Origin of the sequence: Planotetraspora thailandica (assembly GCF_016863335.1) — a bacterium.
In the GTDB taxonomy this organism is placed as follows: domain Bacteria; phylum Actinomycetota; class Actinomycetes; order Streptosporangiales; family Streptosporangiaceae; genus Planotetraspora; species Planotetraspora thailandica.
Window position 1 is genome coordinate 1 of sequence record NZ_BOOR01000055.1, and the last position, 56,291, is coordinate 56,291.

Annotated in this window: 50 protein-coding genes (1 of these 50 running past the window's edge); 24 read left to right on the plus strand and 26 right to left on the minus strand. The window is 70.9% G+C overall.

Annotated features, from left to right (window positions below):
• The first annotated feature begins 285 nt into the window (after positions 1–285).
• Complete coding sequence (locus Pth03_RS30120) at positions 286–1,377, plus strand: sulfite oxidase (RefSeq protein WP_203947808.1); 1,092 nt, start codon at positions 286–288, stop codon at positions 1,375–1,377.
• Here Pth03_RS30120 and Pth03_RS30125 read toward each other — a convergent pair.
• A complete protein-coding gene (locus Pth03_RS30125) occupies positions 1,361–2,377 on the minus strand; it encodes a beta-propeller fold lactonase family protein (protein ID WP_203947809.1) in 1,017 nt (338 codons plus the stop codon). The two genes, Pth03_RS30120 and Pth03_RS30125, sit on opposite strands and share 17 nt — an antisense overlap.
• A 32-nt stretch (positions 2,378–2,409) precedes the next feature.
• Positions 2,410–3,681: a Dyp-type peroxidase gene (locus Pth03_RS30130; RefSeq protein WP_203947810.1), complete on the minus strand. Its 1,272-nt coding sequence runs from the start codon at positions 3,679–3,681 to the stop codon at positions 2,410–2,412.
• 150 nt (positions 3,682–3,831) lie between these two features.
• Between Pth03_RS30130 and Pth03_RS30135 the strand changes: the two genes are divergently transcribed.
• The 6 genes from Pth03_RS30135 to Pth03_RS30160 all read left to right on the plus strand — a co-directional run bounded on the left by Pth03_RS30135 (position 3,832) and on the right by Pth03_RS30160 (position 9,075).
• Entirely contained in the window at positions 3,832–4,326 is a 495-nt protein-coding gene (locus Pth03_RS30135) for a Fur family transcriptional regulator (RefSeq protein ID WP_239119474.1), read from the plus strand.
• Complete coding sequence (locus Pth03_RS30140; RefSeq protein WP_203947811.1) at positions 4,323–5,474, plus strand: VIT1/CCC1 transporter family protein; 1,152 nt, start codon at positions 4,323–4,325, stop codon at positions 5,472–5,474. The genes Pth03_RS30135 and Pth03_RS30140 overlap by 4 nt, the downstream gene beginning before the upstream one ends.
• Before the next feature lie 163 nt (positions 5,475–5,637).
• Positions 5,638–6,144, plus strand: coding sequence for a hypothetical protein (locus Pth03_RS30145; protein WP_203947812.1), 507 nt, complete (start codon positions 5,638–5,640; stop codon positions 6,142–6,144).
• Positions 6,141–7,169, plus strand: coding sequence for a peptidoglycan-binding domain-containing protein (locus Pth03_RS30150; RefSeq protein WP_203947813.1), 1,029 nt, complete (start codon positions 6,141–6,143; stop codon positions 7,167–7,169). The genes Pth03_RS30145 and Pth03_RS30150 overlap by 4 nt, the downstream gene beginning before the upstream one ends.
• Entirely contained in the window at positions 7,166–7,864 is a 699-nt protein-coding gene (locus tag Pth03_RS30155) for an ABC transporter ATP-binding protein (protein ID WP_203947814.1), read from the plus strand. Before Pth03_RS30150 ends, Pth03_RS30155 begins: the two co-directional genes overlap by 4 nt.
• Entirely contained in the window at positions 7,861–9,075 is a 1,215-nt protein-coding gene (locus tag Pth03_RS30160) for an ABC transporter permease (protein ID WP_203947815.1), read from the plus strand. Before Pth03_RS30155 ends, Pth03_RS30160 begins: the two co-directional genes overlap by 4 nt.
• Positions 9,076–9,108: 33 nt before the next feature.
• Here Pth03_RS30160 and Pth03_RS30165 read toward each other — a convergent pair whose 3' ends face one another.
• From Pth03_RS30165 to Pth03_RS30180, 4 genes are all read right to left on the minus strand, one after another.
• Entirely contained in the window at positions 9,109–9,753 is a 645-nt protein-coding gene (locus Pth03_RS30165) for a response regulator transcription factor (protein WP_203947816.1), read from the minus strand.
• Complete coding sequence (locus Pth03_RS30170) at positions 9,750–11,288, minus strand: HAMP domain-containing sensor histidine kinase (RefSeq protein ID WP_203947817.1); 1,539 nt, start codon at positions 11,286–11,288, stop codon at positions 9,750–9,752. The genes Pth03_RS30165 and Pth03_RS30170 overlap by 4 nt, the downstream gene beginning before the upstream one ends.
• Before the next feature lie 71 nt (positions 11,289–11,359).
• Entirely contained in the window at positions 11,360–12,229 is an 870-nt protein-coding gene (locus Pth03_RS30175) for an LLM class flavin-dependent oxidoreductase (protein ID WP_203947818.1), read from the minus strand.
• A gap of 111 nt (positions 12,230–12,340) precedes the next feature.
• Complete coding sequence (locus Pth03_RS30180) at positions 12,341–13,531, minus strand: FAD-dependent monooxygenase (protein ID WP_203947819.1); 1,191 nt, start codon at positions 13,529–13,531, stop codon at positions 12,341–12,343.
• A gap of 83 nt (positions 13,532–13,614) precedes the next feature.
• Here Pth03_RS30180 and Pth03_RS30185 point away from each other — a divergent pair, with 83 nt between their 5' ends.
• Positions 13,615–14,316: a TetR/AcrR family transcriptional regulator gene (locus Pth03_RS30185; protein WP_203947820.1), complete on the plus strand. Its 702-nt coding sequence runs from the start codon at positions 13,615–13,617 to the stop codon at positions 14,314–14,316.
• Here Pth03_RS30185 and Pth03_RS30190 read toward each other — a convergent pair.
• The 5 genes from Pth03_RS30190 to kdpB form a co-directional block, all read right to left on the minus strand.
• Positions 14,308–14,829 carry a PH domain-containing protein gene (locus Pth03_RS30190; RefSeq protein WP_203947821.1) on the minus strand — a complete coding sequence of 174 codons (522 nt, stop codon included), beginning with the start codon at positions 14,827–14,829 and terminating at the stop codon, positions 14,308–14,310. The two genes, Pth03_RS30185 and Pth03_RS30190, sit on opposite strands and share 9 nt — an antisense overlap.
• 147 nt (positions 14,830–14,976) lie before the next feature.
• The gene (locus Pth03_RS30195) at positions 14,977–16,389 is read right to left on the minus strand and encodes a TROVE domain-containing protein (protein WP_203947822.1); all 1,413 of its coding nucleotides are present in this window, start codon (positions 16,387–16,389) and stop codon (positions 14,977–14,979) included.
• 467 nt (positions 16,390–16,856) lie between these two features.
• Positions 16,857–18,509, minus strand: a complete 1,653-nt coding sequence (gene kdpA / locus Pth03_RS30200) for a potassium-transporting ATPase subunit KdpA (RefSeq protein ID WP_203947823.1) — start codon at positions 18,507–18,509, stop codon at positions 16,857–16,859.
• Between the two features lie 2 nt (positions 18,510–18,511).
• Complete coding sequence (locus Pth03_RS30205; RefSeq protein ID WP_203947824.1) at positions 18,512–19,384, minus strand: potassium-transporting ATPase subunit C; 873 nt, start codon at positions 19,382–19,384, stop codon at positions 18,512–18,514.
• Positions 19,385–19,386: 2 nt separating this feature from the next.
• Positions 19,387–21,522, minus strand: a complete 2,136-nt coding sequence (gene kdpB / locus Pth03_RS30210; protein ID WP_203947825.1) for a potassium-transporting ATPase subunit KdpB — start codon at positions 21,520–21,522, stop codon at positions 19,387–19,389.
• A gap of 391 nt (positions 21,523–21,913) precedes the next feature.
• Here kdpB and Pth03_RS30215 point away from each other — a divergent pair, with 391 nt between their 5' ends.
• Together Pth03_RS30215 and Pth03_RS30220 are read left to right on the plus strand one after the other, a co-directional pair.
• Positions 21,914–22,534: a class I SAM-dependent methyltransferase gene (locus Pth03_RS30215; protein ID WP_203947826.1), complete on the plus strand. Its 621-nt coding sequence runs from the start codon at positions 21,914–21,916 to the stop codon at positions 22,532–22,534.
• Positions 22,535–22,624: 90 nt separating this feature from the next.
• Positions 22,625–24,169, plus strand: a complete 1,545-nt coding sequence (locus tag Pth03_RS30220) for a Na+/H+ antiporter (protein ID WP_203947827.1) — start codon at positions 22,625–22,627, stop codon at positions 24,167–24,169.
• On the opposite strand, the gene Pth03_RS30225 is transcribed toward Pth03_RS30220, so the two are convergent.
• Positions 24,156–24,806: a class I SAM-dependent methyltransferase gene (locus Pth03_RS30225; RefSeq protein WP_239119475.1), complete on the minus strand. Its 651-nt coding sequence runs from the start codon at positions 24,804–24,806 to the stop codon at positions 24,156–24,158. The genes Pth03_RS30220 and Pth03_RS30225 overlap by 14 nt on opposite strands.
• A 149-nt stretch (positions 24,807–24,955) precedes the next feature.
• Positions 24,956–25,969 (minus strand): SDR family NAD(P)-dependent oxidoreductase, encoded by a 1,014-nt coding sequence (locus Pth03_RS30230; RefSeq protein WP_203947828.1) that lies wholly within the window; start codon positions 25,967–25,969, stop codon positions 24,956–24,958.
• 135 nt (positions 25,970–26,104) lie between these two features.
• On the opposite strand from Pth03_RS30230, the gene Pth03_RS30235 reads away from it, so the two are divergent.
• The gene (locus tag Pth03_RS30235) at positions 26,105–26,689 is read left to right on the plus strand and encodes a TetR/AcrR family transcriptional regulator (protein WP_203947829.1); all 585 of its coding nucleotides are present in this window, start codon (positions 26,105–26,107) and stop codon (positions 26,687–26,689) included.
• Positions 26,690–26,722: 33 nt separating this feature from the next.
• Here Pth03_RS30235 and Pth03_RS30240 read toward each other — a convergent pair whose 3' ends face one another.
• Positions 26,723–26,914 (minus strand): hypothetical protein, encoded by a 192-nt coding sequence (locus Pth03_RS30240; protein ID WP_203947830.1) that lies wholly within the window; start codon positions 26,912–26,914, stop codon positions 26,723–26,725.
• 230 nt (positions 26,915–27,144) lie between these two features.
• Between Pth03_RS30240 and Pth03_RS30245 the strand changes: the two genes are divergently transcribed.
• Together Pth03_RS30245 and fusA are read left to right on the plus strand one after the other, a co-directional pair.
• The gene (locus Pth03_RS30245) at positions 27,145–27,318 is read left to right on the plus strand and encodes a hypothetical protein (protein ID WP_203947831.1); all 174 of its coding nucleotides are present in this window, start codon (positions 27,145–27,147) and stop codon (positions 27,316–27,318) included.
• 117 nt (positions 27,319–27,435) lie between these two features.
• Entirely contained in the window at positions 27,436–29,523 is a 2,088-nt protein-coding gene (gene fusA, locus Pth03_RS30250; protein WP_239119476.1) for an elongation factor G, read from the plus strand.
• Between the two features lie 54 nt (positions 29,524–29,577).
• Here the strand turns inward: fusA and Pth03_RS30255 are convergent, their stop codons facing one another.
• A complete protein-coding gene (locus tag Pth03_RS30255; RefSeq protein WP_203947832.1) occupies positions 29,578–29,979 on the minus strand; it encodes an ArsR/SmtB family transcription factor in 402 nt (133 codons plus the stop codon).
• Positions 29,980–30,044: 65 nt separating this feature from the next.
• Between Pth03_RS30255 and Pth03_RS30260 the strand changes: the two genes are divergently transcribed.
• On the plus strand, positions 30,045–32,042 hold the full coding sequence (locus Pth03_RS30260; protein WP_444544180.1) for a heavy metal translocating P-type ATPase: 1,998 nt from the start codon (positions 30,045–30,047) through the stop codon (positions 32,040–32,042).
• A 14-nt stretch (positions 32,043–32,056) separates the two neighbouring features.
• On the opposite strand, the gene Pth03_RS30265 is transcribed toward Pth03_RS30260, so the two are convergent.
• A complete protein-coding gene (locus Pth03_RS30265; RefSeq protein WP_203947833.1) occupies positions 32,057–32,284 on the minus strand; it encodes a hypothetical protein in 228 nt (75 codons plus the stop codon).
• The gene (locus tag Pth03_RS30270; protein ID WP_203947834.1) at positions 32,281–32,949 is read right to left on the minus strand and encodes a sigma-70 family RNA polymerase sigma factor; all 669 of its coding nucleotides are present in this window, start codon (positions 32,947–32,949) and stop codon (positions 32,281–32,283) included. Before Pth03_RS30270 ends, Pth03_RS30265 begins: the two co-directional genes overlap by 4 nt.
• Before the next feature lie 73 nt (positions 32,950–33,022).
• Between Pth03_RS30270 and Pth03_RS42230 the strand changes: the two genes are divergently transcribed.
• Positions 33,023–33,145, plus strand: a complete 123-nt coding sequence (locus Pth03_RS42230; RefSeq protein WP_275413250.1) for a hypothetical protein — start codon at positions 33,023–33,025, stop codon at positions 33,143–33,145.
• 30 nt (positions 33,146–33,175) lie between these two features.
• Here Pth03_RS42230 and Pth03_RS30275 read toward each other — a convergent pair whose 3' ends face one another.
• Positions 33,176–34,303 carry a lactonase family protein gene (locus Pth03_RS30275; RefSeq protein WP_203947835.1) on the minus strand — a complete coding sequence of 376 codons (1,128 nt, stop codon included), beginning with the start codon at positions 34,301–34,303 and terminating at the stop codon, positions 33,176–33,178.
• 168 nt (positions 34,304–34,471) lie between these two features.
• Here Pth03_RS30275 and Pth03_RS30280 point away from each other — a divergent pair, with 168 nt between their 5' ends.
• Entirely contained in the window at positions 34,472–34,696 is a 225-nt protein-coding gene (locus tag Pth03_RS30280) for a hypothetical protein (protein WP_203947836.1), read from the plus strand.
• A 51-nt stretch (positions 34,697–34,747) separates the two neighbouring features.
• On the opposite strand, the gene Pth03_RS30285 is transcribed toward Pth03_RS30280, so the two are convergent.
• Entirely contained in the window at positions 34,748–35,428 is a 681-nt protein-coding gene (locus Pth03_RS30285; RefSeq protein WP_203947837.1) for a TetR/AcrR family transcriptional regulator C-terminal domain-containing protein, read from the minus strand.
• Positions 35,429–35,512: 84 nt separating this feature from the next.
• On the opposite strand from Pth03_RS30285, the gene Pth03_RS30290 reads away from it, so the two are divergent.
• Together Pth03_RS30290 and Pth03_RS30295 are read left to right on the plus strand one after the other, a co-directional pair.
• The gene (locus Pth03_RS30290) at positions 35,513–36,967 is read left to right on the plus strand and encodes an FAD-dependent monooxygenase (RefSeq protein WP_203947838.1); all 1,455 of its coding nucleotides are present in this window, start codon (positions 35,513–35,515) and stop codon (positions 36,965–36,967) included.
• Between the two features lie 124 nt (positions 36,968–37,091).
• On the plus strand, positions 37,092–37,928 hold the full coding sequence (locus Pth03_RS30295; protein ID WP_203947839.1) for an ACT domain-containing protein: 837 nt from the start codon (positions 37,092–37,094) through the stop codon (positions 37,926–37,928).
• 27 nt (positions 37,929–37,955) lie between these two features.
• Here the strand turns inward: Pth03_RS30295 and Pth03_RS30300 are convergent, their stop codons facing one another.
• Complete coding sequence (locus tag Pth03_RS30300) at positions 37,956–38,591, minus strand: DUF4352 domain-containing protein (protein WP_203947840.1); 636 nt, start codon at positions 38,589–38,591, stop codon at positions 37,956–37,958.
• Positions 38,592–38,885: 294 nt separating this feature from the next.
• On the opposite strand from Pth03_RS30300, the gene Pth03_RS30305 reads away from it, so the two are divergent.
• Positions 38,886–40,718, plus strand: a complete 1,833-nt coding sequence (locus tag Pth03_RS30305; RefSeq protein ID WP_203947841.1) for an N-6 DNA methylase — start codon at positions 38,886–38,888, stop codon at positions 40,716–40,718.
• Here the strand turns inward: Pth03_RS30305 and Pth03_RS30310 are convergent.
• Positions 40,715–42,022, minus strand: a complete 1,308-nt coding sequence (locus Pth03_RS30310) for a serine/threonine-protein kinase (RefSeq protein WP_203947842.1) — start codon at positions 42,020–42,022, stop codon at positions 40,715–40,717. The two genes, Pth03_RS30305 and Pth03_RS30310, sit on opposite strands and share 4 nt — an antisense overlap.
• 103 nt (positions 42,023–42,125) lie before the next feature.
• On the opposite strand from Pth03_RS30310, the gene Pth03_RS30315 reads away from it, so the two are divergent.
• On the plus strand, positions 42,126–43,676 hold the full coding sequence (locus tag Pth03_RS30315; protein ID WP_239119477.1) for a serine/threonine-protein kinase: 1,551 nt from the start codon (positions 42,126–42,128) through the stop codon (positions 43,674–43,676).
• A gap of 87 nt (positions 43,677–43,763) precedes the next feature.
• Here Pth03_RS30315 and Pth03_RS30320 read toward each other — a convergent pair whose 3' ends face one another.
• Positions 43,764–44,276 (minus strand): MarR family winged helix-turn-helix transcriptional regulator, encoded by a 513-nt coding sequence (locus Pth03_RS30320; RefSeq protein WP_203947843.1) that lies wholly within the window; start codon positions 44,274–44,276, stop codon positions 43,764–43,766.
• 241 nt (positions 44,277–44,517) lie between these two features.
• Between Pth03_RS30320 and Pth03_RS30325 the strand changes: the two genes are divergently transcribed.
• Positions 44,518–45,177 (plus strand): FMN-dependent NADH-azoreductase, encoded by a 660-nt coding sequence (locus Pth03_RS30325; RefSeq protein ID WP_203947844.1) that lies wholly within the window; start codon positions 44,518–44,520, stop codon positions 45,175–45,177.
• A 112-nt stretch (positions 45,178–45,289) separates the two neighbouring features.
• On the opposite strand, the gene Pth03_RS30330 is transcribed toward Pth03_RS30325, so the two are convergent.
• The 4 genes from Pth03_RS30330 to Pth03_RS30345 all read right to left on the minus strand — a co-directional run bounded on the left by Pth03_RS30330 (position 45,290) and on the right by Pth03_RS30345 (position 51,922).
• Positions 45,290–46,234 carry an acetylxylan esterase gene (locus tag Pth03_RS30330; RefSeq protein WP_203947845.1) on the minus strand — a complete coding sequence of 315 codons (945 nt, stop codon included), beginning with the start codon at positions 46,232–46,234 and terminating at the stop codon, positions 45,290–45,292.
• Positions 46,231–48,690 (minus strand): glycosyl hydrolase family 95 catalytic domain-containing protein, encoded by a 2,460-nt coding sequence (locus Pth03_RS30335; RefSeq protein WP_203947846.1) that lies wholly within the window; start codon positions 48,688–48,690, stop codon positions 46,231–46,233. Before Pth03_RS30335 ends, Pth03_RS30330 begins: the two co-directional genes overlap by 4 nt.
• 69 nt (positions 48,691–48,759) lie before the next feature.
• The gene (locus tag Pth03_RS30340) at positions 48,760–50,694 is read right to left on the minus strand and encodes an alpha-galactosidase D (RefSeq protein ID WP_203947847.1); all 1,935 of its coding nucleotides are present in this window, start codon (positions 50,692–50,694) and stop codon (positions 48,760–48,762) included.
• A gap of 67 nt (positions 50,695–50,761) precedes the next feature.
• Positions 50,762–51,922, minus strand: coding sequence for an ROK family transcriptional regulator (locus Pth03_RS30345; protein WP_203947848.1), 1,161 nt, complete (start codon positions 51,920–51,922; stop codon positions 50,762–50,764).
• A gap of 111 nt (positions 51,923–52,033) precedes the next feature.
• Between Pth03_RS30345 and Pth03_RS30350 the strand changes: the two genes are divergently transcribed.
• The 3 genes in view from Pth03_RS30350 to Pth03_RS30360 are tightly spaced (at most 47 nt apart) and all read left to right on the plus strand, a layout consistent with a single transcriptional unit that may run on beyond the window.
• Positions 52,034–54,133 (plus strand): alpha-galactosidase, encoded by a 2,100-nt coding sequence (locus Pth03_RS30350; RefSeq protein ID WP_203947849.1) that lies wholly within the window; start codon positions 52,034–52,036, stop codon positions 54,131–54,133.
• A gap of 47 nt (positions 54,134–54,180) precedes the next feature.
• On the plus strand, positions 54,181–55,488 hold the full coding sequence (locus Pth03_RS30355) for an ABC transporter substrate-binding protein (protein WP_203947850.1): 1,308 nt from the start codon (positions 54,181–54,183) through the stop codon (positions 55,486–55,488).
• Positions 55,489–55,492: 4 nt separating this feature from the next.
• A protein-coding gene (locus Pth03_RS30360) for a carbohydrate ABC transporter permease (RefSeq protein ID WP_239119478.1) crosses the window boundary here: on the plus strand, positions 55,493–56,291 show its 5' portion. The gene runs 167 nt beyond the window's last position; the window shows 799 of its 966 coding nt (coding positions 1–799); the start codon lies at positions 55,493–55,495; its stop codon lies off the right edge, out of view.

Sequence of the window (56,291 nt, forward strand, 5' to 3'; positions counted from 1 at the left end):
TGACGTCTCCGACGGAAAATCCAGGGGCGCTCACAGGCATGGCAATCACCACGCATCTCGCCAGGAGACTCGCAAGTTCAAGGTCACTCCCCAGGTTCGGGCAGAGGGCTCGTCGTTGAGACGCATAGCCGTACGGAAATCCATCCGGGGGCAAAAGGCGTACCGAGAAACCCGAACTTGGCGAGAACGCGCGGATGCCCCCAGCCGATCTGGCATTACACGGAGGCGCGATCGGCCAGGGAAGGGCGAAGCGTCCTTCCTGCGGGTTCGGGGTAACTCACAAACATGACGCTGTGGGGCAAACGTGACGACATGGTCGTGCATGAGCGGGAGCCGTTCAACGCCGAGCCTCCCCGCCGAGCGCTGGCGGGGAGCCCGATCACCACGCTGGACAGCTTCTACAGCCGCAACCACGGGCCCGTGCCCCAGGTTGACGCCGCCACCTGGCGGCTGGAGGTTGATGGACTGGTCCGGCGGCCGCTGAGTCTTTCCCTGGACGACCTGCGCGACAGGTTCGAGCACCACGAGGTGACCGCGACGCTGCAGTGTGCCGGGAATCGGCGGGCCGGGCTGATGGAGGTCCGCGACATCCCCGGCGAAGACCCGTGGGGTCCGTGCGCGACCTCCACCGCACGGTGGACCGGAGTGCGGCTCGCCGACGTGCTCGCCGAGGCCGCCCTGCTTCCCGATGCGGCCCACATCGCCTTCGCCGCCCCCGACGTCAGCCAGATCGCCGACCCGCCGCAGCCGTACGGCGGTTCCATCCCGGCGGGCAAGGCGTTGTCCGGCGAGGTCCTGCTGGCCTGGGCCATGAACGGCAGGCCGCTGCCCCGCATCCACGGTGCCCCGCTGCGTGCGGTGGTCCCCGGCTGGATCGGAGCCCGCAGCGTGAAATGGCTGCAGCGCGTCACCGCGCAGCGTGAACCGTCCGAGAACTACTTCCAGGCCGTCGCCTACCGCCTGCTGCCGCCCGAGGCGGACCCCGACAAGGCCGGGCCCAGCGACGGCATCTCCTTGGGGCCAGTCGCTCTCAACTGCGAAATCCTGCGGCCGGACGGCACCGGCCCGCTGCCCCCCGGCCCCACCGAGATCACCGGTTATGCCTTCGCCGGCGACGACCGCACCGTCGCCCGCCTCGACGTGTCGCTGGACGACGGCTCCACGTGGGCCCAGGCCGATCTCGACGAGCCTCGCGACACGTGGGCGTGGCAGTTGTGGCGGATCACCCTTGACCTGCCGCCCGGAGAGACCACGATCACCGCCCGCGCCTGGGACTGCACGGCCGCAGTTCAGCCGGGATGTCCCGGCGACCTGTGGAATCCGAAGGGTTATGCCAACAACTCGTGGGCCCGGCTGCGCCTCACCTGCCGCCCCTGACCTCCCGCGTGACGGCGATGCCGTACGGCTGCGCGCCGACAGGGACGGTGGCGACGATCTTGTTCGTGTGCGTGTCCAGCACCGCCACGTCGCCGTCGCCCTGGTTGACGACGTAGGCGACCCCCTGGCCCACCGCCACGCCGAACGGGTCGGTGGTGCCCTCGGTGCCGTCCGGCACGGTCGCGACCACCGTGCGGGTCTTCGGGTCGATCACCGACACGCGGGCGGGACCGAGGTCCGCCACGTAGACGCGCGTGCTCCCGGCCGCCACGCCGAAAGGCCCCACGCCGACCCGGACGGTGGCGACGACCTTGCCGGCGCGGGCGTCGATCACCGACAGGCCGGCCGATCCCTCGTCGGCGGCGTAGACCAACCGGCTGTCCGGGCTCACGGCGACGCCCGCCGGGGCCACGCCCACGGGAACCGTCGCGACGACCCTGTCGGTACGGGCGTCGATCACCGAGACGTCGTTCGAGCGCTCGTTGGCGGTGTAGACGAAGCGGCCGTCCGGGCCGGCCGCCACGCTCACCGGTTCCGCGCCCACCGGAACGGTCGCGACGACCCTGCCGGCGCGGGCGTCGATCACCGACACGGTGTTCGATCCGCCGTCGGCGTCGTAGACGTGCCGCCCGTCGGGGCTCACCGCCACCCCGACCGGTTCCGACCCCACCTGGACGGTTCCGGTGACCCGGCGGGCCCGTGTGTCGATCACCGACACGCTGCCGGACCGCTGGTCGGCGACGTACACGTGGTTCCCGCGCGGATCGGCGGCGACGCCCGACGGCGCGTCGCCGACGGGAATGCTCTCCACGACCTTCCTGGCGCCCACGTCGACGACCGCGACGTCGTCGGCGAACTGGTTCGCCACGTACAGGAACGTCCTGGCCGAGGGATCAGCCCGCGCCGCTGACTGCCACGCGGACGCCGCCGGGCCGTACAGCCCGGGGAGAAGACCCGCGGCGATGACCACGGTGAGCCCGCCTGCCCGGATGAAGCGCATGTCGTGCCTCCGTTCGGTTCGATGAGGAGCTGTCAGGCGAGCAAGCCCCGCGCGTAGTAGTCCGCGTTGTCGCGCACCCCCGGCAGGACGAAGAAGTAGCCGCCGCCGGTCGGGCTGATGTAGCGGACCAACGGCTCGGCCTCCAGCCGGTTCTGCATGGCGATATAGGTGTCCAGCTCCCGCTGGAAACAGCAGAAGACGTGGCCGACGTTCACGTCTCCGGCCGGGTCGGGAGTGCGCACGTACTGATAGCTGCGCCGCAGGATCGCACTCGTCGCCGCGGTCTCCGGCGTCTGCGGGTTGGCCAGGCGGATGTGCGAGTTCAGCGGCGTGATCGCCCCTTGCGGATCGTTGGTGTACACCGGGTCCTGGCTCTCCTCGGTCCCGTACATCGGGGCGCCGGAGACCTTGCGCCTGCCGATGATCCGTTCCTGCTCGCCGACGGGGACCTTGTCCCACTCCTCCACGAAGAACCGCACGATGCGTACGGCCTGGTAGGTGCCGCCCACGGTCCAGTCGGGCTCGCCGCCACCCGGCTGCACCCAGACCTGCTGGTTCATCTGCTGCGCGTCGCCGGTGTCCGGGTTGGCGATGCCGTCCTTGAAACCGAGCATGTCGCGCGGCGTGCCGGTCGGGCGGGGCGGGTTGACGAAGCCGTCCGCGCGCCAGCGGGGAGTGAGGACCCCCTTGGTGTGCGCGAGGACGTCGAGGAACGCGTGCACCAGCACGTCCCGATGGCCGGCGCACAGTTGCAGCAGCAGGTCGCCGTGGCATTCGGCCGGGTCGAGCCGGTCATACTCGAAGGGCCGCATCGTCTTCAGCTGGATGGGCTTGCGGCCGGCCAGGCCGTACCGGCCGTCGAAGAGGGACGCGCCGACGGCGGCGGTCACGGTGAGGCCGTCCGGGACGATGCTCCCGCCCAGCAGGCGGTCGTCGTGCGGGCCCGGGCCCGTCGCGGGCGGTGTGCTCCCCGACGTGAGCACGCGTGCCCGGTCGGTGAGCGTGCGGAACAGGCCGGTCAGCTCGTCGCGGTCGCGCGCGGTCACGTCGAAGGAGGCGAAGGTCGCCGCGGGCTGGGCCTGGGGCGGAGGAGGGCGGTCGATCCCGGCCTGATGCGCCGCGTGGAACGCGAACACGGCGGCGGCCGCGCCGTGACCGGAGGCTCGCGCGTCGGCGGCCCGCACCGCGTCTTCGGCCAGGAAGCCGGACGCCGCCCCGGCGGCGAGCGCTCCCTTGAGGAAGGAACGGCGTGAGAAGGACGACCGTGACCTTTCCTCCCGGCCATGAGGTGAGCTGTCGTTCATTCAGGCCCCCCGTGGGATGCGACGTCACTCGGGCCGCTCTCGCGCGTGCCGCCGGGGCGTGGCCGAATGACCGAACTGATCGTTTTTCGCGGGCCGCCGACCAGAGGCGGCGCACCGGATTCACGCAACCTTGTCCGGACAGTTTATACTTTGTCCAAGTACAAGATGGAATGGGGTGGGCGGCAGATGGCAGGCGAGGACGCCGCGCAGCTGCAGGAGGCCGGGCTGCGGGCCACCCGCCCGCGGCTGGCGGTGATCGAGGCGCTGCGGGCCATGCACGGGCACCACACGGCCGACGAGGTGCACGCCCATCTGATCAGGAACGATGTCGCGCTGCCCCGCACGAGCGTCTACAACTCGCTGACAGCCCTGGCGGACGCCGGTCTGGTGCTCCGCGCCGACGTCGGGCGGGGCGCGACGGTCTACGAATCTCGTACGGCCTGGCATCACCACTTCGTCTGCCGGCGTTGCGGCCAGGTCAGCGACGTGTCCTGCCTCGCGGACGCCAAGCCGTGCCTGAGCCCCGTCGACGACGTGGGACAGGTCGATGAGGCACAGGTCGTCTTCCGTGGCACCTGCCGCCGGTGCCTGGACGAAGAGGCCGCACACGACGAGCGGGGCACGAGGGGGAGAGACACACGATGAGCACCGACGTCAACGACGTCCACGCGGGCCACGACCGGAGGGCGGTCGCCCGCTACCGCGACCTGCTGCGGTCGGAGCGGGAGAGCGCCGCCCTCTACCGCGGCCTGGCCGACGGCTCCGACGGCGAGCGCAAGATGATCCTCATGGAACTGGCCGCCGTGGAGGAACGGCACGCCGCGCACTGGGCGGGCAAACTGGACGCGCTCGGCGAGAAGGTTCCCGACCCGGAAAGCCCGGGGCTGCGTACCCGGCTGCTGACCATGCTGGCCCGCCGGTTGTCCGCCGACGTCGTGCTGCCGTTCGTTGAGCGGGCCGAGCACTCCGACGCCGGCCTCTACGACGGCGACCCCGACGCCGCGCCGGGAATGGCCGTCGACGAGCGCTCGCACGCGCGCGTGCTCACCCGGATGCGTGACCAGGGCGGCACACGCGAGACCGGCCGAAGCATCGCCCGGCGGGAGTCGTGGCACCGCGGCGACCGCTCGGGGACGCTGCGCGCCGCCGTCTTCGGCGTCAACGACGGTCTGGTCTCCAACACTTCGCTGGTCATGGGATTCGCCGGGTCAGGAGCCGCCGGCTCGACCATTCTCTTCGCCGGTCTGGCCGGGCTCCTCGCCGGTGCCTTCTCGATGGCGGCCGGCGAGTACATCTCGATGCGCAGCCAGCGGGAGGCCTACGAGCGTGAGATCGCCCTGGAGTCCGAAGAGCTCCGCGACGACCCCGAAGCCGAGGCCGAGGAGTTGGCGCTGATCTACCGGGCCAAGGGCCTGGACGCGGAGGAGGCGGAACGCGTCGCCACGACCATCATGAAGGACCGCGAAGCGGCCCTGGACACCATGGTCCGTGAGGAACTCGGCCTCGACCCGGACGAGCTCGGCTCGCCGTGGTCGGCGGCTCTGTCCAGCTTCGTCGCCTTCGCCGTCGGGGCCGTCGTGGCCGTCCTACCGTACTTTTTCGGGTCCGGTCCGGTCGCATCCGTGGTCTCGATCGCACTCGCCGCCGTCGCCCTGTTCTCCGTCGGCGCCGTCCTCGGGCTGCTCAACGGCAGGGGATCGCTGCGCTCAGGCGCTCGCCAGCTTCTGATCGGCGGAGGAGCCGCCCTGGTCGTGTACCTCATCGGCCATCTGATCGGCACCGGCGCCCTGTGATCATGCGGCCCGCAGGTAGCTGAAGGAGACCGGTCCGGCAACCTGAGGCCGCCCGGGTCCCCCGAATGGGGGAGCCGCGGCCCCGCTCTCGCGCGATGCGCGCCGTCCTTCCCGCCGGAAACGTGGAGTCAGAGCATCTCCACCGTTCCGGAGGACGACATCCATGAAGATACGCAGAGCGGGGCCGTACCTGGTCGTGCCCCTCCTGGCTGCCTGCGCGACCGCCCCCACGTCCGGAGCGGCCGCCACGCCGAGCCCCACCGCATCACTGCTCGCGGTGTACCGGGAGCTCGCCGCCTGCCTGCGTCAGAACGGCGTGCCGAACTTCCCCGACCCGGTGCTGGACGCCCAGGGAAACCCTCAGGTGAACTCCTCGGTGAAGATTCCCGGCAGTGCCAAGACCGCGTGCGCGTCCATTGCCGCCCGGCTGCCCGCGGGGGGCGACAAGGGGCCGAAATACACGGCCGCCGAAATGGCCAAGCTGAGGCAGCTGGCGCGGTGCTTCCGCGAACACGGGGTCCCCGACTGGCCCGACCCCAACGCCCGGGGCGAGTTCCCCCTGCCGAAACGGCTGCTGGATCTGGGCAAACGCGGATGGCGTGATCAGCTTCCCGCGTGCAGGCAGTATTTCGTGGGCAAGAGCATCGTGATCGTTTCGGACAACGGATGAACCGGCCGAAAGCGATGATCGCCGGTGTCGTGGTGCTGGCGGGCGCGGGCGGAGCCTGGGCCGTGACGCGAGCCGAACCCGCGCCCGCCACCTCCGCGCCGCCGCCGACGGGCACGGCTCAGGTGACGCGCACCGACGTGACACGGCAACAGCAGGTGAACGGCACTCTGACCTACGCGGGCAGCTACCAGGTGTCCGGCAACGGCGCGACGATCACACGGCTGCCCGCCGTCGGCTCCACCGTCACCAGAGGCCGCTCCCTCTACGAGGCCGATGGCCGCCCGGTTCCTCTCCTGTACGGCTCCCGCCCCGCATGGCGCACGCTCGAACTGGGTGTGACCGACGGCGCCGACGTGCTGCAACTGGAGACCAACCTGCGCGCGCTCGGGTACACCGGGATCACGGTGGACCGGCACTTCTCTCTGGCGACCTACTACGCCGTCCGCAGGTGGCAGCACGACGCGAAACTCCCCGTGACCGGAACCGTGCCTCTGGGCCAGGTCGTCTTCCTTCCCGGAGCGCTCCGGGTGACGGGACACGACGTGCACCTGGGCGCGTCCGGCAGTGGGCCGGTGCTGCACGGGACGAGCACGGCTCCTGTCGTCTCGGTGGAGCTCGACCCCGCCCAGGTGCCAGGTGTCAGAGTGGGCGCGCCGGTGCTGGTCACACTGCCCGACGGCAGCACGAGGGACGGCCGGGTGGCGACGGTCAGCCCCGTGGCCGTCACCAACGAGGTGCAGGACGGGCCCGCGCAGTCGTCGGTGCCGATCACGATCCGGCTGTCCGGCCGCACCGGCCGCACACTCGACCAGGCGCTGGTCCAGGTCGCCCTAACCACTGAGGAGCGCAAGGACGTGCTCACCGTGCCGATCGTGGCCCTGCTGGCCAGACCGGGCGGGACGTTCGCCGTCTCCAGCGGCGGCCGCCTGGTTCCCGTCCAGGTCGGATTGTTCGACGAGACCAGCGGGCTGGTCGAGGTCACCGGTGTCGCCGAAGGAGCGAGCGTGGAGGTGCCGGCCGGATGAGCCATAGCGGAGTCCTGGAGCTGCGCGACGTGTGGAAGGTCTATCCGGGGGAGCCGCCCGTGGAGTCGGTCAGGGGCGTCGGCCTCACCGTCGAGGCGGGCGAGATGGTGGCGATCGTGGGTCCTTCAGGGTCGGGCAAGTCGACCCTCCTCCACCTCATGGCCGCGCTCGACCGTCCCACGTCCGGCTCGGTACGGCTTGCGGGGCACGCCGTACAGGAACTGGGGGAGCGCGGGCTCGCGGGCCTGCGTGCCCATCACGTTGGAGTCGTTTTTCAGCAGTTCTTCCTGCTGGACAGCCTCACGGCGCTGGAGAACGTCGCGACCGGGCTGATGTATCGCGGCGTCCGGGCCGGGAACCGGCGGGAGCGGGCGGCGCAGGCGCTGGAGCGGGTAGGGCTGGGCCATCGGGTCGGGCATCGTACGGCGAAGCTGTCCGGCGGGGAGCGCCAGCGGGTCGCGATCGCCCGGGCGCTCGTCGGCGCTCCGTCGATCGTCTTCGCCGATGAGCCGACGGGGAATCTCGACACGGCGGGAACCACGGAGATCATCATGCTTCTTCGGGAGCTCAACGCCGACGGCGCGACGTTGGTGATCGTCACTCACGACGGGGATGTGGCGGCCGCGTGCCCGCGCAGGATCGAGCTGCGTGACGGGAAAGTCGCCGGCACGACCGAACGGGAGGACGTGCGATGACGGCCGCCGAGGCCGCGACGCCTCCGCCGCCGCGGGTGCGCGCCGCCGACCTTCTGGCCGCCGGCACCCTGGGACTGCGCACGCGGCGCCTGCGGGCCGTCCTGTCGGGGCTGGGCGTGGCGATCGGCATCGCCGCCGTCGTCGCCGTGGCCGGGGTGACGACGTCCAGCCAGGCCGCCCTGCTCGCCCAGATCGACCGGCTCGGCACCAACCTGCTCACCGTCTCCAGCGGCACGGGCCTGTCGGGTGCGGAGCGGGAGCTTCCGGCGGAGTCGGTCCGGATGATCCGGCGGGTGGACGGCGTCCGCTCCGTCTCGCCGACCGCCCAGCTGACCGCCGTCAACGTGTACCGCAACCAGATGGTCCCCTCGGGTCAGACCGGCGGCCTGGCCGTACGGGCGGCCGACGTGTCGTTGCCGGCCACCCTCGACGGGCGGGTGAGCCAGGGCCGGTTCCTCGACGCGGCCACCGCCGCCTACCCCGTCACGGTCCTCGGCCACGAGGCGGCGACGACGCTGGGGATCAGCCGGGTCGACCCCGGCACGCGGGTGTGGCTCGGCGGCCACTGGTTCACGGTCGCCGGAATCCTCGACCCGTTCCCGTACGCTCCTGAAATCGACAGCTCCGCCCTGATCGGATTCCCCGTGGCGGGATCCATGTTCGGGTACGACGGGAACGCGAGCCGCCTCTACGTCCGGGCCGGACAGGAACGGGTGATCGAGGTGTCGGAACTGCTCCGGGCGACCGCCGACCCGGAGAACCCCGACTCGGTGGATGTGTCCCGCCCGTCCGACGCGCTCACCGCCCGGGTGGCCGTGGCCCAGTCGTCGGCCGCGCTGTTCCTCGGTCTCGGCGCGGTCGCGCTCCTCGTGGGAGGCATCGGGATCGGCAACATCATGGTCATCTCCGTGCTGGAACGGCGCGGCGAGATCGGGCTGCGCCGGGCGCTCGGGGCCACCAGAGGGCACGTCGCCGGCCAGTTCCTCGCCGAGTCGCTGATCCTCGGCGCACTCGGAGGAGCGGGGGGCGTGCTGATCGGCTGCGCGGTCACGGCGGCCCTGGCGCGCGGCAGGGGATGGGCGATCCAGATCCCGGCCGGGGCGCTGTGGGGAGGCGTGCTGGTGGCGGTGATCGTCGGCGGGATCGCGGGACTCTACCCGGCGGTCCGCGCCGCCCGCCTCCCCCCGGCCGAGGCGCTGCGGACCGGCTGAGGCGCTGCGGACCGGCTGAGGGCAGGGCCGCGGTCAGACGTCCAGGGCCTCATCCAGGGCGATGAGGCCCCGCTGCAGGCCGAAGATGGCGGCCTGGGTGCGATCGGCGAGACCGAGCTTGGTCAGGATGCTGGACACGTGCGTCTTCACCGTCTCCCTGCCGAGCTTCAGGGAGCGGGCTATCTCGGCGTTGGAACGGCCTCTCGCCAGTTCGGCGAGCACCTGGACCTCCCGGGGGGTGAGAAGGTCCATGGGGTCGCGGCGGCGGCCCTGGCGTACGCGTTCGATCAGTAGGGCCGCGGTGCCCGCCTCCAGCACGCTTCCGCCCACCGCGGCCGCCCGCACCGCCTCTACCACCCGGTCCACCGCCGTGGTCTTCGACAGGTAGGACAGCGCGCCCAGCCGGACCGCCTCGATCACTCGCTCGTCGTCGAGGAAGGAGGCCAGCACGATGACCGCCGGGCCGGGCTCCATCTCCCGGAGCACGGCCAGGCCGTCCTTGCCCGGCATCACCATGTCGAGGAGGACCACGTCGGGCCGCAGCGCGGCGATCGCCGTCAACGCCCGCGCCCCGTCCGGGCACTCGCCGACGACCTCGACGCCGTCCTCCTGCCTCAGAACGAAACGAAGGCCCTGGCGTACGACCTCGTGGTCGTCGACGATCAGAACACGGATCATGGTCGCTCGCTGAGGGTCGAGAACGCCGGGGCGTCGGTCGGGAACGCGCTTTCCGTGGCGGCGGGAGGCAGCATGGCGGCGACCGAGGTGCCCTCGCCGGGCGCCGTTCGCAGCTCGAACGTGCCGCCCAGTTCCTCCACACGCTCCCGCATGAGGCGCAGGCCCATCCCGTGGTTCACCGGCCCCGGATCGAAGCCGCTGCCGTCGTCGCAGATCTCCACCTGGACGGTCCCGTCGTCGAGGGCCAGCCGTACCCGCACGAGTCCCGGATCGGCATGCTTGATCGCATTGCTGAGCGCCTCCTGAACCAGGCGCAGCACGGCGTGCTCGGCGGAGGGCGACAGCGGGACCTCCTCTAGCCGGGTGTCCACCCGCAGGCCGAGCCGGGCCTCGTAGGCCCTGCACAGCTCCTCGATCGCGGGCACCAGGCCGGCGTCTTCGAGCGCGACCGGCCGCAGTTCGAGCAGGAGCGCCTGCATCTCACGCATGGCCCTGTTAGCGGTCGTTTCCATCGCCTCCGCCTCCTCCCGCAGCCGGTCGGGGGCCGCGCGCCGCATGCCGGCGGCCAGGAGGCTGAGGGAGAACAGATCCTGGGATATCGAATCGTGCAGTTCGCGGGCGATGCGACCGCGCTCGGCCTGGCGCGCCTCCGCCTGCCCCGCCGTCCGTTCAGCGCGCAGCGCCGACTCCAGCCGCACGGTCATGCGATTGAACGACTCCTCTAGCCGGCCCACCTCGTCCCCCTCCGTCACCGGCACGCGCGGGCGGAAGTCGCCCTGGGCGACCCTGCTCGTGATGCTCGCCAGTTGCCGCAGCCGGCCGAGGAGGCGGCGCGTGCTCAGCAACCCGAAGATCAGCCCCACGGGCACGGCGAGGAGAAGCACCAGGAAGCCGGGCGCGAGCAGCCGCAACAGGGAGTCGGGTGCGTTTCCCGGCCCGCTGTAGCCGGACGGCGCCTGCACGTAGACGTATCCGGCCAGCGTGTACTGCGATGCCTTGGCCGACTTGGTGGAGCGGAGTGAGGTGGGAGGGTAGAGCAGCACCGGGCTCAACCACCACGTCGTGCTCCCCGTGCGGGTCGTGCCGCTGCCGCCGCCGCCCTTCGGGAGAAGGCGGACGTCGAGCCGGGTGCCCGGATGGTAGGTGCCCATGGCGGAGCTGGCGACGACCAGCCCGTTCGCATCGGTCAGAGCCTCGATGGGCTGGTCCGCCGCCTCGCCGTGGGTGAAGGTGATCGGCACTCCCTGGTCCGGGTTTCCCTTGCTCCCGCCGATCGAGATCTCGTCACTGGTCACCTTCTGCGCCATGTTGAGCAGACCGGTCATGGGCACGCTGGGATTGGCCGCGCTGAGGTTGCTGACGGCCAGGCTGAGGATCTGCGCGTCGGGCCCGGCCTGGTTCTGAAGACGGTTCTGCAGGCCGGAGTCGCCGATGATCGACGGCACGTAGACGCCGAGCAGCACCGCCTCGACGACCGCGACGGCCGCGGCCGTCACCAGCACGTAGGAGGCGGCCATCCGGCGCCTTAGTCCCATAGGCCGCAGCGTAACTTTTCCGGGCGTGGCGATCCTCCCCCTGCAGAGGGAGGATCGCCACGCCGCAGAGACTAGGTCAGAGCGTCGGCGAAACGGTCGATCTGGTGCAGGTCGTTCGCCCAGCAGTAGAAGACGACCTCGTCGGCTCCGATTCCGGTCAGTCGATCGACGGCCTCGCGGACCTCGCCCGGGGTGGTGAGCATGCGCTCCACGACCATGTCGGCGTAGTGGGCCGGCAGGTCCATGTACTGCGGCCCGCCGCAGTACCGCTGAATGTGGAGGCGCGCCTCGTCGACGACGGGCTCCGGCCCGAGCGCCGCGTAGAGCTGGGCGACCAGCTTCGGGCGGCCACTGCGGCCGGCCGTGCGCCATTCCTCCTCGGTGATGCGGAAGACCCGGTCCATCTCGGCCAGGGGCGACGCGCAGAGCAGTCCGTCGCCGAAGCGGGGGATGCGCCGGATGGAGGCCCGCCGGAAACCGCCGAACAGGATCTCGGGGCCGCCGGGTCGCGTGGGTGCCGGGCCGATCGGCCCGCTCTCCTCCCCGTACGGCTCGCCGGACCAGATGCGCCGCATGTCGGCCATGATCCGGTCGAGGCGGGCCCCGCGCTCATGGGGATCGATCCTCGCGGCCTTGTAGTCGTCCCGGCGCGACCCCAGCCCCACCCCGAGGGTGAACCGGCCGCCCGAAAGGCGGTCGAGGGTGGCGATCTGCTTGGCCATCAGCGCGGGCTCGCGTAGCGGGGCGAGCAGCACCTCGGTCTGCAGGCGGATCCGGGTCGTCGCCCCCGCCAGCACGGCCAGCGCCACCAGGGGCTCCGGGTTGTCGTACACCAGCCGGTCCAGCAGGGCCAGGGTGCTGAAGGGGCCCGCGTCCGCGGTGCGCGCCCATTCGAGCAGAGCGGGCGGATCGCTGACGGGCAGGCCGAGGCCGACGTTCATGTGTGACACCCCCGTGGTCGAGGCCACTCTAACCACGGGCCGCCGCCGTACCGGATCATCAACGCGCCCTTGCGGGTGATCATGAATGCGCCACAAGCCGGGCGGCGGCCGTCATGGGGTCGTCGTCGGCGCGGGGTAGTCGCGCAGGTCGACGCCCGTGGCGTAGCCGTCGGTCAGCTTCATCATCATCCTGAGCAGGAACGGGTTGGAGAAGGTCCGGTCGCGCATCCGGATGCGGAGCCGGGAGGCCGGGGCGAGGAAGCGGCCGGCGTTCCCCGAGCGAGCGATCTTGGCGTAGCCGTACATGGTCTCGTCGTAGCGCGCGAAGGCGGTGCGGTGGTCGCCGCCTGCGGCGGCGAGCTCACCGGCGAGGACGTAGGCCCCCACGACGGCGAGCCCGGTGCCGAAACCACCGAGGACGTTGCCGTACGCGGAGTCGCCCACGAGGGCGGCCCGTCCGGAGGTGTAGGTCCTCATGTGGACGCGGCTGATCGAATCGAGGTAGAACTCGGGCTCGTCGTCGAGTGCGGCGATCATTTCGGGCACCCGCCACCCGCTTCCGGCGTACGCGTCCGCGAGCATGCGCTTCTGCCGGCCGACGTCGTGCCGGTCGTAATCGAGCTCCCTGGACGCGAACACGAACATCAGCGGCGTCTTCGGGCCGCCGTAGACGGCCAGCCGTCCCGGCTCGTTGTACATCAGCTCGACCGAGCGTTCTGCCGGCGGCGGGCCGGGAACAGGCAGGCCGGGGGAGCCACCGGCCACCGCGTAGTAGTAACCCAGGAAGCGCACGAACCGGTCCTCGGGCCCGAAGGCGTGGTGGCGCACCGCCGAGTGCAGGCCGTCCGCGCCGAAGACGAGGTCGAAGGTCTCCGGCGGGCGGCATGCGAAGGTCACGTCGACACCCGACGGAGTCTCGTCCATCGCCGTGATGTGATCGCCGAAGACGTACGCGCACGTGTCGGCGGTGCGCTCGTGCAGCAGCGTGCCGAGGTCGCCGCGCAGGATCTCCACGTCGCCGCCCGTGAACTCGGCGGGGATCGTGGCCCGCGGCCGGTCGTGCTCGTCGACGATCCGCAGGTCGGTCTTGCCGGTTCTGCGGAGGTGCACCTCGTCCCAGATGCCCATCTTCTCGAGCACCGTGCGGTGTGCCCGTCCCTTGAAGTCGACCGCCTGGCCGCCGCCGCGCAGGGAGGGCGCACGCTCCACCACCGTGACGTCGTAGCCGTACCGGCTGAGCCAGTAGGCGAGGGCGGGGCCGGCGATGCCGGCGCCGGAGATCAGGACCTTCTTGCCGGGCATGGCACCTCTCCCGATTAATTGCTTCCACCGGACACATTAAAGCGTCTGATAGAAACAATTAGGTTGTCAAGCTCGGGAGCGAGATGGTGAACGAGAGGATCGCGGCCCTGCTCTGGCCTGAGCACGAGCGCGCGAAACGGGGGCCCAAGCCGCGAATGACCGTCGCGCGCATCGTCGAGACCGCGATCGCGGTGGCCGACAGAGACGGCCTCGACGGCGTGTCCATGCAGCGGATCGCCGACGAGCTCGGAGCGACCAAGATGTCGTTGTACCGCTACACGCCGGGCAAGGCCGAGCTGATGGCGCTCATGCTCGACACCGCCGTCGGCGGGCCGCCCGAGGCCCTGCGCGAAGGCTGGCGCGAAGGGCTCACCGACTGGGCTCTGGCACTGCACGACGCCTTCCGGCGGCACCCGTGGGCGCTCGAACTCGCGGTCGGCGCCCGTGTGTTCGGCCCCAACGAACTCGACTGGATGGAGGCGGGGCTGTCGGCGCTCCGCGACACTGCGCTGAGCGGCGCGGAGCGCGTCGACGCGCTGGTCCTCGTGACCGGTCACGTACGGAGCATCGTGCAGCAGGGGGCCGCCCCAGGATCGCCGGAAGGACCCGAGCGCGGGGTCGACCGGCTCATGGCCGGCATCATCATGGCCAACGCCGGGCGATATCCCGAAACGCTGGCGGCCTTCGCCTCGGCGCGCACCGCCGGAGAGCAGGACCAGGCGCTCACCTTCGGCCTCGACCGCATCCTGGACGGCCTCGGCGTCGCGATGACGCGCTCAGGGTGAGCTCGGGCGGCGCACCGGGACGCCGTGCCTTCGCAACGTGTTCAGGAAGGCGCGCTCGTCGGCAGGGGTGACTCCGTAGTGAGCGCCGTTCCTGGTTGTGATCACGAGCACGTTGTTCGAGGGATGTGTGGCGCACATCCGGATCCGGCCGACATCGGTGCAGCGCATGCCGTACAGGGCGATGCCCGGCAACGCCAGTGAGGCGGCCGATCCGGCTGACAGGTGGGCGGTCCTCGTCACGGACGTGATGTCGGACAGGCGGATGCGGTAACGGAGCAGCGGTCCGTACTGCGCCGTCAGCGTCGTCGGCGACGTCACGTAGCGCATCAAGGGGAAACACAACGCGAGAACCATGAGGTAGGCCGAAGCGACGGCGAGGACGAGGCCGGCGACGAATTCGGCACGGGTTTCGCCGGTGACGCTTTTTGCGGCCGCGAAGCAGACGGTCGCCGCCACGACGGCCAGCGACAGGTAGCCGCGGGACGGCCGGGGTGTGAAGCGCTCGGGAGGCATCAAGTTCCCTTCCTCAGGAATGAGGGCCCGGCGTATGACCGCGCCGGGCCCTCGGATCTCAGCCCTGCCCGGGCCGCATCCCGTGGTTGCCGTTCTTCTTTCTCCGGGTTCGTTTCTTGCGTGCGCGTTTGGACATGGTGATGCCTTTCAGAAGGGCCAGGCGCCGGCGCGTGCCATCTCGATATGCGTGATCGCGGCGAACCAGGCGTCGGCGGGTTCGGTGATGATGTGTTCGTGGCCGGGCACGGTCACGGCCTCGGCGGCCTCGACGGCGGCGCCGGAGTGGGTGAGCACGATGACCCGCTCGTGCCCTTGCACGTGCTCGCGCAGCGCCCGGGCCACCGTCGAGGGCCCCTCGGGCGCCTGGAACCGGCCGAGGACACCGATGAGACGCTCGCTTTCCTTGATCTCCACCGGTCCCGTGACGGGTCCGCACTCGACGAGTTCCGCCGAGGGGGACCGCTGCGCGAGGGCCGAGCCGAAGACGGCCGCGGCGTCCGCCCGGGTGAGCGCCGATGCCGAGGAGACCGTCTTCGACATCTCCTCGCTGCGGTCGACCAGGATCAGCGTGCGACCGGACAGGGCGGGCACCTGGGCCGTCGCGTGGTCGAGGGCCTGCTCCAGCGCCCACGACCATCGCGCGGAGGTGACGGAGCGGTACGCGGACAGGATCTCCACGGGGAGGGCCCTGCCACGTTTGACCGACTTCGCGTGGGCCAGGTCGGACGAGATCCAGTCGGCGATCTCATCGGACACGCCCGCGAGGTCGAAGTCGCGCAGGTGGGCCAGCCTGTCCCGGTAGCTCATCGGCGGGACGACCGTGGCCCATGCCTTGTCGGTCATCTCCCCGCCCAGCCACGCGCTCACGTGCTGCCACGACATCGCGGCCTTGACGAACACGCCGGCGGCGTCGGGCCGGTCGAACACACGTGGGCGCTTTTCGGCCGGCAGAGCCTCCAACTGGGCGCGGGCGACCAGCGTCGTCAGCGATGAGGGAACCGGGTGGGTGCCGCGCCGGCGGAGCGCCGCGTATTGGAAGACCTCGTTCTGGATCTTGCCGAGCGCTTTCGGATGGGTGAGGGCGATCACCTCGGCGAAGCGCATGGCGGCGTCGTCGGTGTCGTAGGTGGCGAGCGCGATCTCGTCGTACAGCCGCTCGGCGGCGTCGGCCACCCCCGCCTTCACCGGCTTGGGGATCGACCGGCCGTACCGGCGGAGCCAGTGTGCGAGCAGGTCGCCCGGCTCGTCGGGGCGCGACAGGACTTCGTCGATCACCTCGCGGATCTCTCCGGGGGCCGCGAGCCCGGCGTCCGTCCGTGCGTGCACGAACTCCACCGCGACCGCGATGCCGAACCACCGCAGCGCGGGTTGCGTGCGGGCCCAGCCGATGAATCCACGCATCCACGCGTCGTCGGCGACCGCCAGTTGACCGGCCAGCGAGGCGTGACGCTCGCTCAGATTCCGCGCGTTCGGGTCGGCCAGCGCTCGCGCGGCGAGCAGGAACAACTCCTTCTTGGCGGTTGCCACCGCTGAAGGCGCGAGGGAGTGAGGTGTGGTCATGGCTCTTTCTCCATTGATCGGCGGGAAATGGTCCCGCCATTGGAAAGGGCCTCCCGGAATGGAGTGACCGGAATTTTCCGTGAACGCCGAAGGCGTGGCGAAAAGGGATGCGGCGTGCCCGTTCGCGCAGGCGCGGCGATCGCCCGGGAGGCCGTCCCGCCGGACCACGTCATCGTGGTCGCGGGGCGGTGAGGATCAGCCTGAACGGCGGACGTCCATCACCAGAACGAGCGATCCCGGATCAGGGAACGCGGTGTCAATCGGGAACGTGAAAAGAGAGACGACACTCGCGCGTGGAATTCTCCGCGCATGCCGTTCCCCCTTCCCTCCGGAATTCCTGATTCGTTCGAGAATTCACTATGTCGCTTCGGGGAACGTCCGGGCAAGAGACTTTGACGCCTCCCTGATGCCCATTTCCCGCACAGGCATGACCCGTGCGCCGAGCAGGCCCCGGCGCACGGGTCGGATCAGCCCAGCAGGCCGTCGGCGAGCGGGCCGAGCGACAGCGCGGGCAGGAAGTTGAGCAGCGCCACGATCAGCGCTCCGCCCGTGGCCAGGACGACGAAGCTGACGCCTTGAGTGCGCAGCGTGCCGGCCGTCACCGCGACGGGCTGCTGCCGGACGAGCCGGCCGGCGAGCGCCAGCACGAACACGATCGGCAGGTACCTCCCGACGAACATGGCCACGATCATGGTGAGGTTGTAGAACATCGTGTTGCCGTTCAGCCCGGCCATGGCGCTGCCGTTGCTGTTGACGCTGCTGGTGAAGGCGTAGAGCACCTCGGTGAGGCCGTGCGCCCCCACGTTGCCCATCGACGACACGCCCGCGGGGAGCCCGACCGCGATCCCCGTGAACGTCAGGACCAGGGCGGGGGACACCAGCGAGTAGAGCACCACGTACCGCATCTCGGAGAAGCCGATGCGCTTGCCCATGAACTCGGGCGTGCGGCCCACCATGAGGCCGCCCAGGAAGACCGCGATCAGCACGATCATGATCAGGCCGTACAGGCCGCTGCCCGTGCCGCCGGGGGCGATCTCGCCCAGCATCATGGCCGCGAGCAGCACTCCGCCGCCGAGGCTGGAGAAGCTGTCGTAGGAGGAGTTGAGCGCGCCGTCCGCGGAGGCCGTCGCGGAGACGCCGAACAACGTGCTTCCGGGGATGCCGAAGCGGGTCTCGGTGCCTTCCATCTGTGCGCCCACCGCCTGCGCGACCGTGCCGGTCTGCGCGCTCTGCGCGAGGTTGCCGGCGGCCAGCAACAGGCCGAACAGGATGCCGACCACAATCAGCAGGGTCCAGCCCAGCCTGAGGTTGCCGGCCATCCGCCCGAAGGTGCGGATGAAGGCGGTCGGGACGATCAGCATGATCAGGATCTCGAGGGCGTTGCTCAGCGACGAGGGGTTCTCGAACGGATGGGCGCTGCTGGTGTTGAAGAAGCCGCCGCCGTCGCCCGTCATGAGCTTGACCGGCTCCCAGGAGCCGACCGGCCCGCCGATCAGGGTCTGCGTGCCGCCCGCGACGGTGTTCACGGCGTGCGCGCCGTCGAGGTTCTGCTGGACGCCCATGCAGATCAGCAGGAGACCGAAGACGACCGCCAGCGGCAGGAGCACGCGGAACACACTGCGGACCAGGTCGACCCAGAAGTTGCCGATTTCGGTGCCGCTCCGCCTGACCAGGCCGCGGATGAGCGCCAGGCCCACGCACATGCCGACGGCGGCGGAGGCGAACCCCTGCACGCCGAGGCCCGCCATCACGGCCAGGTGGCCGGTGGTGGACTCGCCCGCGTAGTTCTGCCAGCTCGTGTTGGTGGTGAAGCTGACCGCGGTGTGCAGCGCGAGCTCCCACGGCATGCCCGGGTGGCCGAGCGACCACGGCAGGGATCCCTGGAGCCTCAGCAGCGCGAAGAGGGCCGCGATGCTCACCACGGAGAAGGCCAGAAGAGCCAGGACATAGTGGCGCCAGTCCTGCTCACGATCGGGGTCGACACCGCAGATCCGGTAGAGACGGCGCTCGATCGCGAGGTGGCGGCCGCCGTCCAGGGTGCGGGCCATGTAGTCGCCCACGGGGACGTGCAGGGCCACCAGGAGGGCGAGGACGAACAACGCTTGCAGCCAGCCGTACATGATCAGGACTCCCGGTCCAGCGCGAGGTTGAGCGTCAGGACGTTCACGCCGGGCTCTCCGAGGAAGCCGAGGGCGCGGCCGTCGGTGTTGGCTTTGATGAGTTCGGTGACCGTGTCCAGGCTGAGGCCGCGTTCTCTGGCGACGCGCGGCGCCTGGAGGGCGGCGTAGGCGGGCGAGATGTTCGGGTCGAGGCCGCTGCCGCTCGCGGTCACCGCGTCCGCGGGCACCACAGGGAGAGCGGGGGCGTCGCCGCGGACGGGGACGATGAGCGCCTTGCCGTAGTCGGTGCCCGGCTGCGCGCACCCCACGGTCACGCCTTCGTAGACAGGCAGGAACGGCGTGGCCGGGCACGCCTGGTTGAGGCTCACCACGCGGGTCGCCCGCCCGGTCAGGCCCTGCTCGCGGAACACGCCGAGCACGGCGCCGACTCCGTCTGAGGTGCAGTACGGCCGGGCGCCGCTGACCCCCTCGAACTCGCCGACGGCCTTGCTCCGCTCACACACTTGGGTGAGGAGGCTCAGCTTGCCCGAGTCGGGCTCGCCCGGCGTGGGCAGGACGTCGACGACGCTCTCGGAGCCGAGGTTGCTCGCCGCGGTGGAGCCGGGGTCGTAGCCGTCGCCGGCGGCGGAGGGGCGGCTCTGGAAATACCGCCTGATCGGCGTGCCGTCCGTGCCGGTGAAGGACTGGCCGATGAGCTCGCTGCCGACCGGCTTGCCGTCCTTGTCGACGGGGGAGCCGTCGGCCCGGTGGCCGAACACGGCCTGAGCGACGCCGGTCATCGCGAGCGGGTAGAGCAGGCCGACGGTGAGGGTGAGCACCACCACCACCCGTACGGCCGCCAGATGGTGGGCGAGCCACCGCGGAAGACGATTCATGATCAGATTCCTGGAATGAACTGGACGACGAGGTCGATCAGCTTGATGGCCACGAAGGGCACGACCACTCCGCCGAGGCCGTACACCCAGAGGTTGCGGGCGAGCAGTGTGGAGGCGCTGGAGGGCCGGTAGCGCACGCCCCGCAGGGCGAGCGGGATCAGCGCGACGATGACGACGGCGTTGAAGATGACGGCGGACAGGATGGCCGAGAGAGGCGAGTGCAGACCCATGATGTTGAGGCGCTGCAGCCCCGGGTAGATCGGGCCGAACATCGCCGGGAGGATTGCGAAGTATTTCGCGATGTCGTTGGCGATGGAGAACGTGGTCAGCGCCCCACGCGTGATCAGCAACTGCTTGCCGATCTCCACGATTTCCACGATCTTCGTGGGGTCGGAGTCGAGGTCGACCATGTTCCCGGCTTCCTTGGCGGCCGAGGTGCCGGTGTTCATCGCCACGCCGACGTCGGCCTGTGCGAGCGCCGGCGCGTCGTTGGTGCCGTCACCGGTCATCGCGACCAGCCGCCCGCCCTCCTGCTCCTTCTTGATCAGCGCAAGCTTGTCCTCGGGGGTCGCCTCCGCCAGGAAGTCGTCCACCCCCGCCTCGTCCGCGATCGCCTTGGCGGTGACCGGATTGTCACCCGTGATCATCACGGTGCGGATGCCCATGCGGCGCATCTCATCGAAACGCTCACGCAGACCGGGCTTCACGACGTCCTTGAGACGGACGACGCCGAGCACGCGCGTCTGCTCCGCCACGACCAGGGGCGTCCCACCGGAGGAGGACACCTCCTCGACCACGGCGGCCAGTTCCGGCGGGACCGACCCGCCGTTGTCGCGCACCCATGAGGACACGGACGCGGCCGCGCCCTTACGCAGGACGCGCCCGGGGAGGTCGACCCCCGACATCCGGGTGACGGCCGAGAAGGGCACCCACACCCCGTCCGCCTCTGCGCCCGCATCCGGCCCGACGCGCTTGCGGGCCAGGTCCAGGATGGAGCGTCCCTCGGGAGTCCTGTCGGCGAGGCTCGACAGCAGGGCGGCGCGCGCGAGGTCGCTCTCCCGCGTCCCGCCGACCGGGATGAAGGCGTCGGCCTGGCGGTTGCCGAACGTGATGGTGCCGGTCTTGTCCAACAACAGGGTGTGCACGTCACCCGCGGCTTCGACGGCACGGCCCGACATCGCGAGCACGTTGCGCTGCACCATCCGGTCCATGCCGGCGATTCCGATCGCGGACAGGAGCGCGCCGATCGTGGTCGGGATCAGGCAGACCAGGAGTGAGACCAGTACGACGCCCGCGATGCCCGAACTCGTGATCGCCAGAGTGTCGGGAGCCGCGGCCATCACGCCCTTGGAGAAGATCGCCATCGGCTGCAGAGTCACGGTGGCGAACAGGAAGATGATGGTCAAAGCGACCAGAAGCAGGTTGAGTGCCAGCTCGTTCGGGGTCTTCTGCCGCTTGGCGCCCTCGACAAGGGTGATCATGCGGTCGATGAAGCTCTCGCCCGGCTCCTGCGTGATCCGCACCACGATCCGGTCTGAGAGGACGCGGGTCCCGCCGGTGACGGCGCAGCGGTCGCCGCCGGACTCGCGAATGACCGGGGCCGACTCTCCGGTGATGGCGGACTCGTCGACACTGGCCACCCCGTCGACCACGTCGCCGTCGCCCGGGATCAGGTGGCCGGCGTCGACGGCCACGACGTCCCCGCGCCGCAGGCGGTCGGCGGGGATCTCCTCCTCACGGATCGCCGACGGCGGGGCTCCTTCCGCCCAGCCCACGAGGCGCCGCGCGACGGTCTGCCGCCTGGTGAGACGCAGGGTGGCAGCCTGGGCGCGGCCCCTGCTCTCGGCCACGGCCTCGGCCAGGTTGGCGAAGATCACGGTCAGCCACAGCCAGGCGGTGATCAGCCAGCCGAAGACGGAGGGGTGAGGGATGGTGAACACCGTGGTCAGCAGAGCGCCCACCTCGGTGACGAACATGACGGGGTTGCGCCACAGGACTCTCGGGTCGAGCTTGCGCAGCGCCTCCGGCAGCGACTTCCAGAGCTGGCGCGGATCGAGCAGCCCACCGGCGACGCGGTGACCGGGGCGGGGCTCCTCCGTGCGGGGGGCGTCCGGCGCGACCGGCGCTTCGGTGACCATCAGAACCTCTCAGGGGAGCGGATCGCGAGAAGCAGGTACACGAGTAGGGCGATCGAAACGATCAAGCCGACAAGATTTTCGAAGGTCATGCAAGATCACCACAAGATTTGGAACCACAGACGCATGTGACCGTAGGACTTATGGGCGTGACGGTCGCAACCCGATTGACGCATTAACCACGCGATCGCTTCGGGACGTTGACGGGGCCGTCTCCGGCCGGAAGGCGGGGCGTCAACGCCGCGTCAGGTTTCCCGGCGCCGCCGTCTGGGTTGCGTAGTGATCGGCTTCATGACGTCCGCCCTGGGTCTAGCGTCACCGCAAGGGTTCTCGCCGGGGCGGGAAAGCGGGCCCGTCCCGGCAGGACCGTGGAAAGGCGTCCGTGGAGAAGGACATGATTCGCGAGACCGAGCCCCCTGATACCGGCGTCGGCATCGAGCAGTTCCATCACCCGCGCGCGGTGTGCAGCGGCCGCCGCCCCTCACCTCTGCGCGAATCGCTCATGCGCGGGCTGTCGGGCACCGTGCTCGAGCTCGGCGCGGGGGACGGCGTCAAGTTCCGCCTCTATCCCTCCGAGGTCCGCGAGATCATCGCGGTGGAGCCCGACCCCGGCCTGTGCGACACCGCACGGCAGGGCTACCGGGACGCCGTTCCGGTACGCGTGCTGTCCGGCTCCTTCGACCGCCTGCCCCTTCCCGACGAGGCCGTCGACGCGGTGATCTGCTCGCTGGCCCTGTGCTCCGCACCCCGTCTGGATGCGGCGCTCAGGGAGATCAGACGGGTCCTGCGGGCCGGCGGCCGGCTGCGCTTCTACGAGCACGTCCGCTCCGTCAACCCCTTCACGGCCCTGACGGAGAGGCTGGTCAGCCCGCTCCTGACGCAGTCGGGCGGCGGTTGCCACCCCGCCCGCGACACCGTGCGCTCCATCACCGCCGCGGGTTTCCAGCTCGACCAGGTCGAGCGCTTCGAGGTCGACCGGGTCGCCCACGTGTTCGGAGTCGCCCGTCGGCAGTGAGCCGAACCTTTTGCGACTTTCCTGTACCTTGGTGCCCAGGTGCGCCGGGAAGTCTGGTCGGCATTTCCAAGGGCTGCCGAGGAGTCGCCGGTGCAGAGCGTGCAGATTGTGCTGTTCCTGGTTGCCGTGGCCGCCGTGGTGGCCACGTTCGCCGGGCGGATCAGTGTGCCCGCGCCGTCGCTGCTCGTGGTCGCCGGAGTCGTCATCGGGCTGCTGCCCTTCTCCGAGCAGATCCACGTCACCCCAGAGGTCGTCAGCCTGATCGTGCTGCCGCCCCTGCTGTACGCGGCGGGGGAGGAGCTCTCCCTGCGCGAGCTCAAGCGCCTGTGGCGGCCGGTCGCCCTTCTGTCCGTGGGTCTCGTGCTGTTCTCCGCCGCCGCCGTCGGCTTCGTCACCACCCTGCTGACCCCGCTTCCCCTGGCGTTGGGGTTCGTCCTCGGCGCCGTGCTGGCCAGCACCGACCCGGTGGCCGTCACCGCTCTCGGCCGCAGGCTCTCGCTCCCTCCGCGGCTGCAGACCCTCGTCCAGGCGGAAAGCCTCTTCAACGACGCCACCAGCCTCATCCTGTTCCGCATCGCGATCTCGGCAGCCGTGGCGGGCGGCGTGGCGGGCTGGGTGAGCATCAGCACCGACTTCGTACGGCTGGCCGGAGGCGGTGCCCTCGTGGGCGGCCTGGTCGCCGCCGGCGTCTCGCTGGTGCGCCGGCGCACCGACGATCCGGTGCTGGAGAGCGTGATCGCCCTCATCGTCCCCTACCTGGCCTACGTGCTGGCCGAGACCGTCCACGCCTCAGGAGTGACCGCGGTCATCGTGGCCGCGATGATCCTCGGCGTCAAGCAGCACGAACTGAGCAACGCCGGCACCCGGCTCCAGCTGACAGCGGTCTACGGAACGGTGATCTTCATTCTGGAGAGCGTCGTCTTCAGCCTCATAGGCCTCCAGCTGCCCGGTCAGATCCGCGAACTGTCCGCGGACGAGGGGGCTTGGGTGCCGGCCGTCTTCGCCGTCGCGCTCACGCTGGTGCTGGTCCGGGTGGCCTGGCTGTTCCCGCTGTCGGCGATCCAGCAGTGGCGCAGGGGCGGCAGGTTCCGTCCGTCGTGGCAGGTGCCCGCGGTCGTCTCCTGGGCGGGAGCCCGCGGCGTGGTGCCCCTCGCCGCCGCCCTGTCGATCCCGGTGTCCACCGCGGCAGGGCAGCCGCTGCCTCATCGCAGCCTGCTCATGGTCCTGGCGACCGGAGTGATCGTCATGTCCCTGGTCGTTCAGGGCTTCACCCTCGCCCCGCTGGTGAGGCTCTCGGGCCTGTCGGTCGCCCCCGACCACTCGCGCGCCGAATACATCCGCGCGCGCCGGCGGCTCACGGAGATCGCCGTCGACTACGTCGACCAGCTCGAAGACGTCGAGGCCGCCTCACCCACCATGATCGAACACGTCCGCCGGTCGCTGCGGCTCCAGATGGATCTCGACCAGGAGTCCGAGGACCTCACCGGCCCCTACGGTCAGATACGCCGCGAGGTGCTCGCCGTACAGAGCGACGCGCTCGCCCACATGTACGCCGAGGGGGAGATCGGCCACGAGACGCATCGCCGGCTCCAGCGTCACCTCGACCGGCAGGATCAGCGCTTCACCGACGAGTGACCGCGCGGCCGAGCACGTGGCTCACCGCACGGAAGGAGACATCGGACACGTCTTCGACCGCGAAGCCGGCCGCCTCGATCGCGGTCAGCGTGTCGCGGCCGGGGTGGCAGCCGCCCGACACCCGGGGCCACAACGGTTTCACGAGGCGCTCCGCCGCCGCGGTCAGCGGGTTGCCCGAGCGCACGTGCTCGTAGAAGCGGAGCTCGCCGCCCGGCCTGAGCACCCGCTTGAGCTCGGCGAGCGCACGGGCGAGATCGGGCGCGGTGCACAGGACCAGTGAGCACACCACGGCGTCGAGCGCGCCGTCCGGCAGCGGGAGGCCGGTGAGGTCGCCGACCACCGGTTTCACCCGCCCGTCGCCGCAGGCCAGCTGCACCGTCTTGAGCAGGAAGGGGTCGGTCTCGGCGAAGGAGATCTCGCGGACCGTGTCCGGATAGCAGAGGAACTTGACGCCGTCGCCGGCGCCGATCTCCAGTACGGCACCGCGGAGCCCGTCCGTCAGTCGCCGCCGCTCGTCCGTGGGCCGGAGATGGGAGTTCCGGCCCACGCAGGCGGGCCGTGGGTGATGGAACTGCTCCATGCCCCGGCCGTACCACGGCCGGAGGTCCGTCGCACGCCAGGAGGAAACCATGGTCATGGCTCAAATATCGGTCGGCCGTCCGCTGATCGGCGCATCCTTGATTCGATCCTGACGGCGACGGCTCACATCGCTACGCGGGTTTGACGGGCTGGGAGCCGCAGAAGACCTGCGCCGGGCCCGGAGGCTGGAAGCCGTCGCGAGCCGCGTCAGGGCAGGGTGGCGCCGGTCAGCTCGTCGCTGAGATCCCACAGGCGGGCGGCGTCCTCCGCGGAGGCCGCGTGCGGCGACAGCCCGGCCGGGGGAATCTCCGACGTGCCATGCCGGAGCGGGTCGGTCGTGCGCGAGTCCGGATCGACGACGACGGCGATGTTGTTGTCCAGGCAGTAGACCCCGCCCTTGTCGTCGAGTTGCGGGCTGACCGCGCACCACACGCTGGTCGAGGCGCCCTGCTGGACGTTCTTCTTTCCGGCGAAGGGGTCGATGACCGGGTTGCCGTGCTCGTCGAGGAGGCCCATCGCGCGCAGGGCTTCGGTGGGTGCATAGCGGCTGAGATTGGTGCCGAGGATGGAGCCCGGGTGCACGGAGAAGGCGCGTACGCCGTGGGCCGCGCCGCGCCGGTCCAGTTCGCGGGCGAACAGGATGTTGGCGGTCTTCGACTGGCCGTACCCGAGCATCGGGTGGTAGTCACGGCGCTCGAAGTGGGGGTCGTCGAAGACGACCGGGGAGTACCGGTGCGCGGCGGCGGAGACGGCGACCACCCGCGCGCCGTGGGCGTCGAGGAGCGCCCGCCACAACCGGACGGTGAGCTGATGATGCCCGAGGTGGTTGGTGGCGAAATGCGACTCGTAGCCGCGGGCGTCGCGGGAAAGTGGCACGCCCATGATCCCCGCGCTGTTGACCAGGATGTGCAGAGGCCGGCCGGAGGCCAGGAAGCGCTCGGCGAAGGCGTCGACGGAGGCGGGGTCGATCAGGTCCAGCTTCTCGATGTCGACGCCGTCGACGCCCTTCAGCATGTGGGCGGCCTTTTCCGGCTGGCGTACGGGCACGATGACCTGTGCTCCGGCCGCGCGCAGCACCCGCGTGGTCTCCGCGCCGATGCCGGAGTGGCCGCCGGTGACGATCGCGACCTTGCCGGTCAGGTCGATGCCCTTGATGACGTCGTCCGCTGTGGAGGAGGCGTCGAACGGTGTGTCGGTGATGGGTTCTTGCAGGGTGCTCAATCGGGACTCCGTTGTGCTCGGTGGTGGCCGGGGTCCGTGGGCCATCCGGCCTGGTGGGCTACTATTCCGGAGAGCTCTCCGGATGGCGTGTCACGACAGTACCGGAGAGGTCTCCGGTACGCAAGAGAGGGCGCCATGGCCGAGCAGCGGAACGAGCCCGTGCGGGCGGACGCGCGGGAGAACCGCGCGCGCATCATCGAGGTCGCGCGGGACGCGTTCACGGCGTCCAGCGACGCGTCGCTGAACTCCATCGCCAAGAAGGCGGGCGTGGGGCCGGGAACCCTGTACCGCCATTTCCCCACACGTGAGGCGCTGATGCTGGCCGTCTACCACCACGAGGTGGAGCGGCTCGCGGAGTACGCTCCGGAACTGCTGGCCGGGCACCCTCCGCTGGAGGCCCTGCGGTTGTGGTGTGACCGGCTGGCCTACTACGGGCGAATCAAGCACGGCATGTCGGACATGCTGCACGCCCTCACCGACGAACGCCTGGCAGGCGAGGTGTACGACCTGGTCATCGGCGCCCTCACCCTGCTGCTGCGCGCCTGCGAGCGCGACGGCGTCATCCGGGGCGGCGTCGACCCGGACGACGTGCTCCTGATGCTGGGCTTCCTGTGGCGCGTCAGCCCCGGCGAGGAAGGCGAGGCCCGCGCCGCCCGGCTGCTCGACCTGGTCGTCGACGGCCTGCGCGCCGGCGCGCAGGCGGCCTCCTCCGGCTCCTGACGTCGCGCCGGTTGTACGGCGACGCTCGGGCGTCTACTCCTTCTTGCGACGCTCGGAAACCGCACAGGCCACCGCGCCGATCATGGCGATCATGGCGATCTGGAGGAGGACGCCGCCCGCGCGTTGGTCGCCGGAGCCGAAGGAGAAAACGCCCCCAAGGATCAGTGCCCCCGTGCCGACGGCCAGGAAGACGTTACGTCCAGTCAGTCCGAAGAGCTCAAGCATGCAGGCGATGCTAGGGCCTGCGGTGCACGCCAGTGATCACTTGAACTGCATGATCACGATATGCGTTTGCGCAGGCCGGGTGGTGTTTCGCCGAACTTCTGCATGATCACGGCTGGTGTTTGCGCAGGTCGCCCCGCCTGCCGCCGAACTTCTGCATGATCACGCGGAGGGGGGCGTGGGGTGGCGGGTAAATGGGTTTCTTTCGGGTGTCGGGGGTGGCTACGCTCCCCATGAAGATCATGCGCTGCCGCGAACGCCAGTGGCGCGCACACCGTGACGAACGAGGGGAGCCGGCCGTGCGCTACCGCACCGCTGTCGTCATTCCCCAGTCGCGCTATGAGGTGATCCTGGTGTCTTCGTTGGCGCTCGCTGCCGGCTGCGCGGCCGGCATCGACCGTCTCTGACGAACACCCGACCCCTGTCCGCCCGGCGCATCGGGGTCTCCGTGTGGCCTGGATCCAGGCCGTCTCGTCCGGGAATCGCGCTGTCCTGTTTCCGACCTTCCTGAAAGGCCATGGACCGTGCGTGCCAACCTGCACCATGCCGAAACGCTGACTGGCGTCCGCAATCTGGGCATCCTCGCCCACGTCGACGCGGGCAAGACCACCATCACCGAACGGATCCTGTACGTCACCGGCGCCACCTACAAACGTGGCGAGGTGCACGCCGGGACGACCGTCACCGACTTCGACCCCCAGGAGCGCGACCGCGGGATCACCATCTTCGCCGCGGCGGTGAGCTGCGTCTGGGACGGACACCGCATCAACCTGATCGACACCCCGGGCCACGTTGACTTCTCCGACGAGGTGGAGCGCTCGCTGCGGGTGCTGGACGGCGCCGTCGCGGTGTTCGACGGCGTCGCGGGCGTCGAACCGCAGAGCGAGTCGGTGTGGCGGCAGGCCGACCGGTACGGCGTGCCGCGCATCGCCTTCGTCAACAAGCTGGATCGCGCGGGCGCCGACCTCGACACGGCGGTCGCGTCGATTCGCGCGCGGCTGCGGGTGACCCCGCTGGTCGTCCAGCTTCCGATCGGGCGCGAAGGCGGATTCACCGGGGTCGTCGACCTTGTGCGCATGCGTGCGCTGGTGTGGGCCGACGGCCGCGACGCGTTCGCCGAGGGCCCGGTGCCCGGCTCCCTGCGGGAGGAGGCGCTCCGGCGCCGCCGGTCTCTGGAGGAGGCGGTGGCCGAACTGCACCCGGGCGCGTTGGAGGAGTACTACGCCGAGCCGGAGATCTCCGCGCCGACGCTCGCCGGCGCGCTGCGCGACCTGACCCTCAGCGGTGAGGGCGTGGTCGTGCTGTGCGGGGCCTACCGCAACCGCGGGATCGAGCCGCTGCTGGACGCCGTCGCGGCCTACCTGCCCTCGCCGCTGGACGTGCCGGCGATGACCGGCACACGTGGTGAGACGACCCGGGAACGGCCCGCCGACCCGGCCGGCCCGTTCGCCGGGCTGGTCTTCAAGGTGAGCTCGACCGCCACCGGAAGGCTGACCTACCTGCGCGTGTATTCAGGGACGATCAGAAGGGGAGACGTCGTGCTGGACGCGGGCGCCCGCCGGACCGAGCGGATCGGCCGCATCCTGCGGGTGCAGGCCGACAGGCACACGGAGGTCGACCTGGCCTCGGCCGGAGACATCGTCGCGGTCGCCGGGCTCAAGGAGGCGCGTACGGGCGCCACCTTGTGCGATCCCGCCGCTCCGCTGGTCTTCGAGCCCCCGGCCGGGACCGATCCGGTGGTCTCGGTGGCGGTGGAGGCCGTCAGGAGGACCGACGGCGAGCGGTTCTCGGCGGCGCTGGCGCGGCTGGCCGAGGAGGACCCGTCGCTGGTCGTCCGCACCGACGCAGAGACCGGCCAGACGGTGCTGTCGGGCATGGGCGAGCTGCACCTCGAGGTGGCGGTGGAGAAGATCCGCCGGGGGTACGGGCTTGACGTCGGCGTCGGCCGGCCGCAGGTGGCCTACCGGGAGACGGTCGTCCGCGGCGTCTCCGGCCTGACGTACCGGCACGTCAAACAGGACGGCGGCGCCGGTCAGTTCGCTCACGTGGTGCTGGACGTCCAGCCGCTGGAGAGCGACCCCGGCGGCGTCCGCGACGGCAGGCCCGGAGCGATGGTCTTCACTTCGGTCGTCACCGGCGGGCGGGTGCCGCAGGAATACGCCCGAGCGGTGGAGGCCGGATGCCGGGACGCCCTGGCGGACGGTCCCCTCGGCGGCCACCCGGTGACCGGCGTCCGGGTCACCCTGACCGACGGGCTCACCCACCCGAAGGACTCCTCGGAGATGGCCTTCCGTACGGCGGGCCGGCTCGGGCTGCGGGAGGCGCTGCGCGCCTGCGCGATGGTGGTGCTGGAACCGCTGGCCGAGGTCACGGGCACCGTGCCCGACGACATGGTCGGCGGGGTGCTGGGCGACCTGGCGGCCAGGCGCGGCCGGGTCTCCGGCTCGGCCGCGCGGGCGGGCACGATGGTGATCACCGCGACGGTGCCGCTGGCCGAGCTGTTCGGTTACGCGACCCGGTTGCGCAGCCGTACCCAGGGCAGGGGGACCTTCACCAGCCGGGCCGTCGGGTACGCCCCGGTTCCGGGCACCGGTGGGACGCCGTCCCGATAGAACCGGTGCTCCAAGCGGCCCCGCCCGCACCCGGGCGGGGCCGCTTTCGCGCGATCAGGAGTCCGACGGGCTGTGCACGAGCTCGACGGGCTGCATGGCGTGCACGCTGGTGTCCGTTCCGGGGTGATCGGGCAGGTCCCGGTCGGCGTGGTCGGCGTGGAAGAGGGCTTCGTCGAGCAGCCGCTGCACGTGCACGTCCGCGGCGGAGTAGTAGACGAAGGTCCCTTCCCTGCGGCCCTTGACCAGCCCGGCCAGGCGCAGCTTGGCCAGATGCTGGCTGACCGCGGTGGGAGCGGCGCCGACGAGCTCGGCCAGGCACGCCACCGACGACTCGCCCTGCAGCAGCGCCCACAAGATCTTCATCCGTGTGGGGTCGGACAGCAGCCGGAGGGACTCGGCCGCCAGGTGCACCTGTTCGTCGTTCGGCATCCGGAAGCCCGATAGGGACGTGTGCATGACCCCACGATACGCCAGAGCAAAGTGTCTGACTATCTGCGTACCTACGCATATATGATGATGCGGTGATAGTGAATAATGCCTCTGACGTGCGCGAATACGCCCAGCGGCCAGACAGGGCGCTCGTACGGCCTCGCCGTACCCGCCTGTTCCATCTGGCGGAGGTGCGTTGGGCGGCCGCCGCGACCGCTCTGTTCGCCGTCGGAGGTGCCGCGCAGCTCGCCGGAGCCCCCGCGTGGTCGTGGTGGGGGCTGTACCTCGCCTGCTACGCGGCGGGCGGCTGGGAGCCCGCCCTCGCCGGCGTACGCGCGCTCGCCGAGCGCCGGCTCGACGTCGACCTGCTGATGGTGGCGGCCGCGCTCGGGGCGGCCGCGATCGGGCAGGTCACGGACGGCGCGTTGCTGATCGTCATCTTCGCCACCTCCGGAGCTCTGGAGTCCTACGCGACGCGGCGGACCGAGGACTCGGTGCGCGGGCTGCTCGACCTCGCCCCCCAGAAGGCGACCCTGATCGAGGCCGGCGGGACCGAGCGTGTGGTGCCCACCGAGGATCTGGAGATCGGAGACGTGATCGTCGTCCGGCCGGGGGAGCGCGTCGGCGCGGACGGCCGGGTGATCGACGGCCTGAGCGAGGTCGACCAGGCCACCATCACCGGGGAGCCGCTTCCCGTGCCCAAGCAGGCCGGAGACGAGGTCTTCGCCGGCACGATGAACGGCACCGGGTCCATGCGCGTACAGGTGGAACGGCCCGCCGGGGAGACGGTGGTCGCGCGCATCGTGGCCATGGTGGAGGAGGCCGGCCGGACCAAGGCCCCCACCCAGCTGTTCATCGAGCGGGTCGAGCAGCGCTATTCGGTCGGAATGGTGGCGGCCACTCTGCTGCTGTTCGCGATCCCCCTGGCATTCGGCGCGCCGTTCCAGGACACGCTGCTTCGCGCGATGACCTTCATGATCGTCGCATCGCCGTGCGCGGTCGTGCTGGCCACCATGCCTCCGCTGCTGTCCGCCATCGCCAACGCCGGACGGCACGGCGTGCTGGTCAAGTCGGCCGTCGCGATGGAACGGCTGGGCACCGCCACCCTGGTCGCCTTCGACAAGACCGGCACTCTTACCGAGGGGACGCCCCGCCTGGCCGAGGTGCGCCTCCTGCCGGGCGGCGCGGCAGGTCAGGTCGCGGGTGATGTGACAGACGAGGCCGGGCTGCTGGCCCTCGCGGCCGCCGCGGAGAATCCGTCGGAACATCCGCTGGCACGCGCCGTCGTGAGCGCCGCCCGCGAGGCGGGGCTTGCGCTCGAACCGGCAGGGGACTTCGCCTCGGTGCCGGGCCGCGGGATCCGCGCCCGCGTCCGGGGCCGGCTGGTGGAGGCGGGAAGCCCCGCATTCCTGCTCGGAGACGACGAGCAGGCGCGCGGGATCGTCACCGCACTGGAGGAGGACGGGCAGACAGCCGTGGTGGTGCGCCTGGACGGCCGGGTCGCGGGCGTGCTCGGCCTCGACGACCGGCTCCGGCCGGGCGCCGCTCAGGCCGTCGGGCGGATCAGGACGCACACCGGAAGCAGTCCCGTCCTCCTGACCGGCGACAACCAGCGTGCCGCCACGAGGCTCGCCGACCAGGTGGGAATCACGGACGTGCGGGCCGGGCTCCTGCCGCACCAGAAGGTCGAGGCGGTGAGGCGGCTGGAGGGAGCCGGCCACAAGGTGGTCCTCGTCGGCGACGGCGTCAACGACGCTCCTGCCCTGGCCGCCGCGCACACCGGGGTCGCGATGGGCCGGGCGGGCTCCGATCTGGCGTTGCAGACGGCCGACACGATCATCGTCAGAGACGAACTGGCCGCCCTCCCCGCCGTCATCGCCCTGTCCCGGCGGGCGCGCAGGCTCGTCGTCGCCAACCTCGCCGTCGCGGCGGCGTTCATCTCCGTCCTGGTGGCGTGGGACCTGTTCGGCGACCTGCCGCTGCCCCTCGGAGTCGCCGGGCACGAGGGGTCGACCATCGTCGTGGCGCTCAACGGCCTGCGCCTCCTGCGCGGCGCGGCCTGGCGCGGCCCGTCCGCCGTACGCCGGTGAAGGCGAGCCGGCGGTCAGGCGTCTTCAGCGGCGTCGTCCAACGCGGCCAGGAGTCCTTCTAGGTCGTCCGCGCAGGGGCCGCACGCGCGCAGGTGCGCCGCCGCGCCTGGGTATCGCGCCTCGGGGTCGGCGCCGGCCTGTACCAGGTCGGCGTAGATGTGCATGATCTCCATTGCCTCGCCGCATCCCACGTCGTGGGGGTCGGTCTGCAGGAAGCGCTCGAGTTGCGACCAGCCGTTCATGAACGCCTCGCCTCGCGGTTCAGGTAGCCCCGGGCGGCCAGAGAGGCGGCCAGTTTGCGCCGGGCGTCGAAGAGGGTCTTGTAGATGGCGTTGCGATTGGAACCCGTCTCAGCGACGAGGGCGTCGAGCGGGATTCCATTAAGCACGAGCGCGACGAACACGCGTCGCTGGTGGGCCGTCAGGTCGTCGTCCACCGCACGGCGCAGGGCGGCGACCAGGTCGTGCCATTCCGACTGGCGGGCCGGGTCGAACCCGAACCGGTCCGGCAGCCGGTCCCAGTCTTCTGCGTCGAGCTGTGCGTCCGGGTTGCGCCAGTAATGGCGGCCGATCTTGCCGGAGACCTCGAAGATCACGAACTTGTACGCCCAGGTGGTGAACCGGCTCTCCCCGCGGAACTGCCCCACCTTGCCGGTGAGGGCCATCATGGCGTCGGCCGCGGCCTGATGGGCCAGGTCGTCGAGCTCCGGGCCGCTGATGTTCAGCCGGGGCGCCCGTCTGCTCACCTCGCCGCGCGCCACGCGCACCAACAGCTCGTGCAACCGTACGAGTGCGCGTTCGCGCTCCGCGCCCGTGCCGGTGAGCGTCCGGACCCATTCGGCGGATTCAGGATCGAGCGGCCGCGTCGTCGTCGCATCGCCGTGTGCGGCGGGTTCGACAGAAGCCATGCCGTGAAACCTACCAAGGGGGTGATTCGCGGCTCGAAGCGGCGACGGCCCGGCGAGCTGCGCGGACGAGGCCGTGAGCGTACGGGCCGGCGGAGACGGCGGGCGGCCGCAGCGGACGCCCGGCTATGCATGGGCGCCCGCCGCGGGGCTCGAGGAGGCGTTTCCCAGAACCGTCACGCCGTACGGGCGTGCCTGATCACGTGCTGGATCATTTGGGCCGCGTCGTTCAGAGTGCGACTATTCCCTCGCCGCCCACGGCTCCGGGCACGGTCACGGTGCCGACCCGCGTGAGCGAGCCGTCGGAGTTGACGCGGAAGGCGTCGACGTTCCCGTCCTTGCCGGTCTGCACGTAGAGGTAGCGGCCGTCGGAGGAGGCGGCGGCGTCCACGGTGCCGGCGTCGGTGGCGGTGGTGCCGAGCGCCTTCACCGAGCCGGTCCCGGTGTCCCGGTACCCGGACAGGGTGCCGCTGCCCGCGTTGGAGGCGTACAGCCAAGGGCCGGTCTTCACGATCCAGCAGGTCGCCGCCTGGCCGGTGGCGATCTGCTGAATCTGGGTCGCCGTGCCGCTCCGGCCCAGGGTGTAGGTCGCCACGGCGTTGGGCCCCGCCTGGGTGACGACCATGCGGCGGCCGTCGTCGAAGAGGAACGCGAAGGGGGCCGTCCCGTCCTGGGTGGTGGTGACCGGCTTGGCGGAGGGGGCGCCGAGGAGGCTCAGGCCGAACACCTTGATGGCGTTGCCGTTGCCCTTGGTGACGACCACGAGGCGGTCGCCCCCGGGGGTGAAGCCGACCTGGCCCGGGGTGGTGGTGAACTGCGGGGTGGCGGCGGGGTCGAGGCCGAGCCCGCGGTTCCAGGAGGGAACGCGCACGACGCGGTCGCCGACCCGGCGGTAGCCCTGGATCGACCCGCCGTCCAGGGCGTTGAGCACGTAGACGAGGTCTCCGCGCACGGCGACGCTGACGGGGAACGTCCCGCCCGAGGACACGACCTGGGTGCGGGTGAGCCGGTCGCCGTGGACGGCGAAGACGGTGACGGTGTCGCTGCCCGCGTTGACCGCGTACAGCAGGCCGTGCCGCTGGTCGTAGGTCAGGGATCCCTGGGAGGCGAGGTGGTCGACGACGGAGCCCTCGAGCACGCCCCCGAGGCCGCCGGTCGCGTAGGCGCCCGCACGGGTGAGGGAGCCGTCGTGGCCGCGGTCGTAGGCGACGACCGTGTTGCCCTGCGGGTCGTCGGTCTGGGCGAACACCGGGTGGGCGGCCCCGCTCCGCGCCGATGCGGAGGCGGGGGTGGCGAGTGCGGCGGCCGCGGTGACGGCGACGCCGGCCAGGCTGAGGACACGGACGGTGGTCTTCATGGTCTCCTCGTTCAAGGAAGGGTAAAGACGAACGGTCTGTTAGCGGCTCCGCGGCCCCGAATGCTTACCGGCGAGACGCCGAATTAACGACCGGTTCTCCGGTTCGTAAGATCTGCCTCCGGCACTCGCGCCGTGACGCGCTGCGACCCACGATCTAGGCTGCTCGTGATGAACGACTTCAGGTGCACCCAGTGCGGCACGGTCGGCCTCGAACCGGGTTTCGTCGAGGACGCCGGTCAAAGCTCGCAGGGATACCTGCGGTGGATCGCCGGTGCCCTCGAGCGTGGCCCGTTCGGCGGCGCGAAGAGAATCGGCCGCCAGCGCTGGCAGGTCGACGCCTACTGGTGCCCCCGGTGCGCCCATCTGGAACTGTTCGCGGGCAAGCCGATCTGACGCCGTACGCGGGCTGCCTCTGCTAGGCCCGGTGCGCCATGAGTGAGCCGGTCAACCGCCGCCGATGCCGTCGAGGATGCGCTCGAGACCGTAGGCGAACTGCTCGGTGAACGTCAGGTCGCGCGCCTCCATGACGCGTCTGGCGAAGTGCGGGTAGTCGCCGCTCGCGATGACCTCGCTGATGTACGGCCCCACGCTCGCGCGCCATTCCTGCTCGCTCTGGCCCGTACGGCGGTGCGCCTCCAGTTCGGCGAGCTCGCGTGAGACGGCGCCGAGCACGTAGTCGCCGATCAGGCCGATGACGCCGGCCACCCGCGTCGCGTCGGGGGTCAGCTGCGCCGCAGCGGCGAGCGCTTCGTTCATCTGGCGCAACGAGTTGGGCCCGAGCGCGGGGCGGATCATCAGCAGCGTGCCGAGCCACGGATGGCGCAACATCAGGGCCCGCTGGGCGTGCGCGTGGGCCGCCAGGTCCGCCCGCCAGTCGCCGGAAAGCGACAGGGCCGGCACCTCGTCTCTGACCACGTCCACCATCAGGTCGAGCAGCTCGTCGCGGTTCCTGATGTGGCGGTAGAGCGAGGTGGTGCCCGATCCCAGCTCGGCCGCCACCCTGCGCATCGACAGGGCGTCGAGCCCTTCGGCATCGGCGACGGCGACGGCCGCCCTGGCCACCCGTTCGAGGCTCATCGCCTGCCGCCGGGGACTGTACGGCTCGCGGCTCCACACCAGTGACATCGCCCTACCCCCTCTGGCGCCCATCCTACGGTTGTGGCTACAGTGTGCCCAAATCGGGAACAGTGTTCCCAATGAGGAGGATTCATGCATGAGGTTCTGATCGTCGGCGGTGGCACGGTGGGCCTGAGCGCCGCGGTCTTCCTGGCTCATCACGGCGTTCGCTCGCTCGTTGTGGAGCGCGAACCCGGGCCGCAGGTGCACCCGAGAGCCACGGGCGTGGGATCGCGCACGATGGAGATCCTGCGAGAGATGGGTCTCGCGGACGCCGTGAACGCGGTCGCCGTCGACATGAAGGGCATCTCGCTCGGCAAGGTCACCGTGGAGACGCTGGCGGGGGCCGACTTCACGACGATGAGCCCGAGCGCGCAGGTCTACCGCGATCCGGACTTCACCCCGGCACGCATGCGCGGCACATGCCCGCAGAACCGGCTCGACGGAGTGCTGCTCGGCGCGGCCCGCGAGCGCGGGGCGACCGTCTCCTACGGGACCGAGCTGGTCTCGTTCGAGCAGGACGACGACGGGGTCACCGCCGTGCTGGCCGGCGCCGGGGGCACGCGGACCGTGCGCGCCCGTTACCTGGTGGCGGCCGACGGCGTGCGTGGCGCCGTGCGCGACGCGCTCGGCATCGGCCTGTCCGGCCCGGGAGTGCTCGGGCCCGGCATCAACAACGTCCTGTTCCGCGCGGACCTGCGGCATGTCATCGGCGAAACCCGCTTCGCCGTCTGCTCCGTCACCACCCCCGAGGCGCCGGGGACCATCGTGACGATCGACGGTGAGAAGGAGTGGGTGTTCCATACCAACGCCGACCCCGCGCACGCGCGGGACGTGATCCGGGCGGCGGTGGGCGACCCCGGGCTGGAGGTCGAGATCGTCAGCGTGCTGCCCTGGCGGGTGCGCGCCCAGATCGCCGACAGGTTCTCCGCCGGGCGCGTCTTCCTCGTCGGGGACGCCGCGCACGCCGTGCCGCCGCTCGGGGCGTTCGGCATGAACACCGGGGTGGCCGACGCGCACAACCTCGCGTGGAAACTCGCCTACGTGCTGCGGGGCGAGGCCGGCCCCGCGCTCCTCAGCACCTACGACGAGGAGCGTCGGCCCGTGGGCGCGCTCGCCATGGAACAGGCTCTGCTGCGCCTGGCCGACCCGCGCCTGCACTGGGACAACGATCCCGCGATGGCGGCCGAGCGGGCCAGAGCGGGTGTGGTCAACGCCCCCGTCGTGCAACTCGGCTACCGGTACGGCCAGGCCGTACAGGATCTGCCGTCGGCCGAGGACGTGGCCCTCGACCTCGACGGGTCTGTCGGCTCGCGCGTCCCCCACATGTGGGTCGCCGACGGCGTCTCCTCCCTCGACCTGGTCGAGTCGCGGTTCACCGTCCTGGCGGGCGCGGAGGACACCGCGTGGGCGTCCGCGGGCGCTCGGCTGATCGACGGCTGGCCGTACGGGCCGCTGCTGGTGCGCCCCGACGGCTTCGTCGCCTGGCGCGGCACCACCCCCGACGACCTCCCGGGCGTGCTGTCCCGTCTGCTCCACACGGCGTGAACCCCCCGGGCGTCGGCACGGCTCGCCGTACGGCAACGCAGAAGTACCGTGGGTGCGCCAGGTTTAATGCCACCGTAATTGCACGCTGCGTGATCGTGAAACAACCGATGGTCAGCCTGGCGTCATGACTCGAGCACGGGGGGCCGGGCGAGCCCGGTCGGGAACGACGCCGGACGGGCGTCACGTCTCCTCCAGTTGGCGGCGGGAGGCCGTGGAACTGGCGGCGCTGTTCGTCGCCGTGGGCGTGGCGCACCTTCTCGCGACGATGCTGGGCGACACGGAGCCGGGACCGCTGCTGCTCGTGTCCCTCGGAGTGGCGCTCGTCGCGGGGGCCGCCGTCCACAAGCGGCTCGCCCACCGGGGCGGAAGCGCGCGCGCTCCACGCGGAACCGCCGACGTCGGAGAGGACAGGCCCATGCGCCTGTGGCGCATCCGCACCCGCGTGGTCGACCGGCCCGGCCGGCTGGCCGAGCTCGCGGGGGCCTTCGCCCGGCTTCGCTGCAACGTGCTCGCCCTGCACATCGCGGCAACGGGCAGCAGCGCGATATCGGGATGCGACGCCCTGGACGAGTTCGTCGTCGAGGCGCCCGCGGGCTTCACCGGGCACGACCTGCGGGCGGCCGTCGGCGACGCCGGAGGGCTCGACATCGTGGTCGTGCGGGCCCAGGTCAAGGATCTCATCGATCCGGGCGTGCAGGCCCTGGTGCTGGCGCACCGCGTCAGCGAAGACCCGGGCCGGCTGCCCGAGGCGATGGCCGAGCTGCTGCGTGCGCCCGACGTGCAATGGCGCCGCCCGGGCGACACCGTGGACGACGCCGGTGAGCTCGGTACGACCCTGGTGGTCTCCGTCCACCCGGAACGCGCCTTGCTGGTGAGCCGTCCCGACCTGCCGTTCACGCCGACGGAGGCGGCCCGGGCGGCGGCCCTGGCCACATCCGTCAGGCAACGGCGTTACTCCTGAAGGCGCCGGCCGGCGGTTCCCCGGCCATCAGGCGAGGGACACGGTGACACCGCCGGAGAACATCGAGTCGTGCAGCGTGATGGCCTTCAGCTTGAAGTTCTTCGGCACGTCGAACAGCACCAGGCCCTTGACCTCGTTGCCGGGGTTGATGTTCTTCAGGAACGCATTGGAGTCCTTCAGCCAGATCGCGGCACCGGAGTCGGCGTCATATTCGCGGCCCGCGCTGTCGATGAGCTTCTGGTCCGAATCGCTGAACATCTGCGCCTCGTCGCCGGTGTTCTTCACGGTCAGGTGGACCACGATGTACTGCCCCTGAGCCTTGGAGACGGTCAGGCCCTCGCCGACCTTGGACAGGCCCTTTTCAACCGTGGTGACCTTGAAGGAGAACTTGCCGTCCTTCACCACGTCGCCGACGCCGGGCGCCTGCGCCTTGTCCCCGGACCCCTTCGAGGTCTGCGACGTCCCCGCTCCAGGAGCGGCCGACGTGCTTTCATCGCCGGAACCGCTGACGGCGACCCCGACCACCACCAGGCCGACGAGGACGGCGCCGCCGATGAGCACCGCCTTCAGGCAGCCGCCGCTCTTCTTCTGCTGCACGATCACGGTCTGCGGATACGGCTGCGCATAGCCCTGGGGGGCGACGTTCTGCGGGTTGTCGTGCATGAGATCTCCAGTCATCGAGGGGTGAGCCGGTCGAGCGCGCCGACGCGCAACGGCGTGCGTTCCGCGCCCGTCGCGCGGCGCCGTACGACCGGCTCCGTGTAGACGTCCGGTATTAGAGCAGACTGTGAACTCGGCGCACAAGCTGATTCGCGATGTGGACAATTTCCGGAAAAGTGCCGTAGGTTGCAGCGCATATGTCAGAGCTCTGGGCTGATCGAACCGGAATCCCTGCCAGACTGGTCCAGAGCCGCGGCCCGTGTACGTCTCCGCCGGGGAATCGGAAAGAGGTGCGTGATGCACGACGACGCCACGGTGGCATCGGGCGACATCGCCCGGCTGGCCGGAGTGGGCCGGGCCGCTGTGAGCAACTGGCGCCGCAGATTTCCGGACTTTCCCGAGCCCGTCGGCGGCACGTCGTCGAATCCGCTGTTCTCCCTCTCCCAAGTCGAGACGTGGCTGCGCGGCCAGGGAAAGCTGGAGGAGCTGCCCGAGGACGAGCGGGTGTGGCAGCAGATCCGCAACTCCGCGGACGACCTCCAGCTCGCCTCCCTGGTGAGCTCGGTCGCGGCGTCGCTCGTCGGCGCAGGCCAGGAGCCGCCGCAGCCTGAGCTCGCGGGCGCGCACGTCCCCGGCCCCCTGCTGGAGAGCGCCACCGGGCTGGCGGCCGCGAGCGGCGTCGGCGACACGGTGGAGTTCCTCTTCCGGCGCTACGTGCAGACGCACTCGCGGCGCGTGCAGGTGGTCGGCTCCGACGTCGCCGCATTGATGGCGAGCCTGCTCGGGCCCTGCGAAACGGTCCTCGACCCCCTGTGCGGCTTCGGAACGTTGCTGCTGGCCGCCGTGTCGCCGGACGGTCCACGGCCCCGCCGGGTGTTCGGGCAGGAACGCGACGCCGCCATGGCCAGGTTCGCCGCCGCCCGCCTCGCCGCCCGGGGTGCCGAGGCGGACATCCGCGCCGGCGACGCACTGCTCGGCGACGCCTTCCCCGGCGTCGAAGTGGATGCGGCGCTGTGCGTGCCCCCGGTCAACGAGCGGGGCTGGGGTTATGACGTGCTGACCAACGATCCACGCTGGCAGTACGGCCTGCCGCCACGAGGGGAGTCGGAACTGCCGTGGGTGCAGCACTGCCTGGCCCGCGTGCGGCCGGGCGGGCATGTGGTCGTCCTCATGCCGCCTGCCGCGGCGAGCAGGCGCTCGGGGCGGCGAATCCGGTCGCAACTCCTGCGGACGGGGACCGTTCAGGCGGTGGTGGGTCTCCCCGCGGGGTCGGCCCCGCAGTCGACCCTGCCACCGCACCTGTGGCTCCTGCGCCGCCCGGATGAAAAGGGCGTCGTCCCCACACATGTCCTGATGGCCGACGGCCCGATCGAGTCGTTCGCCGACGGCCTGGAGGCGGCCGGCCGGGCTGTGCCGATCATGGATCTGCTGGACGACGAAGTGGATCTCACGCCGTCCCGCTATCTCCCCAAGGCGCCCTCCGTACGGATGGGAGACCTGACGAAGTCACGCGATGACCTGAACGAGCGGGCCTCAGGCTTGACCCGCCTGCTACCGGCCGTCCGGAGCGAGACGCGCGAACTGACCATGACCACATTGGGAGAGCTGGCGCGGGCGGGAACCGTTCACCTCGAGCAGACTCCCATGCGGATGCAGACCGATGCGGGAGAGGCACCGTTGCTCACCGCCAAGGATGTGGCGATGGGCCGCGGGCCGACGGGCCGGGGGGAGGCGAGGCCGGAGGCGGTCGTCGCCCACGCCGGCGACATCGTGGTGCCCGCGGTCACCCACGACGTGAGCGCGCGGGTGGTGACGGACACGGTGCTGCTCGGCCCCCATCTGTTCGTGATCCGGGTGGACACGGAGATCCTCGACCCGCACTTCGTCGCGGGCTTCCTGCGCGTCTCGGCCGAGCAGGCGGCCACCACGTCGTCCGGGACGTACCGGGTGGACGTGCGGCGTGCCCAGTTGCCCCGCCTGCCGATCGCCGAACAACGGCGGTACGGCGACGCCTTCCGCAGGATCGCCGAGTTCGAGAACGTGGCACGCGACATCGCGGAGATGGGCGGCCTGCTCGCGGCGAACATGCTGCACGGGCTGATCGACGGCGCGCTCCAGCCGGACGGCTAGCGGGCGATGGCCAGCATGAGCTGGGCGGCGGTCGGCCGGCGCTGCGGATCCTTGTCCAGGCAGGCGGCCACCGGATCGCGCAGCGACGGCGGCAGTGGCAGCAGCGCGGGCTGCTGGTGAAGGACCGCCTGGAAGACCTGGAAAGCCGTGGCGCCGTTGAAGGCGAGCAGGCCGGTAGCCCCGTAGAACATGGTCGAGGCCCAGCTGAAGATGTCCGACTGCGGGCCGACCGGCAGACCGGAGACCTGCTCAGGCGACATGAACGCGGGTGTTCCCTTGACACCGCCCGAGGTCATGGTGACCTGATCCAGCGCCTTGGCGATGCCGAAGTCGATGACCCTGGGCCCGTCTGAGCCGATCAGCACGTTGGCGGGCTTGAAGTCGCGGTGCACGATTCCGGCGGAGTGGATGGCGTTGAGCGCCGCAGAGGTCGCGATGGCGAGCCGGATCAGGGCATCGCCGCTGAGCGGGCCCTCCTCCCGGACGAGCCGGTCCAGGGAACGCCCCGCGACGTATTCGCTCACGATGTAGGCCGTGTCGCCGTCGACGCCCACGTCGACGACCCGCGCCGTCGAGAACGCCGGCACCCGCTGCGCCGCGGCCACCTCACGCATGAAGGCGTCACGTTCCTGCGTGCCCCCGCGGAACCGCTCGTGCAGCACCTTGACGGCGACATGTGCCCCGTCCGGTGCGATGCCCATGTGCACCGCGCCCTGCCCTCCTTCGCCGAGTTTGTGCAGAAGGGTGTAGGCGCCGAGCCTCTGCGGCTGACCGGTGTGGTGAGTGACCGGCGAGGCGGGCGCGCCCCAGGGATTCCAGGAGGAACTCGCAGCGGGCATGGACGGGTTCGGCGGCACAGCCGCGCCTCCGTACGGGGTGGGCACGGTTCCGGAGGGCGCCGGCGAGGGCGCCGTGCCCGGCCACACCGGCGCCGGCGGAACGGTCGCACGAGGCTCGAACACTCGTCTCCGCAGGACGAACGCATGGGTGGTGCCACCACCCCAGGCCCCCAGGATCCAGATCCACATCGCAACGTTGTACTGCGCGCTGTCCGTGGGCAGCGCCGGAGTGTCGACAGCGGACAGGTAGGCGACGAACGCGGCGAGATAGGAGCCGGCCGCGATGCCTTGCTTCCGGCTCCTCAGCCGGATGGCTGCCGACCCGATGACGAACGAGGTCAGGAAGCCCAGGGAGAAGAAGGGAACGAGTGCCCACAGGACGCCCAGCGTCACACGCACGGGCGATTGGCGGGCAACCGGTTGCGCGTCGTAACGCCGGGCACGGACCGCGTCCTCAGTAGGCATGGTGCGAATTCTAAGGATGCGCACGTTTGTGGGGGACCGCTCCATTCATTGGTGATCCGGTAATTTCTCCGGTGGGCGTGAGGGTTCACGGAAGGCGGCCGGATTGAGCAGGCGGACCATCGACGGTCGTTACGAGCTGGACCCCCTTTCCCGGCGCGGGGGAGGCATGGGGGAGGTCTGGTTCGGCTACGACAAGCGTCTCGACCGGCCCGTCGCGATCAAATTCATCCGGGTGGACCGGCAGCCTGACGGAAAACCGGACAAAGAGCTCACACAGCGCTTCGTCCGCGAGTCCCGGGTAACGGCACGGCTCGAACATCCCGGAGTCCCCGCCGTCTATGACTGCGGCACGCATGGTGACGAGATTTACCTGGTCATGCAGCAGGTCGCCGGTTGCTCGGTCGCCACTTTGCTGGACGAGACGGAGATCCCGGTCGCCTGGGCCGCGGCGATCGCCGCCCAAACCTGCTCGGTGCTCGCCGTCGCCCATGCCAACTCGCTGGTCCACCGGGATCTCAAGCCCAGCAATCTCATGGTGAGCCCTGACGGAACGGTCAAGGTTCTGGACTTCGGAATCGCAGCCGCCCTTTCCCCGACGGCGACGAAGCTGACCCGGACGGGTGTCGCGATCGGCACACCGGAATACATGTCGCCGGAACAGGCGACGGCGGGCTCTGCCAGTCCGCAAAGCGACCTGTACTCCCTCGGCGTCGTCCTGGACGAGATGCTCTCGGGGGAGAACCAGTTCTCCGGGCCCACGCCGCTCGCGTCCATGCACAACCACATGGGCCGGGCCCCGCGCCCGTTGCGGCATCGGCGAAGGGAGGTGCCTGAGGGCCTGGAGCGGCTGGTCCTCTGGCTGCTGGAGAAGTCGCCGGACAAGCGGCCGCCGTCGGCCGCCGTGGTCTACGAACGGTTGCTGGATTTCTGCCGGCAACTGCCGGCGTTCCCCGGATATGTGGACGTGGCTTCGCTTCACCCGGTCCGGATGTACGCGAGCGTCGTGGGCAGAATCGCCGCGCCCGCCCAGACGACGAGTTACGTCGCGCCGGTGATCACCCGGCCCGCCCGCCAGGCCGCGGCGCATGAACCGTTCCGGCCCAGCGACGTCGCCCTCGCCCGCAAGGACGCTCACGCGCTCAAGGTGCAGTCCCGGTTCACGCAGGCCGCCGAGGTCCTCGCCGCGTTCGTCGAGCCCGCGGCGCGTGCGCTCGGGACGGCCGCCCCCGACGTGATGGCGCTGCGGATCGAGCTTGCCGACGTCCTGTTCCTCGCGGGCGACTACCGCCGGGCTGCTCCCGAGTTCGCCGCGCTCGCCGCCGACCTGACCGAACGGGACGGGCCCGGCGGCGACCTGGTCCTGCGTTTCCGGCTCATGGAGGCGAACTGCCACGCCGCGGCCGGTGAGACCACGCTGGCACTGACGCGGCTCGGCCGGCTTCTCGACGACGAACGGCGCTTCGGCGTGGACGAGGACCAGGTGCTGGACCTGCGGCGCCAGATCGGGCTGCTCGAACTCGGCGCGGGGGACCGCGTCCGGGCGAGGAAGACGTTGAGCGACCTGCTGCCGGATCTGGAGCGTCGGTACGGCCCCCGCCATCCGAGCGTGCTCAATGTGCGGGAAATCCTGAGCGGCCTGGACGGGGAGCGCTGACACGGCCAGGCTCGGCGTCGAACGGGCACGGGCCGCGAGGCCGGTGAGTTTCGTCGGCCTGCCGTACGGCAGGTCCGGTGCGGGGTGTCAGTCCTTCAGGTCGAGGGACTCGACGACCTGGCAGGGGTTCTCGGGCGACTTGGAGTGGGAGAGGCCGTTCGCGGCCTGGCACAGCCCGCGGAGAACCTGCTCGGACTGTTCGGCGTTGAGCGCGCCGAGCACGTGGTGCTCGACCTGACGGACACCTTCGGAGAGCTGGTTCAGCAGCTTCCTGCCCTTGGGCGTCAGGGTGACGCGCCGTGAACGCCGGTCGACGGGGTCGGGCTGGCGGGACACGAGCCGCAGCGCCTCGAGGTCGTCGAGCAGGTAGGTCATCGCGGTGCGGTCGATGCCGAGATGCTCGGCCATCTGCGCCTGATTGTGGCATTTGCCGGAGTCGGCGAGCGAGAGTACCTGGTAGCTGCGGGGGCCGCCCGGCAGCTCCGCGACGACGTTCTCGATCCCCTTGAGGTAAGCGCGCAACAACGTCCCGAGCGCCCATCCGAGGTTCTGGTCGAAACCTGCGGGCGCTCGCGTGTCTTCTGCCGTCTCACCTGCCATCTCGCCCGAGTTTAGCTTCATCTGACGCCCACATGCTCTGCCCGGCAGACGCTATCACCGGGAGGCAGCCTCCCTGATCTCGGCTGTCGGCATGTCGAATGGTCTGAGATTCAGACTATCTGAAAATACGACGCATTGCACTGGCGCTCCCGCCTGGATCCATCGTATGGTCTGCTCATGAGATGTTCTGAAAATCAGACCATCTAGTTAAGTCACCACTTTCCTGATCGAGGAGATCCACGTGAGCACCATCTTTCGGCTGGACGCGAGCATTCGGGACGAGGCGTCGGGATCGGTGACGAGGGCGGTCGCCTCGACGCTGGAGACCGCGTTGACCGCGCAGCAGGGCGGCCTGACCATCGTGCGCCGGGAGATCGGCCTGACCCCGCTGCCGTCGACCGCGTGGGCGGCCAGTGCGTTCGCCGGCTATGTGCCGTCCGAGGAGCGCAGCGCCACGCAGCGGGAAGGGGTCGCCCTCGCGGCGACGCTGGCCGACGAACTGGTCGAGGCGGACGCTTACGTGCTCGCCGTGCCGTTCTACAACTACGGCGTCTCCCAGCACTTCAAGACCTGGGTCGACCTCGTGATGACCGACGCGCGGTTCGGGCCGGGCGCGAAGCCTCTCGACGGGCGGCCGGCTTTCCTCGTGATCGCCCGCGGCGGCGGTTACGGCGCGGGCACTCCGCGGGAGGGCTGGGACCACGCCACCGCGTGGCTGCTTCGCATTCTCACCGACCTGTGGGGCCTGGACGTGCAGATCATCGAGAGCGAGCTCACTCTGGCCCCCGTGACGCCGGCCATGGAGAGCCTGCGCGAGCTCGCGGCGAAGAACCTGCGCAACGCGCACGACTCCGCAGAGGGCCACGGCCGCGAGCTCGCCAGGAAGCTCCTCGTGGGCTGAGCCCGGGTGCTCACCCGGCCGCCTCGACGGGGGCGAGGCGGCCGGCGGTGGCGGTGCCCGGGCACGGCGTGAAGAGGACGAGCAGCGGGACCCGGCCGTCGCCGGGCGGATGTCACACGGACCGGCGGAACGCGTCGAGCGCGATCTCCAGGTCGAGTGATCCGCCCGCCTCGTGCCCGTTGAACTCCCACGCCCGCAGCTCCTTCGGCCCGGCGTAGGCGTTGTAGGCGGCGAAGGCGGTCGAGGACGGGCAGACCTGGTCGAGCAGGCCGGTTGAGAACCATGCCGGGGCGGTGGCGCGCTGGGCGAACGCGATCCCGTCGAAATAGGCAAGAGTTCCGAAGACGGTGGCCGCCGCTTCGCGATGTGTGCCTAGATATCCAGATATTTCCAGGTATGGGCCGTCGGTGCTCGTGCGCACGGCCTGCCGGATGTCGCACAGCAGCGGCGCCTGCAGATGGACCGCGCGCAGGTCCGGCGCCAGGCCCGCCACAGCCAGCGCGATCCCGCCGCCCTGGCTCGCCCCGACGACGCCGACCCGCGCAGGGTCGACCAGGTCGACGGCGCGCACCGCCTCCACCGCGCGGACCGCGTCGGTGAAGACTCGCCGGTAGAAATACGTCTGTCTGTCGTCGATCCCGCGGGTCATGAACCCCGGGTAGGACGGGCCCGCGCCGACCGGGTCGGGGGTGTTCCCGCCCGCCCACGCGCCGCCCTGACCCCGGGTGTCCATCAGCAGGTGGGCGTACCCGGCGGACGGCCACAACAGGTCGTCGAGGGGGTGACCGCGCCCGCTGGAGTACCCGTGGAACTGCACGACCGCGGGCAGCGGTCCGTCCCGGTGCCGCGGGACGCGCAACCACGCCCTGACCGGGTGCCCGCCGAATCCGCGGAAGGACACGTCGAACACGTCGATCGTTCGCAGCGCCGTGTCGACGCGGGTGAGGTTCAGATCGAGGGGGTGGTCGGCCGCCGCGTCGAGGGTGTCGCGCCAGAACGCGTCGAAGTCCGCTGGAGCCTCGTAGGAGCCGCGGTAGTCGCGCAGGTCCGCCGTCATCGGCTCGCCGTCCTCTCCCGTACGTTCAGCGACGGCCCGAGCAGGACCGTCTCACCCGCGCCGAGTGTCACCTCGGCCGTCGTCGCGCCGTGGCGCAGGCGGGCCGTGCGGGTGCCGTCCCGAAGCTCGTCGCGGATCGTCAGCGAGACGAGCTCGCCGTGCCGCCACGTGAGGTCCAGGGTCCACCCGCCGCGGCAGCGCACACCCCGGGCGGATCCGTCGGCCCACTCGGGAGGCACGGCCGGCAGCACCCGGATGAGCCCGCCGTGGCTTTGCACCACCATCTCCAGCAGCGCCGCCATGATGCCGTAGTTGCCGTCGATCTGGAACGGCGGGTGGGTGCTGAACAGGTTGGGCAGCAGGCCGCCCCAGACCGAGCCGTCGACGGGAACGTTCACCTCCGGGTCGTCGCTGTACGGACGGGTCGCCTCCAGGAACAGCTGCCGAGCCGTACGGGCGTCGCCCAGACGCGCGCGTAGCGCGATCTTCCATGCCCACGACCAGCCCATGGCGCCGGGCCCCCGCGCGTCGAGCGACCGCGCGGCCGCCGCGGCGAGCTCGGGCGTGCGGTCCGGGTCGATCTGGCCGAGCGGATAGAGGCCCGCCAGGAACGACAGGTGCCGATGGTGCGGGTCGTGTTCCGGGTGGTCCTCCGCCCATTCCCGCAGCCGGCCGTCCGGGGCGATCTCCGGGCCCCGCAGCCGGGGCAGCGCGGCCCGGATCTCCTCGCAGATCGGGTCGTCGAGGCCCAGTGCCTCCGCCGCGTCGAGGCAGTGCGCGAACAGGGCGCGGATCAGCGCCATGTCCATGGCGGTGGAGTACGACAACGACTCGGGAGTTCCCCGCCAGGAGACGAACAGGTTCTCCGGCGACGTGGAGGGCACGGTGTCGAGCCGGCCGCCGGGTCCGTCGACCAGCCAGTCCAGGCAGAACTCGGCGGAGCCGCGGAGCAGCGGCCAGCCGCGGTCACGCAGGAAGTCCAGATCGCGGCCGAACTCGAAGTGCTCCCACACATGGTGGGCCAGCCAGACGCCGCCCATCATCCAGATGGCCCACGAGGGGTTGCCGCGCCCCATGCCCACCGGCAGGGCCCAGCCCCACATGTCGGTGTTGTGGTGGGTGACCCAGCCGCGCGCGCCGTACAGCTCCCGGCTCACGTCGGCTCCCGTCCGCGAGAGCCGTTCGATCAGGTCGAACAGCGGCTCGTGGCACTCGGGCAGGCCCGCGGTCTCCGCACCCCAGTAGTTCATCTGGGTGTTGATGTTGACGGTGTAGTTCGACGACCACGCGGGGCGCAGGTCGGCGTTCCACAGGCCCTGCAGGTTGGCCGGCGGCCCGGCGCCGGGGCGGGACGCCGACGCGAGTAGATACCTGCCGAGCTGGAACATCACCGTGGCAACCAGGCCCTCGTCGGCGCCGGACAGGACGTCGCGCTCGACGTCGAACGTGCCCGACCGCCTGGACCCGATCGTGAGCCCGGCCGACCCCAGCAGCGCGCGCAGATCCAGCCGGTGCGCGTGCAGCAGTTCGTCGCCGCCGTCCGCGACCGCGGCCTCTGCCGCTCGGGTGGCACGGGCCAGGTGTTCCTTCCGGGTCGCCGACGAGATCAGGTCCGCCGGGCGCGCCCAATGGTCGGCGGCGCCCGTCGAGCTGGTGACGACCACCAGCGCCCGCGACATGCCGGCGACCGACCATGCGCCGTCGGAGGCGGTGACCGTGCCGTCGGTCTCGATCCGCACGGCCGCCGCCGCGAAGGGGTCGTAGCCGCCGCCCGCGGGAGCGCCGTAACGCAGGGGTTCGGCGACGTCCGGCTCGTGCAGCGGCGCGCCGTCCACGGGCACCTCGACGCCGAGCGTCAACCCGGCCGCACCGGCCGAACGGTGGACCACGCGCAGCGGCGAGGACAACTCCAGCCGCATGTCCACTGTGCTGTCGTCGATGCCGCCGCCCTCGACGACGACCTCGACGCAGATCGCCCCCGCCGGCCGGCTCGCCCAGGTGCGCCGGCGTACGGTGCACCCGCCGAGTTGGACGAGCTCGCTGACCAGGCCCTCGTCGAGGTTGAGCGTGCGGCCCCCGTAGGACGCGTCGCCGCCGCCTTCGAGGGTCATCCACAGGTCGACGAACGGCAGATACTCCTGGCTGTACCTGCCTTCGAAGGACATCAGCAGCGACTCGGCGCGCCGGTGGTCGTCCTCGCGGACGGCCTGCCGCACCTCGGCCAGCCGGTCCGGGCCCGCACCCGCGGCGAGCACGTCCGCGAGCGCGCGGGCCGGGCCTCCCGGATCGCCCGACCAGACCGTCGCGTCGTTGATCTGGAACCTGCTTGTCCGGACGCCGCCGAACACCATCGCGCCGAGCCGGCCGTTGCCGACCGGCGCCGCCTCGAACCAGTTCGACGCGGGCCGCGGCCACGCCAGAACGAGATCGCCGTCGCCCATCCGTCCTTCACCCACTTCGATGCTCGTACACGGAGAAGGGCCCGGCACCGCGCCATATCGTGACGCCGTACCGGGCCCGGAAACCTACCGGCTGCTCAGCGGGACCTCGACCTTGTCGATGTCCGGCGAGTAGACCGGCGTGCTGCTGTCGATCTCGATGGTGTTCGCGCCGGCGTGCAACTGCAGCGGCACGGTCAGCGTGGCCGGGATGTCCCAGCCGCCGCTGGGCGGGAAGGCCAGAGTGACGCCGTTCTGCCCGTTGGCCGACACCGTCGCCGAACGCGGATCGCCCGTGACATAGCGGATGTTCACCTCGTAGACGCCCGCCTTCGGCACGGTCACGCCGTTGAAACGCAACGCGCCGCCGTTGTAGAGGTTGCCGACCTTCGTGCCGCCCGAGCAGCTGGAGCAACCGGCCGTCGAGGCCCCGCCGACGAGCGTGTTCGCGCCGGCCTCCGCCTCGTAGGAGGCCGTCTTGACGGCGCCGCCCTTCGGCGTGACCTTGAACAGCCTCGAGCCGTGCGCCGGCAGCGTCGCCGAGATGGACCCGTCGTACGTGCCCAGGTCCTTGCGCTGCCACAGGTCGCGGACGGCGGCCTTGCCGCCGAAGCCGAAGCTGCTCCAGTTCCCGGTCACCTTCGCGGGCAGGCTGCCCATGTTGAACAGCGCCACGGTGTAGGTGCCGTCGGCGTTCTTCGCGCCCCAGACCTGCGCGGGCCCGGTCGGCGTCACCGGACGGGCCGGGATGCCCTGCTGGTCGACCGCGATGACCTCGCGGTTGGTGAGCAGGGACAGGCCGTAGGAGTCGAGCTTGGTGAGGTCGTCACCGGTGTAGAGCGGGGCCGCGGAGATCGCCCACAGCGTCATGTAGCTCTGCCGCTCGTCGGTGTTGAGGCCGTCCATCTCACCGCTGCCGACATCGAGCGAGTCGAGGTCGTTCCAGCCGCCGGGTCCTGCCCACGGAGTCCAGGCGGGCACGTCGTCCCACCGGATCTTCACGGAGTTGTTCCACGTCACGAGGGTGTCGCAGTAGCACTCGACGTCGGTCTCGATGCGCCAGCCGTTGGAGTACTTCTTCCAGTCTGCGGCGTAGTTGCGGTCGAGCGACCACGACACCAGGAAGCGGATCGGACGGCCGGTCTTGTCGATGGCGGCCCGCCAGGCGGCGACGTCCGGGACGTTGTTGTAGTTGTCACCGCTCTTGAACGAGCCGGGGCCGACGCCGTCGAGCTTCAGGAAGTCGTAGCCCCAGTCGGCGATCAGCTGGGCCTGCGAGTCGACGTACTTCTGCGCGCAGGACTTCGAGAAGTCGATCTTGTACGAGCTGTCCCAGCCGTTGGTGGTGCGCAGGTCCGGGTACACGATGTCGGCGGTGGTGCAGCCGGGGGCGTTCCAGATCGGCGTCGTGCCGTTCCGGTAGGCCTCCTTGGCCAGGCCGACGGCGAGGTAGATGCCGGCCTTGAGGCCCTTGGCGTGGAGCTGGTCGGCGACGTACTTCATGCCGTGCGGGAACCGCTCCGGCGAGGCGATCTCACGCCCGTACTCGTCGAACCCGGGCGTCCAGGTGGTGGTCCTCGACCAGCCGGCGTCGATGTTGACGTAGTCGTAGCCGTACGGCTTGAGCTTCTTGGCCAGCACGTCGGCCTGCTCCAGCACGTGGGCCTCGGTCAGCCAGTTGCCGTTGCCTCCCGGGTTGACCCCCGGATAGTTCGTGGACTCCAGGCTCCAGCTGCTCCAGCCCATGAGCGGGCGGTCCGCGATGCCGTCGGCGGCCGCCGCGGCGGCCGCCTTGTCCGCGGCCGCCAGGGCGGCCGACGAGGGGTCCCGGGTGACGGCGCCCGGCGTCGCGAGACTGTCGGACGGCTTGGGCCGCGGACCGGTTCCCGCCGCCTGCGCCGGTACGGCGCCCGCACCGAGGCTCACGACCAGGGCGGCCGCGAGGAGCGAGGCGCCGGCGCGGATCCGGCGTCTGCGGGGGGAGTCTCCGGGCCGTCCGGATGTGCCTGATGGTGACTGCACGTCACGCCTCCTGAGGGGGTGATGCCGGCCGCGCCGCGGCCGGAGGGGGGAATTCGAGGCAGACAGGTCAGGGAGCGACGAGCGACTGGATGCTCACCGCTGCCGCTCCGCGTGCCCACTCCTCGAAGGGCAACGGGCGGATGGACAACGGGCACTGGACGGCGGCGCCGAAGGCCTGGCGCTCGAATCCGGTGCGGATGTGGGTTTCGAACAGGTCGTAGGCGGCCAGCCCCTCGCCGGACACGACGATCCGGGCGGGGCCGACCAGGTTGGCGACGGCGGCGATGCCGGTGCCGATCGCGGTGCCCCCGCGGGCGAAGACGGCGGCGACCCGCTCGTCGCCGCCCCGCGCCAGGGCCACCGCGTCGTCGATGGTCAGGCCGGGCTTGCCCGTGCACGCGCGGGCCTGGCTGACGATGGCGTCGGTTCCGGCGATGGCCTCCACGCAGCCGCGGCTGCCGCAGTGGCAGTCGGGGCCGGTGGCGTCGACGCCGATGTGGCCGATCTCGCCGGCCACGCCGTGCGAGCCGGAGACCAGCCGGCCGTTGACGACCAGGCCGCAGCCGATGCCGGTGCCGACGGTGATGAGGGCGAACGACTCGGCGCCGACGCCTTCGCCGAACCAGTGCTCGGCCGTGGTCAGCGCTTTGACGTCGTTCTCCACCGTGACGGCCAGCCCGGTGATCCGCGCCGCGCGTTCGCGCAGCGGCACGTCGTGCCACCGCAGGAACGGCGAATAGCGGACCAGGCCGGTGCCGCGGTCCACGTCGCCGGAGACGGCGAGCCCCAGGCGGCGGGTGCGGGCCCGGTAATCGCCGGGACCGTCCAGCAGGTCGTCGATGAGCCGGCCGAGTTCGGTGAGGACGGCGTCGACGCCGGGGTCGGCCAGCGGCCGGTGCGCCGCGACGCGCACATCGGCGGACAGGTCACAGACCACGCCGATCAGCTCGTCGGCGGTGATTTTCACGCCGACGAAGTATTCGCGATCCGGGCATATGGCCAGGGGGCTCGCGGGGCGACCGGCTCCGGGGCCGGTCCGCTCGGTCGCGGCCAGCTCCTGGAGGTAGCCCGCCTCGATGAGCGGCCGCGCGGCCTTGGTGACGGCGGCGGAGGACAGCCCGAGCCGGTTGGCGAGGCTCACCCGGCTCAGCGGTCCTTCGGTCAGCACCGCCGTGAACACGGCCGTGGCCGCCGGGGCGAGGGCACCCGTGCCGGTCTCGGAAAGCATGGCCCGAAACGTAGGCGTAATAATTTCCTTCGTCAAGTATTGATTTGCGGGCCGGACGAGTCCTACGCTCAGCGGCACTCACCGGCCTGTCCGTCCGACTTTGAGGACCCGATGCCCTCTGTGCTCTTCGACCCCGATCACCGCCTGTGGTTGCTCCGCGGCCCGACCACGGCGTATGCCGTACGGCTCGCCGAGGACGACAGTGTGCGGCACGTCCACTGGGGCGCCCCGCTGACGCTCGGCCAGGCGGCCGAGCTGGCCGAGCGCATCTCACCGGCGGCGAGCAGCTTCGAGGCGGTCGCCGACGTGGACGAGCTGGCGGTGGAGGGCGGCGCCCGCTTCGGGCCGCCCAGCCTGCTCGTGCGGTTCGCCGACGGCACGCGCGGCGTCGAATGGCGGTACGCCGGCCACGACATCGACGACGACGGCGGCCACCTGCGCATCCACCTCGACGACCGGCACTACCCGCTCAGGGTCACCCTCAACTACCGGGTGCACGCCGGCAGCGACGTGATCGAACGATGGACGCTCGTCGAGAACCGGGACGAGCATGACCCCGTCGCCGTGCTGCGCCTCGACTCCGCCGCCTGGGCGGCCCCGCATCGCACCCGTTACCGGATGAGCCACCTCGTCGGCGGCTGGAACAGCGAGTTCCAGCTCCGGCGCACCGACGTGCCGGTGGCGGAGACGGTGCTGACCAGCCGCCGCGGCATGACCAGCCACCACGCCAACCCCTGGCTCGCCGTCGACGACGGCACCGCCGTCGAGGAGCACGGCGAGGTCTGGAGCACCGCCCTCGCCTGGAGCGGCAGCTGGCGGGTCACCCTGCACCGCGACCCCGTCGGCCGGGTCACGTGGACGGGCGGCTTCGGCCACGAGGGGCTCACCTGGTCGCTGGCGCCCGGCGAGACGCTCGAGACCCCGGTGTTCGCCGGCCTCTACACGGCGAACGGCTTCGGCGCGGCCAGCCGTGCCTGGCACGCATACGTCCGCGAGCACGTGCTGTCCCACCCCGACGAGACCCACCCCGTGCTCTACAACTCGTGGGAGGCGACCGGCTTCGACGTCGACGAGGCCGGCCAGATGGCCCTGGCGGCGCGCGCAGCCCGCCTCGGCGTCGAGCTCTTCGTGATGGACGACGGCTGGTTCGGCGCCCGCACCAGCGAACGCGCCGGCCTCGGCGACTGGACGCCCAACTCCGACCGCTTCCCCTCCGGCCTGGGACCGCTGGTGGCGGAGGTGCGCCGGCTCGGCATGCGCTTCGGGATCTGGGTGGAGCCCGAGTCGGTCAACCCCGACAGCGACCTCTACCGGGCGCACCCGGACTGGGTGCTCCACATGGCCAACCGTGGCCGCACCGAGATGCGCAACCAGCTGGTGCTCAACCTCGCCCGGCCGGACGCCGCCGAGTGGACCCACGCGTGGCTGGACCGGCTGGTCGGCGAGTACGGCGTCGACTTCCTCAAGTGGGACGCCAACAGACCGTTCACCGAGGCCGGGTGGCCCGGCCACGGCGACCCCGACCGGTTGTGGATCGAGCACACGCGAGCCGTCTACCAGATCATGGACCGGCTGCGGGCCGACCACCCCGGTCTGCGCATCGAAGCGTGCGCGGGCGGGGGAGGGCGCGCCGACCTCGGCGTCCTGGCCCGCACCGACCAGGTGTGGATCTCGGACAACACCGACCCGGTCGACCGCATCGGCATCCAGCACGGATTCAGCCAGCTCTATCCCGCGCACGTCATGAGCGCCTGGGTGACCGACAGCCCCAACGTCGCCACCGCGCGGCGCACCCCGCTCCGCTTCCGGTTCCACGTCGCCATGGCCGGCGTCCTCGGCATCGGCGGCGACCTCACCGCGTGGACCGAGCAGGAGCTGAAGGAGAGCGCCGAGCTGGTGGCCGCCTACAAGCGCGTCCGGCCGGTCGTCCAGCACGGCCGGCAGCACCGCCTGCGCGGCGACGGCACGCTGACCGCGGTGCAGTACACCCGCGACGACGACCACGTGGTGCTCGCCTGGTGCCCCACCCGCGCCTTCGGCCACGACCCGGCGCCCCTGCGGCTGGCTGCGGTCCAGCCCGAGGCGACCTACCTCGACCTGGACACCGGGGCGACCTACCCGGGCGCCGTTCTGCTGCACTCGGGCCTGCCCCTCGACCTGCCTCCCGGTGACCACGCCAGCACCCTCGTCCGCCTGCGGAAGGCGGGCTAGCCCGGCATGGACACGCAGGCACTCCCCTCACCACCATTGGAGATCCCATGGCATCGCACCACCCCCGGCCGATCTTCGAATCCCGCCTCGACCGGCGCACCCTTCTGAGGGGCCTCGGCGGCGGGGCCGCGGCCCTGGCCGCCGCGCCGCTGCTCGCGGCCTGCAGCGGCGGCCCGGCCCCGGCCGCCGCCGGCGCCAACGCCACGTCGCTCGGCTCCGGCCTGTCCGACCCGGTCCCGCGCAGCGCCGTTCAGGCGATGGTCGACGCCTTCAAGGCGAAGTCCGGGGCGACCGTCAAGATGAACGTGATGCCGCGCGCCCAGCTCGTCGACAACATCAGCTCGTACCTGCAGAGCAACCCCGAAGACGTGATCACGTGGTACGCCGGCTACAAGATGCGCTACTACGCGGCCAAGGGCCTGCTCGCGCCCGTCGACGACGTGTGGGAGAAGATCGGCGGCAACTTCTCCGAGGGCATCACCAAGGCGTCGGAGGGCGAGGACGGCCACAAGTACTTCGTGCCGAACTACAACTACCCGTGGGGCTTCTACTACCGCAAGAGCCTGTGGGCCGAGCGCGGTTACGAGGTCCCCGCCACCTTCGACGCGTTCCTCTCGCTGTGCGTCCAGATGAAGAAGGACGGCCTGATCCCGATCGCGTTCGCCGACAAGGACGGCTGGCCGGCGATGGGCACCTTCGACTACATCAACATGCGCACGAACGGCTACCAGTTCCACCTCGACCTGTGCGCGCACAAGGAGTCGTGGGACCAGCAGAAGGTCAAGGACGTCTTCGACAACTGGAAGGCGCTCCTGCCGTACCAGGACCCGGCCGCGCTCGGCGCCACCTGGCAGGAGGGCGCCAGGTCCATGACGGGCAAGAAGTCGGGCATGTACCTGATCGGGGCGTTCATCGCGCAGGACGTCACCGACAAGGAGATCCTCGCCGACCTCGACTTCTTCCCCTTCCCGGCGATCGCGGTCGAGGGCACCGACGCCATCGAGGCGCCCATCGACGGCTTCGTGCTGTCGAAGAGGGCCGCGTCCAACAAGACGGCCAAGGACATGGTGGCCTTCTTCGGCACCGGCGCGGGGCAGGACGCGTACGCGGCGAAGGACTCCTCGAACATGCAGACCGCGAAGGACGCGAACACCTCGTCGTTCAGCGAGCTCAACAAGAAGGGCGCGGAGGCGATTGCGGGCGCCAAGTTCATCAGCCAGTTCTTCGACCGCGACGCCCTGCCCGCCATGGCGAACAACGTGATGATCCCCGCCCTGCAGGGCTTCATCAAGGACGGCACCATCGACACCCGCACCATCGAGGCGCAGGCCACGTCCCTGTACGCGGCCGAGTGAGCCGATGAGCGCCATACCGCAGACGACCCTGCCTCCGGCAGCCGCCGCGCGTGACGGCGTGGCCGCGCACACCGCGCGGCCACGCCGGGTGCGGCGCCTGTCGGGGCGGGACCGGCTCGTGCTCGGCCTGATGGTGGGCGTGCCGACGCTCATCCAGGCCGTGCTCGTGTGGATCCCCACGCTGCTGTCGATCGCGTTGTCGTTCACCCGGTGGAACGGCCTGGACCTGTCCGGCATCCGGTGGGCGGGCCTGAGCAACTACTCCTACGCGTTCAAGGAGTATCCGCCGTTCTGGCCGGCCGTCGCGCACAACGTCATCTGGCTGGTGTTCCTCGCCCTGATCGCCACCCCGATCGGCCTGCTCCTCGCGGTGCTGCTCGACCAGAGGATCCGCGGCACCCGCATCTACCAGAGCGTCTTCTTCACGCCGGTGATGTTGTCGCTGGTCATGGTGGGGATCATCTGGCAGCTGGTCTACGCCCGCGACGAAGGACTGGTCAACAACCTGCTGGGCACCGCGGGCACGCCGGGCGCCGTCGACTGGTTCGGCGACTCCGACGTCAACCTGTGGGCCGCGCTGGTGGCGACGACCTGGCGGCACGCCGGCTACGTCATGGTGCTCTACCTCGCCGGCCTCAAGGGCGTCGACCCGAGCCTCCGGGAGGCTGCCGCGCTCGACGGCGCGAACGGCCGCCAGACCTTCTTCCAGGTCGTGTTCCCGGCGATGCGGCCCATCAACATCGTGATCGTGGTCATCACGATCATCGAGGCGCTGCGGGCCTTCGACATCGTGTACCTCATCA

Coding starts and splice junctions, on each gene's coding strand:
- Pth03_RS30120 (WP_203947808.1), top strand. CDS start 286: ATGACGCTGTGGGGCAAACGTGACGACATGGTCGTGCATGAGCGGGAG.
- Pth03_RS30125 (WP_203947809.1), bottom strand. CDS start 2,377: ATGCGCTTCATCCGGGCAGGCGGGCTCACCGTGGTCATCGCCGCGGGT.
- Pth03_RS30130 (WP_203947810.1), bottom strand. CDS start 3,681: ATGAACGACAGCTCACCTCATGGCCGGGAGGAAAGGTCACGGTCGTCC.
- Pth03_RS30140 (WP_203947811.1), top strand. CDS start 4,323: ATGAGCACCGACGTCAACGACGTCCACGCGGGCCACGACCGGAGGGCG.
- Pth03_RS30145 (WP_203947812.1), top strand. CDS start 5,638: ATGAAGATACGCAGAGCGGGGCCGTACCTGGTCGTGCCCCTCCTGGCT.
- Pth03_RS30150 (WP_203947813.1), top strand. CDS start 6,141: ATGAACCGGCCGAAAGCGATGATCGCCGGTGTCGTGGTGCTGGCGGGC.
- Pth03_RS30155 (WP_203947814.1), top strand. CDS start 7,166: ATGAGCCATAGCGGAGTCCTGGAGCTGCGCGACGTGTGGAAGGTCTAT.
- Pth03_RS30160 (WP_203947815.1), top strand. CDS start 7,861: ATGACGGCCGCCGAGGCCGCGACGCCTCCGCCGCCGCGGGTGCGCGCC.
- Pth03_RS30165 (WP_203947816.1), bottom strand. CDS start 9,753: ATGATCCGTGTTCTGATCGTCGACGACCACGAGGTCGTACGCCAGGGC.
- Pth03_RS30170 (WP_203947817.1), bottom strand. CDS start 11,288: ATGGGACTAAGGCGCCGGATGGCCGCCTCCTACGTGCTGGTGACGGCC.
- Pth03_RS30175 (WP_203947818.1), bottom strand. CDS start 12,229: ATGAACGTCGGCCTCGGCCTGCCCGTCAGCGATCCGCCCGCTCTGCTC.
- Pth03_RS30180 (WP_203947819.1), bottom strand. CDS start 13,531: ATGCCCGGCAAGAAGGTCCTGATCTCCGGCGCCGGCATCGCCGGCCCC.
- Pth03_RS30185 (WP_203947820.1), top strand. CDS start 13,615: ATGGTGAACGAGAGGATCGCGGCCCTGCTCTGGCCTGAGCACGAGCGC.
- Pth03_RS30190 (WP_203947821.1), bottom strand. CDS start 14,829: ATGCCTCCCGAGCGCTTCACACCCCGGCCGTCCCGCGGCTACCTGTCG.
- Pth03_RS30195 (WP_203947822.1), bottom strand. CDS start 16,389: ATGACCACACCTCACTCCCTCGCGCCTTCAGCGGTGGCAACCGCCAAG.
- kdpA (WP_203947823.1), bottom strand. CDS start 18,509: ATGTACGGCTGGCTGCAAGCGTTGTTCGTCCTCGCCCTCCTGGTGGCC.
- Pth03_RS30205 (WP_203947824.1), bottom strand. CDS start 19,384: ATGAATCGTCTTCCGCGGTGGCTCGCCCACCATCTGGCGGCCGTACGG.
- kdpB (WP_203947825.1), bottom strand. CDS start 21,522: ATGGTCACCGAAGCGCCGGTCGCGCCGGACGCCCCCCGCACGGAGGAG.
- Pth03_RS30215 (WP_203947826.1), top strand. CDS start 21,914: ATGATTCGCGAGACCGAGCCCCCTGATACCGGCGTCGGCATCGAGCAG.
- Pth03_RS30225 (WP_239119475.1), bottom strand. CDS start 24,806: ATGACCATGGTTTCCTCCTGGCGTGCGACGGACCTCCGGCCGTGGTAC.
- Pth03_RS30235 (WP_203947829.1), top strand. CDS start 26,105: ATGGCCGAGCAGCGGAACGAGCCCGTGCGGGCGGACGCGCGGGAGAAC.
- Pth03_RS30240 (WP_203947830.1), bottom strand. CDS start 26,914: ATGCTTGAGCTCTTCGGACTGACTGGACGTAACGTCTTCCTGGCCGTC.
- Pth03_RS30245 (WP_203947831.1), top strand. CDS start 27,145: ATGAAGATCATGCGCTGCCGCGAACGCCAGTGGCGCGCACACCGTGAC.
- Pth03_RS30255 (WP_203947832.1), bottom strand. CDS start 29,979: ATGCACACGTCCCTATCGGGCTTCCGGATGCCGAACGACGAACAGGTG.
- Pth03_RS30265 (WP_203947833.1), bottom strand. CDS start 32,284: ATGAACGGCTGGTCGCAACTCGAGCGCTTCCTGCAGACCGACCCCCAC.
- Pth03_RS30270 (WP_203947834.1), bottom strand. CDS start 32,949: ATGGCTTCTGTCGAACCCGCCGCACACGGCGATGCGACGACGACGCGG.
- Pth03_RS30275 (WP_203947835.1), bottom strand. CDS start 34,303: ATGAAGACCACCGTCCGTGTCCTCAGCCTGGCCGGCGTCGCCGTCACC.
- Pth03_RS30280 (WP_203947836.1), top strand. CDS start 34,472: ATGAACGACTTCAGGTGCACCCAGTGCGGCACGGTCGGCCTCGAACCG.
- Pth03_RS30285 (WP_203947837.1), bottom strand. CDS start 35,428: ATGTCACTGGTGTGGAGCCGCGAGCCGTACAGTCCCCGGCGGCAGGCG.
- Pth03_RS30290 (WP_203947838.1), top strand. CDS start 35,513: ATGCATGAGGTTCTGATCGTCGGCGGTGGCACGGTGGGCCTGAGCGCC.
- Pth03_RS30295 (WP_203947839.1), top strand. CDS start 37,092: ATGACTCGAGCACGGGGGGCCGGGCGAGCCCGGTCGGGAACGACGCCG.
- Pth03_RS30300 (WP_203947840.1), bottom strand. CDS start 38,591: ATGCACGACAACCCGCAGAACGTCGCCCCCCAGGGCTATGCGCAGCCG.
- Pth03_RS30305 (WP_203947841.1), top strand. CDS start 38,886: ATGCACGACGACGCCACGGTGGCATCGGGCGACATCGCCCGGCTGGCC.
- Pth03_RS30310 (WP_203947842.1), bottom strand. CDS start 42,022: ATGCCTACTGAGGACGCGGTCCGTGCCCGGCGTTACGACGCGCAACCG.
- Pth03_RS30320 (WP_203947843.1), bottom strand. CDS start 44,276: ATGGCAGGTGAGACGGCAGAAGACACGCGAGCGCCCGCAGGTTTCGAC.
- Pth03_RS30330 (WP_203947845.1), bottom strand. CDS start 46,234: ATGACGGCGGACCTGCGCGACTACCGCGGCTCCTACGAGGCTCCAGCG.
- Pth03_RS30345 (WP_203947848.1), bottom strand. CDS start 51,922: ATGCTTTCCGAGACCGGCACGGGTGCCCTCGCCCCGGCGGCCACGGCC.
- Pth03_RS30350 (WP_203947849.1), top strand. CDS start 52,034: ATGCCCTCTGTGCTCTTCGACCCCGATCACCGCCTGTGGTTGCTCCGC.
- Pth03_RS30355 (WP_203947850.1), top strand. CDS start 54,181: ATGGCATCGCACCACCCCCGGCCGATCTTCGAATCCCGCCTCGACCGG.